The 56,533-nt window shown below is 69.5% G+C and carries 50 protein-coding genes (1 of these 50 only partly in view); 27 read left to right on the plus strand and 23 right to left on the minus strand.

The genetic code is table 11. From position 1 onward, the window contains the following. Window positions 1-69 precede the first annotated feature (69 nt). The 4 genes from VGU03_RS08405 to rplI all read left to right on the plus strand — a co-directional run bounded on the left by VGU03_RS08405 (window position 70) and on the right by rplI (window position 1,835). Complete coding sequence (locus VGU03_RS08405) at window positions 70-396, plus strand: iron-sulfur cluster assembly accessory protein (RefSeq protein ID WP_327479936.1); 327 nt, start codon at window positions 70-72, stop codon at window positions 394-396. A 156-nt stretch (window positions 397-552) separates the two neighbouring features. After that, window positions 553-975 carry a 30S ribosomal protein S6 gene (gene rpsF / locus VGU03_RS08410; protein ID WP_327479937.1) on the plus strand — a complete coding sequence of 141 codons (423 nt, stop codon included), beginning with the start codon at window positions 553-555 and terminating at the stop codon, window positions 973-975. Window positions 976-992: 17 nt separating this feature from the next. Continuing rightward, window positions 993-1,223, plus strand: coding sequence for a 30S ribosomal protein S18 (gene rpsR, locus VGU03_RS08415; RefSeq protein ID WP_077483437.1), 231 nt, complete (start codon window positions 993-995; stop codon window positions 1,221-1,223). A 162-nt stretch (window positions 1,224-1,385) separates the two neighbouring features. After that, window positions 1,386-1,835 carry a 50S ribosomal protein L9 gene (rplI, locus tag VGU03_RS08420; protein WP_327479938.1) on the plus strand — a complete coding sequence of 150 codons (450 nt, stop codon included), beginning with the start codon at window positions 1,386-1,388 and terminating at the stop codon, window positions 1,833-1,835. 102 nt (window positions 1,836-1,937) lie between these two features. Here the strand turns inward: rplI and VGU03_RS08425 are convergent, their stop codons facing one another. Beyond that, on the minus strand, window positions 1,938-2,267 hold the full coding sequence (locus tag VGU03_RS08425) for a hypothetical protein (RefSeq protein ID WP_327479939.1): 330 nt from the start codon (window positions 2,265-2,267) through the stop codon (window positions 1,938-1,940). Between the two features lie 214 nt (window positions 2,268-2,481). Between VGU03_RS08425 and VGU03_RS08430 the strand changes: the two genes are divergently transcribed. Then, the gene (locus VGU03_RS08430) at window positions 2,482-3,180 is read left to right on the plus strand and encodes a VIT family protein (RefSeq protein ID WP_327479940.1); all 699 of its coding nucleotides are present in this window, start codon (window positions 2,482-2,484) and stop codon (window positions 3,178-3,180) included. A gap of 79 nt (window positions 3,181-3,259) precedes the next feature. After that, window positions 3,260-4,105, plus strand: a complete 846-nt coding sequence (locus VGU03_RS08435; protein WP_327479941.1) for a DUF3014 domain-containing protein — start codon at window positions 3,260-3,262, stop codon at window positions 4,103-4,105. A gap of 30 nt (window positions 4,106-4,135) precedes the next feature. Here the strand turns inward: VGU03_RS08435 and VGU03_RS08440 are convergent, their stop codons facing one another. After that, complete coding sequence (locus VGU03_RS08440; protein WP_327479942.1) at window positions 4,136-5,035, minus strand: NAD(P)/FAD-dependent oxidoreductase; 900 nt, start codon at window positions 5,033-5,035, stop codon at window positions 4,136-4,138. 325 nt (window positions 5,036-5,360) lie between these two features. Here VGU03_RS08440 and VGU03_RS08445 point away from each other — a divergent pair, with 325 nt between their 5' ends. Both VGU03_RS08445 and VGU03_RS08450 read left to right on the plus strand, forming a co-directional pair. Then, window positions 5,361-7,958, plus strand: coding sequence for a PAS domain S-box protein (locus VGU03_RS08445; protein ID WP_327479943.1), 2,598 nt, complete (start codon window positions 5,361-5,363; stop codon window positions 7,956-7,958). A 264-nt stretch (window positions 7,959-8,222) separates the two neighbouring features. Next, window positions 8,223-9,485, plus strand: a complete 1,263-nt coding sequence (locus tag VGU03_RS08450; protein WP_327479944.1) for a GGDEF domain-containing protein — start codon at window positions 8,223-8,225, stop codon at window positions 9,483-9,485. On the opposite strand, the gene VGU03_RS08455 is transcribed toward VGU03_RS08450, so the two are convergent. Together VGU03_RS08455 and VGU03_RS08460 are read right to left on the minus strand one after the other, a co-directional pair. Further along, entirely contained in the window at window positions 9,482-11,692 is a 2,211-nt protein-coding gene (locus tag VGU03_RS08455; RefSeq protein ID WP_327479945.1) for a putative bifunctional diguanylate cyclase/phosphodiesterase, read from the minus strand. The genes VGU03_RS08450 and VGU03_RS08455 overlap by 4 nt on opposite strands. A 108-nt stretch (window positions 11,693-11,800) precedes the next feature. Continuing rightward, window positions 11,801-14,707, minus strand: a complete 2,907-nt coding sequence (locus VGU03_RS08460) for a PAS domain-containing protein (protein WP_327479946.1) — start codon at window positions 14,705-14,707, stop codon at window positions 11,801-11,803. Between the two features lie 175 nt (window positions 14,708-14,882). Between VGU03_RS08460 and VGU03_RS08465 the strand changes: the two genes are divergently transcribed. After that, a complete protein-coding gene (locus VGU03_RS08465; RefSeq protein WP_327479947.1) occupies window positions 14,883-15,464 on the plus strand; it encodes a YceI family protein in 582 nt (193 codons plus the stop codon). 176 nt (window positions 15,465-15,640) lie between these two features. On the opposite strand, the gene VGU03_RS08470 is transcribed toward VGU03_RS08465, so the two are convergent. Continuing rightward, window positions 15,641-16,090 (minus strand): cupin domain-containing protein, encoded by a 450-nt coding sequence (locus VGU03_RS08470; RefSeq protein WP_327479948.1) that lies wholly within the window; start codon window positions 16,088-16,090, stop codon window positions 15,641-15,643. Between the two features lie 120 nt (window positions 16,091-16,210). On the opposite strand from VGU03_RS08470, the gene thpR reads away from it, so the two are divergent. Together thpR and VGU03_RS08480 are read left to right on the plus strand one after the other, a co-directional pair. Beyond that, on the plus strand, window positions 16,211-16,795 hold the full coding sequence (gene thpR / locus VGU03_RS08475; protein ID WP_327479949.1) for an RNA 2',3'-cyclic phosphodiesterase: 585 nt from the start codon (window positions 16,211-16,213) through the stop codon (window positions 16,793-16,795). Between the two features lie 78 nt (window positions 16,796-16,873). Further along, window positions 16,874-17,017: a hypothetical protein gene (locus VGU03_RS08480; RefSeq protein WP_327479950.1), complete on the plus strand. Its 144-nt coding sequence runs from the start codon at window positions 16,874-16,876 to the stop codon at window positions 17,015-17,017. 3 nt (window positions 17,018-17,020) lie between these two features. Here VGU03_RS08480 and VGU03_RS08485 read toward each other — a convergent pair whose 3' ends face one another. From VGU03_RS08485 to VGU03_RS08500, 4 genes are all read right to left on the minus strand, one after another. Beyond that, window positions 17,021-17,443 carry a PepSY domain-containing protein gene (locus tag VGU03_RS08485; RefSeq protein ID WP_327479951.1) on the minus strand — a complete coding sequence of 141 codons (423 nt, stop codon included), beginning with the start codon at window positions 17,441-17,443 and terminating at the stop codon, window positions 17,021-17,023. 181 nt (window positions 17,444-17,624) lie between these two features. Next, on the minus strand, window positions 17,625-20,345 hold the full coding sequence (locus VGU03_RS08490; protein WP_327479952.1) for a M14 family zinc carboxypeptidase: 2,721 nt from the start codon (window positions 20,343-20,345) through the stop codon (window positions 17,625-17,627). A gap of 176 nt (window positions 20,346-20,521) precedes the next feature. After that, window positions 20,522-21,325, minus strand: coding sequence for an exodeoxyribonuclease III (gene xth / locus VGU03_RS08495; RefSeq protein ID WP_327479953.1), 804 nt, complete (start codon window positions 21,323-21,325; stop codon window positions 20,522-20,524). Between the two features lie 48 nt (window positions 21,326-21,373). Continuing rightward, the gene (locus VGU03_RS08500) at window positions 21,374-22,654 is read right to left on the minus strand and encodes a phospholipase D-like domain-containing protein (protein WP_414655953.1); all 1,281 of its coding nucleotides are present in this window, start codon (window positions 22,652-22,654) and stop codon (window positions 21,374-21,376) included. A 240-nt stretch (window positions 22,655-22,894) separates the two neighbouring features. Here VGU03_RS08500 and VGU03_RS08505 point away from each other — a divergent pair, with 240 nt between their 5' ends. Continuing rightward, window positions 22,895-23,947, plus strand: coding sequence for a mechanosensitive ion channel family protein (locus VGU03_RS08505; protein WP_327479955.1), 1,053 nt, complete (start codon window positions 22,895-22,897; stop codon window positions 23,945-23,947). A 47-nt stretch (window positions 23,948-23,994) separates the two neighbouring features. Here VGU03_RS08505 and VGU03_RS08510 read toward each other — a convergent pair whose 3' ends face one another. The 3 genes from VGU03_RS08510 to VGU03_RS08520 all read right to left on the minus strand — a co-directional run bounded on the left by VGU03_RS08510 (window position 23,995) and on the right by VGU03_RS08520 (window position 27,145). Continuing rightward, entirely contained in the window at window positions 23,995-24,276 is a 282-nt protein-coding gene (locus VGU03_RS08510; RefSeq protein WP_327479956.1) for a hypothetical protein, read from the minus strand. A gap of 134 nt (window positions 24,277-24,410) precedes the next feature. Beyond that, a complete protein-coding gene (typA, locus tag VGU03_RS08515; RefSeq protein ID WP_327479957.1) occupies window positions 24,411-26,240 on the minus strand; it encodes a translational GTPase TypA in 1,830 nt (609 codons plus the stop codon). A gap of 350 nt (window positions 26,241-26,590) precedes the next feature. Continuing rightward, window positions 26,591-27,145: a YaeQ family protein gene (locus tag VGU03_RS08520; RefSeq protein WP_327479958.1), complete on the minus strand. Its 555-nt coding sequence runs from the start codon at window positions 27,143-27,145 to the stop codon at window positions 26,591-26,593. Between the two features lie 84 nt (window positions 27,146-27,229). Here VGU03_RS08520 and VGU03_RS08525 point away from each other — a divergent pair, with 84 nt between their 5' ends. After that, window positions 27,230-28,108: a pseudouridine synthase gene (locus VGU03_RS08525; RefSeq protein ID WP_327479959.1), complete on the plus strand. Its 879-nt coding sequence runs from the start codon at window positions 27,230-27,232 to the stop codon at window positions 28,106-28,108. Between the two features lie 22 nt (window positions 28,109-28,130). Here VGU03_RS08525 and VGU03_RS08530 read toward each other — a convergent pair whose 3' ends face one another. After that, window positions 28,131-28,313 carry a helix-turn-helix domain-containing protein gene (locus tag VGU03_RS08530; protein WP_414655951.1) on the minus strand — a complete coding sequence of 61 codons (183 nt, stop codon included), beginning with the start codon at window positions 28,311-28,313 and terminating at the stop codon, window positions 28,131-28,133. Window positions 28,314-28,664: 351 nt separating this feature from the next. Here VGU03_RS08530 and VGU03_RS08535 point away from each other — a divergent pair, with 351 nt between their 5' ends. The 9 genes from VGU03_RS08535 (at window position 28,665) to VGU03_RS08575 (ending at window position 42,877) form a co-directional block, all read left to right on the plus strand. Next, window positions 28,665-29,675, plus strand: a complete 1,011-nt coding sequence (locus VGU03_RS08535; protein WP_327479960.1) for a LacI family DNA-binding transcriptional regulator — start codon at window positions 28,665-28,667, stop codon at window positions 29,673-29,675. Between the two features lie 205 nt (window positions 29,676-29,880). Continuing rightward, complete coding sequence (locus VGU03_RS08540; protein ID WP_327479961.1) at window positions 29,881-32,403, plus strand: TonB-dependent receptor; 2,523 nt, start codon at window positions 29,881-29,883, stop codon at window positions 32,401-32,403. A 74-nt stretch (window positions 32,404-32,477) separates the two neighbouring features. Continuing rightward, a complete protein-coding gene (locus tag VGU03_RS08545; RefSeq protein ID WP_327479962.1) occupies window positions 32,478-34,727 on the plus strand; it encodes a glycosyl hydrolase family 95 catalytic domain-containing protein in 2,250 nt (749 codons plus the stop codon). Between the two features lie 59 nt (window positions 34,728-34,786). After that, window positions 34,787-37,063, plus strand: coding sequence for a glycoside hydrolase family 65 protein (locus VGU03_RS08550; RefSeq protein ID WP_327479963.1), 2,277 nt, complete (start codon window positions 34,787-34,789; stop codon window positions 37,061-37,063). 185 nt (window positions 37,064-37,248) lie between these two features. Beyond that, the gene (locus VGU03_RS08555) at window positions 37,249-38,250 is read left to right on the plus strand and encodes an alpha/beta hydrolase (protein ID WP_327479964.1); all 1,002 of its coding nucleotides are present in this window, start codon (window positions 37,249-37,251) and stop codon (window positions 38,248-38,250) included. Beyond that, window positions 38,247-39,926: a trehalase family glycosidase gene (locus tag VGU03_RS08560; protein ID WP_327479965.1), complete on the plus strand. Its 1,680-nt coding sequence runs from the start codon at window positions 38,247-38,249 to the stop codon at window positions 39,924-39,926. Before VGU03_RS08555 ends, VGU03_RS08560 begins: the two co-directional genes overlap by 4 nt. A gap of 79 nt (window positions 39,927-40,005) precedes the next feature. Next, a complete protein-coding gene (locus VGU03_RS08565; RefSeq protein ID WP_327479966.1) occupies window positions 40,006-40,515 on the plus strand; it encodes a peptidylprolyl isomerase in 510 nt (169 codons plus the stop codon). A 114-nt stretch (window positions 40,516-40,629) separates the two neighbouring features. After that, window positions 40,630-41,829: a pyridoxal phosphate-dependent aminotransferase gene (locus VGU03_RS08570; protein WP_327479967.1), complete on the plus strand. Its 1,200-nt coding sequence runs from the start codon at window positions 40,630-40,632 to the stop codon at window positions 41,827-41,829. 61 nt (window positions 41,830-41,890) lie between these two features. Next, the gene (locus tag VGU03_RS08575) at window positions 41,891-42,877 is read left to right on the plus strand and encodes a malate dehydrogenase (protein ID WP_327479968.1); all 987 of its coding nucleotides are present in this window, start codon (window positions 41,891-41,893) and stop codon (window positions 42,875-42,877) included. 143 nt (window positions 42,878-43,020) lie between these two features. Here VGU03_RS08575 and VGU03_RS08580 read toward each other — a convergent pair whose 3' ends face one another. From VGU03_RS08580 to VGU03_RS08620, 9 genes are all read right to left on the minus strand, one after another. Continuing rightward, on the minus strand, window positions 43,021-44,394 hold the full coding sequence (locus tag VGU03_RS08580; RefSeq protein ID WP_327479969.1) for a hypothetical protein: 1,374 nt from the start codon (window positions 44,392-44,394) through the stop codon (window positions 43,021-43,023). Between the two features lie 93 nt (window positions 44,395-44,487). Next, window positions 44,488-45,072, minus strand: a complete 585-nt coding sequence (locus VGU03_RS08585) for an alpha-ketoglutarate-dependent dioxygenase AlkB (RefSeq protein ID WP_327479970.1) — start codon at window positions 45,070-45,072, stop codon at window positions 44,488-44,490. A gap of 9 nt (window positions 45,073-45,081) precedes the next feature. Continuing rightward, on the minus strand, window positions 45,082-46,041 hold the full coding sequence (locus VGU03_RS08590) for a cation diffusion facilitator family transporter (protein ID WP_327479971.1): 960 nt from the start codon (window positions 46,039-46,041) through the stop codon (window positions 45,082-45,084). 3 nt (window positions 46,042-46,044) lie between these two features. Then, a complete protein-coding gene (locus VGU03_RS08595; RefSeq protein ID WP_327479972.1) occupies window positions 46,045-46,782 on the minus strand; it encodes a DNA-formamidopyrimidine glycosylase family protein in 738 nt (245 codons plus the stop codon). A gap of 66 nt (window positions 46,783-46,848) precedes the next feature. After that, window positions 46,849-47,652 (minus strand): DUF72 domain-containing protein, encoded by an 804-nt coding sequence (locus VGU03_RS08600; RefSeq protein WP_327479973.1) that lies wholly within the window; start codon window positions 47,650-47,652, stop codon window positions 46,849-46,851. Between the two features lie 184 nt (window positions 47,653-47,836). Next, window positions 47,837-48,613 carry a class I SAM-dependent methyltransferase gene (locus tag VGU03_RS08605; RefSeq protein ID WP_327479974.1) on the minus strand — a complete coding sequence of 259 codons (777 nt, stop codon included), beginning with the start codon at window positions 48,611-48,613 and terminating at the stop codon, window positions 47,837-47,839. A 183-nt stretch (window positions 48,614-48,796) separates the two neighbouring features. Next, window positions 48,797-49,081: a hypothetical protein gene (locus VGU03_RS08610; RefSeq protein ID WP_327479975.1), complete on the minus strand. Its 285-nt coding sequence runs from the start codon at window positions 49,079-49,081 to the stop codon at window positions 48,797-48,799. A gap of 23 nt (window positions 49,082-49,104) precedes the next feature. Beyond that, entirely contained in the window at window positions 49,105-49,524 is a 420-nt protein-coding gene (locus VGU03_RS08615; protein ID WP_327479976.1) for a CBS domain-containing protein, read from the minus strand. Window positions 49,525-49,666: 142 nt separating this feature from the next. Next, entirely contained in the window at window positions 49,667-50,164 is a 498-nt protein-coding gene (locus VGU03_RS08620) for a hypothetical protein (protein ID WP_327479977.1), read from the minus strand. A gap of 114 nt (window positions 50,165-50,278) precedes the next feature. On the opposite strand from VGU03_RS08620, the gene VGU03_RS08625 reads away from it, so the two are divergent. The 4 genes from VGU03_RS08625 to VGU03_RS08640 all read left to right on the plus strand — a co-directional run bounded on the left by VGU03_RS08625 (window position 50,279) and on the right by VGU03_RS08640 (window position 54,648). Further along, window positions 50,279-50,455, plus strand: a complete 177-nt coding sequence (locus VGU03_RS08625) for an oxidoreductase-like domain-containing protein (protein WP_327479978.1) — start codon at window positions 50,279-50,281, stop codon at window positions 50,453-50,455. A gap of 128 nt (window positions 50,456-50,583) precedes the next feature. Continuing rightward, entirely contained in the window at window positions 50,584-52,809 is a 2,226-nt protein-coding gene (locus tag VGU03_RS08630) for a bifunctional diguanylate cyclase/phosphodiesterase (RefSeq protein ID WP_327479979.1), read from the plus strand. Window positions 52,810-52,881: 72 nt separating this feature from the next. Then, window positions 52,882-54,009, plus strand: a complete 1,128-nt coding sequence (locus tag VGU03_RS08635) for an FAD-dependent oxidoreductase (protein WP_327479980.1) — start codon at window positions 52,882-52,884, stop codon at window positions 54,007-54,009. 114 nt (window positions 54,010-54,123) lie between these two features. Then, complete coding sequence (locus VGU03_RS08640; RefSeq protein ID WP_327479981.1) at window positions 54,124-54,648, plus strand: hypothetical protein; 525 nt, start codon at window positions 54,124-54,126, stop codon at window positions 54,646-54,648. A gap of 7 nt (window positions 54,649-54,655) precedes the next feature. On the opposite strand, the gene VGU03_RS08645 is transcribed toward VGU03_RS08640, so the two are convergent. Beyond that, window positions 54,656-55,606 (minus strand): HDOD domain-containing protein, encoded by a 951-nt coding sequence (locus VGU03_RS08645; RefSeq protein WP_327479997.1) that lies wholly within the window; start codon window positions 55,604-55,606, stop codon window positions 54,656-54,658. Window positions 55,607-55,803: 197 nt separating this feature from the next. On the opposite strand from VGU03_RS08645, the gene VGU03_RS08650 reads away from it, so the two are divergent. Further along, window positions 55,804-56,533, plus strand: the 5' portion of a protein-coding gene (locus VGU03_RS08650; RefSeq protein ID WP_327479982.1) for an LLM class flavin-dependent oxidoreductase. 263 nt of this gene lie beyond the right edge of the window; 730 of the gene's 993 nt are visible here — the first part of the coding sequence; its start codon is at window positions 55,804-55,806; the stop codon falls past the right edge of the window.

Below are 56,533 nucleotides of genomic sequence, written 5' to 3' on the forward strand. Positions count from 1 at the left end.
GCCGCTGCGGCGCGTCGGGGCAAACCCGCATGATAATGTAGGCCTGCGGCCTTCTTCACCTTGGCGCCCATGAGCATCTCGATCACTCCTCCCGCCCGCGAACGCATCCGCCAGTTCCTGGCCCAGACCCCCGGTGCGGCGGGCGTGCGCTTCGGCGTCAAGCGCACCGGCTGCTCGGGCTTCGCCTACGTGGTGGACCTGGCCGACGCTGCGCAGCCGGGCGACCACACCATCGACCTGGACGGCATCCCGCTGATCGTGGACGACAAGAGCCTGCCCATGGTGGAGGGCACGGTGATCGATTTCCGCCGCCAGGGCCTCAACGCCAGCTTCGTCTTCCACAACCCCAACGCCACCGGCGAATGCGGGTGCGGGGAAAGCTTCACGGTCGGCTGAGCGGCCAATGCGCGCCGGCTTTACCCGGCGGGCCCGGCCGCGCTACACTTCCGCTTCTGTCCGCGCCCGAACGGCGTGGATGGGCACTTGCCTCACCGCACCGGCGGGAGGCTGCGAGGCCCTCAAGGGCCGCATCCACAAGGAGCCAACACCACAATGACCATGCGTCATTACGAAATCGTGTTCCTGGTCCATCCTGACCAGAGCGAGCAGGTCCCGGCCATGATCGACCGCTACAAGGTGCTGATCGAGGCCGACGGCGGCAAGATCCACCGCCTCGAGGACTGGGGCCGCCGCCAGCTGGCCTACCCGATCGAGAACCTGGCCAAGGCGCACTACGTCCTGCTCAACATCGAAGTGGGCCAGAACGCGCTGAACGAGCTGGAGTCGGGCTTCCGCTTCAACGACGCCGTGCTGCGCCACCTCGTCATCAAGCGCGACGAAGCCGACACCGAGCCGTCCTTCATCCTGAAGTCCAAGGAAAAGGACGACGCCAAGTCCTCGCGTCGCCGCGATGACGACGGTGACGGCGACGACCGCCGCGGCGGCCGCGACAACGATCGCGACAGCGACGACTGATCAGGAGCACTCAAGCCATGTCCAAGTTCTTCCGCCGCCGCAAGTTCTGCCGCTTCACGGCCGAAAAAGTGAAGGAGATCGACTACAAGGATCTCAACACGCTGCGCCAGTACGTCACCGAGAACGGCAAGATCGTGCCCAGCCGCATCACCGGCACCAAGGCGCGCTACCAGCGCCAGCTGGCCACCGCGATCAAGCGCGCCCGCTTCCTGTCGCTGCTGCCGTACACCGACAACCACGACGTCTAAGGCGTCGCGGGGAACGGGAAACAGGGAACAGGGAACAGGGAACAGGGAACGTCGGCATCGCGCCGGCTTTCCTGTTCCCCGTTCCCCAGTCCCCGTTCCCAGCTCTTCGGACAACCGTCCGCGGCTGCGCCGGTTTCCCGGTGCTAACGAAAGGAAAAAACCATGGAACTGATTCTTCTCGAGAAAGTCCGCAACCTCGGCAACCTGGGCGACAAGGTCAAGGTCAAGCCCGGTTACGGCCGCAACTACCTCCTGCCGCAGGGCAAGGCCGTGCCGGTGACCGCCGCCAACCTCGAAGCCTTCGAGAAGCGTCGCGCCGAGTACGAGGCCAAGGCCAACAACCTGCTGTCCGAGGCCCAGTCGCGCAAGGCCAAGCTCGAAGGTGCCGAAGTCACCATCGCCGCGCATGCCAGCCCCGAGGGCAAGCTGTACGGCTCGGTCGGTCCGCGCGAGATCGCCGATGCGCTGGAAGCGGCCGGCCAGAAGGTGGGCAAGGGTGAAGTGATCCAGGGCGAAGGCCCGATCCGCAACACCGGCGAATACGAAGTCGTGATCAGCCTGCACGCCGACGTGCAGACGCAGGTCAAGGTGATCGTGGTCGGCGAGAAGTAATCGCCACCTCCCGCCGTAGCGAAAACGGGCGCCTCGGCGCCCGTTTTTTTTTGCCCCTGGCATAGCCGCGGCCGGGCCAGGCTTGGGGCAACGCCCGGTTCCTCAGTGGTCGGGATTGGGCGGCATGACTACCTTGTAAGGCAGTTCGAACGGCTCGATCGGTGCGTCCATGCCGGTAGCGGCGCCAAGAGCGCCAGCGGTGGCGGCATCGCCCATGCGGTTGCCCGGTTCGGGTACGGCTGCGCCGCTGCCCAGGCTGGGATCGCCCGCGTCGCCAGAGCGCGAACCTCGGGCAGCGTCGTTGACCGTACCGGCCTGCACTCCGCCGACGCCCGGGCCGGCGGCATCACCCGCGCCCATGCCGCTGCCCATACCGCTGACGGCCGGATTGCCGGTGGTGTGGGAGCCCGTTGGTGTGGAGGAAGGGGGCATGGCGGACGACTCCGGGGAACTCGGGGCACCGCAGAATGAGTGGCGACAGACCACTCCTGCGGCATGCCGCCATGCTGGTCCGGCCGCGGTGACCGCGTCGTCAAGCACCGGCGCAGCCCTGCCACGGTCAGCGTGTGCGAGGCGGCCACCGGCGTGCAAGCGCCCGGCGGCGGCCGCGGTATTCTGGCGCAGGCCCAGACCGAGGAAAAACAACATGCGACGCCACCGCGAAAGACACCGGACCGAGCACACGGGCTGGCTGCGCGCCGCCGTGCTCGGCGCCAACGACGGCATCGTCTCCACCGCGAGCCTGGTGATGGGCGTGGCCGCGGCCCACACCGATCGCCACGCGATCCTGCTCGCCGGCGTCTCCGCGCTGGTGGCTGGCGCCATGTCGATGGCGGCCGGCGAATACGTCTCGGTGCACTCGCAGTGGGACAGCGAGGAGGCGGAGCTCGCCCGCGAACGCGAGGAACTGGCGAACGACACGGACGCCGAGCATCGCGAACTGGCGTCGATCTACGTCGGCCGCGGGCTGGACCCGGCGCTGGCGCGCCAGGTCGCCGAACAGTTGATGGCGCACGATGCGCTCGATGCGCATGCGCGTGACGAACTGGGCATCACCGAAGTATTCCGGGCGCGTCCGCTGCAGGCGGCGGCGGCGTCGGCGGCGAGCTTCGCGGTGGGTTCGGCCTTGCCCTTGCTGGTGGCCGTATTTGCGCCGCTGGGCATGCTGCTCGTCCTGATCGGCGCTGCATGCCTGGTTTGCCTGGTGCTGCTCGGCGCCGCCGCCGCGCGGATGGGCGGCGCCAGCATGGCCGCCGGCGCCATGCGCATCGCCTTCTGGAGCTTGCTGGCCATGCTGGCGACCGCCGGCATAGGGCATCTGTTCGGCACCGCCACAGCCGGTTGACGCAGGCGGCACCGGTGCCCGGTTGCATCCCGCCGCCATGGGCGTTATCCAAGGGACGCTCCCATCGCAGGCACAGGTGATGCCCTTGAAGAAAAAGCGCTCCTCGACCGGGCCGTGGCTGCTGTCGGCCGTGCTAGTAGTCGGCGCGACCGCCGTGGCCATCGTGATTTGGCAGCAGGCGACACGACCGGCCCGTGGCAGCAGGCCGGTAGCGTCGTCCCCGCCGGCGGGCACGCAGGGGCCGGCTGCCGCCGCCGGCGCGATTCGCCACCCGATCGCCCAGGCCACCCCCGCACCTGCCTCGACCGCGCCGTTGCCGGCGCTGGATGCCAGCGACGCCGACGTGGCGGGTGCCTTGCTGGCCCTCGCCGGCGAGGGCGCCCTGGACGGATTGCTGCAGCGCGACCAGGTCATCCGCCGCATCGTGGCGACGGTCGACGCGTTGCCACGCCAGAGCGTGGCCAGCGAGATCCTGCCGGTGCGTACGCCCAAGGGGGCGTTCCTGGTCGAACGGGCCGGCGGCGGCATCACGCCGAGTCCCCGCAATGCCGAGCGCTATGCGCCTTATCTGCAAGTACTGCAGCGCGTCGACCCGAAGGCGCTGGTGGCCTGGTACGTGCGCCGTTACCCGCTGTTCCAGCAGGCCTATCGCGACCTCGGCTATCCCAGGGGCTATTTCAACGACCGCCTGGTGGTCGCCATCGACGACATGCTCGAGGCGCCGGAACCGCAGGCTCCCGTGCAACTGGTGCAGCCGCAGGTGTTCTACCGCTATGCCGACACCGACCTGGAGGCGCGCTCGGCCGGGCAGAAACTGCTGATGCGCCTGGGTCCCGCCGACGAGGCGCAGGTGAAGTCGAAGCTGCGCGTGTTGCGCGGGCTGCTGACCGGCTCGGGCCTGCCGGCGGAGGCTTCGGTGCATTGAAAGCATGCCCCGGCCCTGCGCGCGCCGGGCTCAGCAATAGTTGCGCGGCAGGCGCCGATGCACGGTGGTTGCCGCGATCGCGGCATGGCCGACCGCCACGCTGATCTGGTTCAGCGAGCTGACCACGTCGCCGATGGCATGCAGGCCGGGCACGCTGGTCTGCAGATGATCGTCCACCACTACGGCGCCTTCGGCATCGAGCGTGGCGCCCAGGGCCGACGCGAGCCCCGATTGCACCTCTGCGCCGAGCGCCGGGTAGAGCGTGTCCAGGCGCAAGCGGCGGCCGTCGGCGAAATAGACCTGGCAGGCGCCATCGACCAGGGCGAGCCGCTGCGGGGCGGGCCACAACTGCACGCCGGCGTCGGACGCCCGGCGCCGCAGCGCCGGGTCGGCGGCATCGCCGTCCGACGCCAGCGCGCACACCTGGCGGGAGAACGTACGCAGGAAGGCGGCGTGGCCGATCGCGGCCTGCGCCGGCGCCAGCACGCCGATCACCTCGTCGCGCGCCTCATAGGCGTCGCAGACGGCGCACAGCCTCACCGTGCCCGCGGCGATCGCTTCGTCGATGTCCTCCAGTGCCGGTACGCGGTCGATCACGCCGGTGGCCAGGATCACCGTGCGCGCCTGCCAGTGGCGTTCGCCGTCACTCGCGGTGAAGCCGTCGGCATGGCGCGCGAGCTGGGTGATGCGCGTATGCACCTCCGGCACGCCATAGGCCTGTGCCTGCAGGCGGAAGCGCGCCAGCAACTCGTTGCCGCCCACCCCGAAGGGAAAGCCGGGGCAGTTGTGGCTGGCGGGTATCCAGCGCGCGCGGCTGGCGCCCGCGTCGGCAAGCAATACGTGGCGCCGGAAGCGCGCGAGGTAGGTCGCAGCGGTCAAGCCGGCCGGCCCGGCGCCCACGATCAGGCAATCGAGTGGAGTGTTGGACATACTGCGTACCGATGGAGCGGCAGCCCCGGTCGCGTCGGCGTGAAAGCCACCCGCCGGCCCCAGCGCGCGCGACAAGGCCCTCACGGGCTCTTGCCGGGCTGCCGACAGCGACCCTTACATAGTGTGACGCCCGTCACGAACCGCGGCGCATGACGCTCCGGTTTCCCGACCGTCGCATGACGGGGCCGGGCGCGGTTGCGGGGAGCGTGATGCGACCTGCACGACGACCAGCATGCCCAGGGATGCAGAGTGCAGAGGAGCGAGCTTGCCAGCATCCACCACGCCAGTGTCAGCAGAGGACGCCTTCCTCTCCGGTCGCGGGGGAATGGCAGGGCAGCTACGAGCCTTCGACTGGGCGACCACACCGTTGGGCCCGCTGAAGGATTGGCCCGGCTCGCTGCGCACGCTGGTGGCGATGATGCTGGAGAGCGAGCTGCCGATCGCCCTGGGCTGGGGTCCCGAACTCACCTGCCTCTACAACGATGCCTATAGGCCCTTGCTGGGCAGCCGGCCCGAGGCGCTGGGCCGGCCCTTCCGCGAGGTCTGGCCCGAGGCGCGCAAGCTGACCGAGCCGGTGATCCAGCAGGCGTTGCTGGGCAAGCCGAGCTGCTTCCGCGACGCGCGCTTCATGCTGGAACGGCACGGTTACCCGGAGCGGGCCTATTTCGACTACTGGATCGGCCCGGTGCGCGACGAGAGCGGCGGGGTGGCGGGCCTGATCAACCAGGCCATCGAAACCACCCAGCGCGTGCTGGCCGAACGGCGTCAGCGCTTCCGCTCGCGCCTGAGCGATGCCTTGCGCGACCTTGCCGATCCGCGCGCGGTGATGGCCGCCGCCGCGCGCCGTCTGGGGCGCCATCTGCACGCCGACCGTGTCGGCTACGCCGAACTCGACGAGAGCGGCGAGTACTTCACGGTCGAGCGCGACTGGGTCAACGGCGACATGCCGAGCAGCGTGGGGCGCCATCGGCTGGACGAATTCGGACCGGACCTGGTCGCCGAAGCGCTGACCGGAGCCGCCCTGCGCATCACCGACCCGTTCGAGGACCCGCGCGTGGGCGAGCAGGCGGCCGAGGCCCATCACGCGCTGGGCGGTTTGCGCGCCAGCCTGACCGTGCCGCTGGTCAAGGGCGGGCGGCTGGCGGCCTTCCTCTCGGTGCAGCAGCGCAAACCGCGGCGCTGGACCGATGAGGACGAAGCCATCGCGCGCGAGGTGGCCGAACGCACCTGGGCGGCGGTCGAGCGCGCGCGCGCCGAGGCCGCGCTGCGCGCCACCAACAACCGGCTGAAGCTGATCCTGGAAAGCACCACCGGTTACGGCATCCTGACCATGGATCTGGAAGGGCGTATCACCCTTTGGAACCCGGGCGCCGAGCGGCTGATGGGATGGCGTGAGGAGGAGGTCCTGGGCCAGCCGGCCGCCATCTTCTTCACGCCCGAGGAGCGGGCGCGCGGCATCCCGCAGCTGGAGATGCGCCGCGCCGCCGAGACCGGGCGTGCGGTGGACGATCGCGAGCACCTGCGCAAGGACGGCTCGCGTTTCTTCGCCAGCGGTCTGCTGATGCCGCTGCGCAACGGAGGCGGCCGGCTGCTGGGCTACCTCAAGGTGCTGCGCGACCGCACGCTCGAGCACCAGGCCCGGGAGGCGCTCGAGCGCGGCGTGGCCGAGCGCACCGCCGAGCTGGCCGCGGCCAACCGCCAGTTGCTGGCGCAGATCGAGGAGCGCGAGCGGGTGGAGGCCACGCTGCGGCAGATGCAGCGGCTGGAAGCGGTGGGCCAGCTCACCTCCGGCGTGGCGCACGATTTCAACAACCTGCTGACCGTCATCACCGGCAACATCGGCATCCTCGAACGGGTGTGCGCGGACAAGATCGACGCCGATCCGCGCATCCGCCAGCGGCTGACCTTCATGAAGGATGCCGCCAGCCGCGGCGCCAAGCTCACCGCGCAACTGCTCGCCTTTTCGCGGCGGCAGCGGCTGGAAGCCAAGGCGGTGGATCTCAACGGCATCGTCGTCGGCATGCGCGACTTGCTGCAGAGTTCCATGGGCGGCTCGGTGCAGTTGTCCATGAAGCTGCATCCGGGGCTGTGGCCGGCACTGGTCGATCCGACCCAGATCGAACTGGTGATACTCAACCTGGCGATCAACGCGCGCGACGCCTCGCCGGTGGGCGGCGATCTGATCGTGGAGACGGCCAACGTGGCGCTGCGCGAACCGGCTTCGCGGCCGGAGGAACCCGGTCCGGGCGACTACGTGATGGTGGCCGTCACCGATCACGGCAGCGGCATGACGCCCGAGGTGCTGGCGCGCGCCTTCGAGCCGTTCTTCACCACGAAGGAGGTGGGCAAGGGCTCGGGCTTGGGGCTGGCCCAGGTGTACGGCTTCGCCAAGCAGTCCGGCGGCGGCGTGCGGATCGATACGCGGCTGGGCGAGGGCAGCTCGATCAAGGTCTACCTGCCGCGCGCCGAAAGCGCCGAATCCTACGCGCAGGACGCCTCGCCTGCGGCAGCGCGCGAAGAACATGGGCCGGGCCGGCAGCGGATCCTGTTGGTCGACGACGATACCGACGTGCGCGAGGTGACCGCGGCGATCCTTGCCGAGCGGGGCTACGAGGTGATCGAGGCCGGCAGCGGCGGTTCGGCGCTCGACGTGCTCGACCGCGAGGGCGCTGGCGTCGACCTGGTGCTGATGGACTACGCCATGCCCGGCATGAACGGTTCGGAGGTGGCGCGCGAAGCCCACGCCAAGCGGCCTTCGTTGCCGGTGCTGTTCATTACCGGCTATGCGGACTTCGCCGCCTTCAAGGAAGTGGGCGACGAGCGCATCGTGAGCAAGCCCTTCAGCGAGGAGGACCTGCTGGGCAAGGTGCAGGCCGCGCTCGGCGCGGATCACGAGGGCATCGGGTGGCAGCCGCGGGCATGAGGGCGGCAGGCATGCATCCGGCGGCCACGCGCCTCACGGGGTGAGTCGGTGTGCCCTGGCCCGGCGCTGCGCGGCCTCCCGGCCTTGCGCCGGCATCGCCGGAAAGCCGATCGCGCCGGCCTGCAGCATCCGCGCGCGCATGGGGACGCTTGTCGGCCCGGCGGCACGCCGCGCAAGGCCCATTCAAGCTCCAGGCGGCATGGCCGATAAGCGACGGGCAGCCCTATTTGCCGGACGCGCCGTGGCCGGTGCGGAGAGAAGCGCTTGAACCTGTCCGTAATTCCCGATTTCCTGGCCATCGGCGGGCTCGTGCTGGTGTTCGGCTCGTTGCTCAAGCGCACCCGGCAGACGCGGCTGCGCTACTGGCTGGTCGGCTGGGCGATGATCCTGGTCCACATCGTCGCGCAGCTGGCCGAGCGCAACCTCGGCCGGGGCGCGACGGCGGACGCCGCGCTGGCGGTTTCGCTGTCGATGCTGCTGCTGACCAGCGTCGCCTTCATCTGGGCCGGCTCCGACACGCGCTCGGCGTGGTGGCGGGACCTCTCCGTCACGCTGCTGGCGGCGGCGCCGGACGTGGCCTTTTTCGTGCTCGCCTCCTACGGCGCCCAGGCGCCCATGGCCTACCTGGCATGCACGGCGCTGGGCCTGGCTTCGACCATGTGGGTGGTGCGCCGCGATCGGCGCCGGCCGGCCTGGCTCATGCCGGCACTGGTGGGCTTCTACGCCCTGCAGGCCTGGTTCGCATGGCGGGGCGCGATCGACGACGCGCTCAACTGGATGCTGTTCTGGCACTACCTGGCCGTGGCGTTCTGCTTCTACCGCGGCGCGCTCGCGCCTTCGGTGGGCGTGGTGTTCACTACGGTGAGTTTCATCGCCTGGGCGGCCGTGTTTCCGGTTTCCGCGGCGCTCGATCCGTGGCTGGGCGGCTGGGGCATCGAGAGCGAGGCCTGGAACCTGCCCAAGTTCCTGGTGGCCACCGGCATGATCTTCACCCTGCTGGAGGAACAGATCGGCCACGCCGAGCACGCTTCCCAGCATGATGCGCTCACCGGCTTGCCCAACCGGCGGGTGTTCGCGCGTCGGCTCGAACATGCGCTCAAGCGCGCGCGCGATGGCGGCGGGCGCGTCGCAATGCTGGTGATCGACCTCGACGACTTCAAGCGCATCAACGACACGCTGGGTCATGCGGCCGGCGACGCGCTGCTGCATTTCGTGGCGCAGCGGCTGCAGCAAGGAATCCGCGTGGGCGACACGCTGGCGCGCCTGGGCGGCGATGAGTTCGCCGCGATCCTGCCCGATGTGGCCGACCGCGCGGCCGCGCAGGCGCGTGCCGATCGTCTGGCGCGTGCCTTCGAGGCGAGCCTGCAGTTCCAGGGACACCGGCTGTCCATCGGCGCGAGCATCGGCCTGGCGATGTATCCGGAGGACGGCACCGACGAGACCCGCCTGTACGCCGCCGCCGACCGCGCCATGTACGCCTGCAAGCTCGCCGAGCGGCAGGGACCGGCCGGTCCCGAGCTGGCCTAGTTCCAGTCGAGCGAGGAACTGTCCGGTGCCGGCGGACCATCCTCCGCGGCGTCCGGCGTATGGCGTTGCGCCTGCGGCAGCGTGCGCGCCTGGTGGTGCTCGGCCAGCCACTGGCGGAAGCCGGATTCCTCCATCGGACGGCAGATCAGGTAGCCCTGCAGGCCGTCGCAGCCGAGGCGTTCGAGGGCCAGCCGCTGCGGCACGGTCTCCACGCCCTCGGCCACCGCGGCGATGCCCAGCCGGTGCGCCACGTCGATGATGAATCCGGCCAGCGGGTTGGCGGCGTTGGGGTGCAGTTCGCTGACGAAGGCGCGGTCGACCTTGAGCACGTCCAGCGGCAGCCGCTGCAGGTAGCTCAGCGACGAATAGCCGGTGCCGAAATCGTCGAGCGCGAGGCAGAAGCCCGTGTTGGCGAGCTGGCGAAGGGTGTCCAGGGCATGGTCGAAATCCTGCAGCAGGGCGCTTTCGGTCAGTTCCAGGGTCAGCCGCGACGGCTCGATGCCGGCGGCGCGCACCTGTGCCTCGAGCTGCGCGGCGAAGTGTGGATGGTTGAGTTGCCGCGCGCTCACGTTCACCCCCAGCCGGCCGCCGAAGCCCACGCCATCGCGGTCCCAGCTGCGGATGTGCGCGCAAGCCTCGCCGATCACCCAGGCGCCCAGCGCGTGGATCAGGCCGGTCTCCTCGGCCAGCGGGATGAACACCGCGGGCGACAGTTCGCCCAGTTGCGGGTGGTGCCAGCGCAGCAGCGCCTCGGCGCCGAGCAGATCGCCGCGGCGATTGACCTGCGGCTGGAAGTGCAGCGCGAACTGCGCGGGCATGCGTTGCTGCTCCAGCGCGGTACGCAGGCCGCGCTCCAGCGCCAGGCGGGTGTCGGCCTCCTGCTGCATCGGTGCGAGGAACAGCCGCACGGTGTTGCGGCCGGCGGCCTTGGCCCGGTACAGCGCGATGTCGGCGCGGCGCAGCAGGTCGGCCACGCCCTCCTCGCCTGCCGGGAACAGCGCCACGCCCACGCTCGCGCCCACGGCCAGGATGCGGCTGTCCACCGCCACCGGCTCGGCCAGCCGCGCGACCATGCGCTCGGCCGCCTGCTGCGCCTGTGCCTGGGCCGCTTCGGCCGCGACGGCCAGCCGACCCAGCACCAGCACGAACTCGTCGCCGCCCAGCCGCGCAAGCATCGCGTCGGCGGGCGCCGCGGCGAGCAGGCGATCGGCGATCGCCTCCAGCATGCGGTCGCCCACGGGATGGCCGAGCGCGTCGTTGATCGTTTTGAAATTGTCCAGGTCGATCAGCAGCACGGCCCCGTGCTGGCCGCGGGCCGCCGCCTCGGCGTGCAGCTCGGCCAGGTGATCGAGCGCGCGCAGCCGGTTGGGCAGGCCGGTGAGGCTGTCATGGTAGGCGACGTGGCGCAGGCTGAACTCGGCCTCGCGGCGGGTGTGCGCCTCGGCCTCCAGCCGCAGCGTGGTCTGTTCCAGTTGCACCGTACGCTGGTGCAGCTGCGCGGCCAGCGAGAGGCCCATCAGCAGCACGAACGGCAGGAACGAGAAGGCATCCAGGTAGGGGTAGCGGTGGCCGAGCGCGTCGATCATGACGTCGCCCCAGAGCAGGGCGGCGAACTGCGCCAGCAGGCAGACCGCCAGCAGCATGCCGCGCAGCCGCTCGCCCGCGCGCGCCTGCGCCACCGCGCACCACAGCGCCCACAGGAAGGCGAGGTAAGTCAGGACGTGGAAGACCAGGCCCCAGGTCGAGGCGGTGCCGGCCAAGTCATACAGCCGCTCGCCCCACGGCAGCGTGATGCCGGTGCCGGGCGTCACCCGTACGAAGAACAAGGTGCCGGGAAGGTCGAGGTTGAGCCAGGTGAAGAATCCCGCCACGGCGCCGACGGCGATCTGCAGCCGCCGCTGCGCCGGGCCGCCGGTATAGGCGCGGATGAACACCACGAAGGGCAGGAAGGAGATGGCCGCCGCGCTGATCATGGTGCGCAGGGCGGCGGTGGCCACCTCTACCCGCGTGGCCGTATGCAGCAGCGCGTTGGCGAACGCGAGGGTGGCGATGCACAGGCACAGCATGGCGTAGGAGAGGTACATCGCCTCGCGGCGGCGCCACAGGCCGATGACGGCGAACTGCGTGCCTGAGGCGAGTGCGATGCCCGCCGCGGCGAGCAAGGCGGCAGTGTAATAACCGAATGTGATGGGCCATGCCTCAACCACGGTGCCCCCCTCGCATGCATGGGCTACCTTCGCACGATAGCCCAACCGCAAGGGTGCGCACAGCAGGCGCCACGACCGGGCGTGGCGGGCCTGCGCCCGCCTGTTCGCTCACACGGCGCTGCTACCCCTCGCCGCGTCCCGGTCCCGGCCCAGCGCATCGCCGAGCGGGGCCTCGATGGTGCAGGTCACGCCGCCCGGGGCGAACGCCAGCTCCACCCGGCCGCCGATCTCGTGGCGCAGCCCGCGCTCGATCAGCCGCGAACCGAAGCCGCGGCGCGCCGGAGGCACCACCGCCGGACCGCCGGACTCGGTCCAGAGCAGGCGCAGCAAACTCCCCTCTATGCTCCACTCGATCGCCACCTCGCCTTCCGCCCCCGACAGCGCGCCGTACTTGACCGCGTTGGTGCACAGCTCGTGCAGCACCATGGCGAAGGCCAGCGCATGCCGCGGCGGCAGCCACGCGGCCGGACCATGCACGTGCAGCCGGTCATGCCGATCGTCGCGATAGGGTGCGATGGCCTCCCGCACGATGTCTCCCAGCGCTGCGCCGCCCCAGCTTTCGCGGGTGAGGATGTCGTGGGCCCGCGACAGCGCCAACAGCCGGCCCTCGAACTGCTGGCGCGCGTCGTCCGGATCGGTGCCCGCGCGGAAGCTCTGCATCGCCATCGACTGCACCGTCGCCAGGGTGTTCTTGACACGGTGATTGAGCTCGTTGAGCAGCAGCCGCTGGTGTTCATCGTGGCGCTTGTGCTCGGTGATGTCGTTGAAGATCACCGCTACGCGCCGGCGCGTGCCGTCGTCCAGCCGGCCGGCGTAGACGTCGAACACGCGGCCGTGGGTCACCAGCCCCTGCTCGAAGCGGAAGGCCTCGCCGGTGCCGATCACGCTGTCGAAGGTGTCGTACCAGAACCGCGGCAGCTCGGGGAACACCTCGCGCATGCTGCGGCCGACCACCCCGCCGGCGCCGGTGTGCGTCACGAACGCCGGATTGGTGGCCAGATAGCAATAGTCCGAGGGCACCCCGGGCGCGGTGTCCACCTTCTCGAGCAGGCAGAAACCCTCGTCGATGGCGTCAAACAGCGCCCGATAACGCCGTTCGCTCTCGCGCAGGGCGTGCTCGGCCCGCGCCCGGGCCACGGCTGCCCAGGTGCGCTCGGCGACCGCGCCGACCAGCGCCACCTCCTCGTCGCGCCAGTGCCGCGGCCGCGTCTGGTGCACGTAGAACGCGGCGACGAAACGGCCGCCCTTGAACAGCGGCACGCCGATGCCCGCGCGGGTGTGGCCGGCCCCGGCGTAGGCATGTTCGGCGCCGCGCGTGCGCGCGTCCTCCTGCGTATCGTCGATCACCACGGTCTGGCCGGCGCGGTACTGGGCCAGCACGCCGGTGCCGAAGTCGGCCAGCCGCGTCTGGCCCGCCAGGCTGGCCATGACGCCGTCGGTCCAGTCGCGTTCGACCTGGAAATACTGGCCGCATCGGGTCACTTCACCGTAGCCGCAGCGGCCCACGCCCAGGTGGCGGCCGACCATGTCGCTGACCGTGGCCACGGTCAGCGCGGCATCGTTGAGGTCGCGCACGCGGTCGTCCAATTGCAGCAGGAAGGACTGGCGCGCCTCGCCCAGGCGCAGCCGCTCCTCCATGCGGCGGCGCTCGCTGGTGTCGCGCGAGACACCGGCGACCTGCGCGATGCGCCCCTCGCGGTCGTGCACAGGACCCCAGATGAACTGGAAATAGGCGCGCACGCCGCCGGGACTGGTGAAGCGGATCTCGTCCTCGATCGCCTCGCCGGTGTCGAAGATGCGCGACAGGTGTCGGTCGAGCCGGCGGGCGAGGCCGGGGGGATAGCCGAGTTGATCGAGCGTCTTGCCCAGCGGATCGTCCGTGGTCAGGCCGAGCAGCTGCCGCATCGCGCGGTTGACGTAGGTAAGGCGATGACCGGCGTCGAACGCGTAGACATGGTCGGAAATGGCGTCCAGCAGCGCAGCGAGGGACGGGGGGGTTGCCTGCTCGTGGGCCAGGGTCGCATCGCTGGCTTCGCGCAGCCGTGCCATCAGCGCCCGGTGCTCGCGGTCCAGCTGCGCCTGCGCTTCGCCGGCGCTGCGCAATTGCAGCAGTTCGGTCACGTCCTCGGCGCGGTGGATGATCAGCGCGACCTCGCCTTGCGGATCGAGCACGGGCGAGTTGATGTACGTCCACCAGCGCAGGCCGTGACCTCCGGCTGGACCGTCGCGGATCGCCGCCGGCACGGTGTCGGGCATGCGGTGGGCCAACACCCGGTCGAGCGAGGCGCGCAACTGGCTTTCCACGGCCAGGCGGTTGGGCGACCCGGCGAACAGGTCGAACACCGGATGCCCCAGCAGGTGGGCGTGGCTGCCGGCCCGCGCACGCAGCGAGGCGTCATTGGCGGCCACCACGGTGAAATCCGGCGGTGCGAGCAGCAGCAACGGAGCGGGCGCTGCCTGGAACAACGCGCGAAAGTCCGAGCCGAGCCTGGCGTCGTGGATCAGTTCGTGCAGCTGCCCTTCAGTGCGCTGCCGCGTGGTGTTCTCGACGGCCGTGTGCCATATGCCCGCCACCAGCCCATAGCGGTCGCGGATGGCCGAAAAGGTGACAGTGAAGAAGCGTTCCTCCGGCACGCCGGTGGGGCCGGGCAGCCGTACCGGCCAGTCTTCCGCCAGTGTGGGTTCGCCGCTTGCCAGCACGCGGTCGAGCACCGGACCGAGCAGGTCGGCGGCGCCGGGCCAGCCCTCCAGCACCGGACGCCCGAGCATTGCCGGATGCCGGTCCTCCGACAGCGCGCGATAAGCGTCGTTGTAGAGCTGAAGCCGCTGTTCGCCCCACAGGACGGCGGTGGGCGTCGGCGAGGCCAGGCAGATGTCGATCGCTGTGCGCAGGTGCGGCGGCCATCCGGCGATGGGGCCGAGCGCGGTCGCGGACCAGTCGTGCCGGCGGATGCACTCGCCCATCTCGCCCAGGCCGGTCGGCCAGGAGGATGCGTGGCGCGTGCTCTGAACCATGGAAGGCTCCCTGGTCGACCGCTCCGGCATCATGGCAGCATGCTTTGCCCGTAAAAAGCTGACGCGGAAGGTTTTTTTCCGAGGACAACGGACGCAGGCGGGGATTGTCGATCTGCGTCGCTCCCGTACGACGCCTGGATGAGGGCGCCGCCGGCGCCCGACTGAGGAAACCGCTATGCATATCGTCCGCTCCTGTCTCCTGCCGCTCGCCGTGTCGCTGCTGCCTTTCGCCGCCGGCGCCGCGTCGGTGCGCTACACGCTCGATCCGGCGCACACCTATCCGAGCTTCGAGGCCGACCACATGGGCCTCTCCACCTGGCGCGGCAAGCTCGACCGCAGCGAGGGCTGGGTCGAACTGGACAAGGCCGGCGGCAGCGGCGCGGTGGAGGTGAGCATGGCGCTGGACAGCATCGACTTCGGGCACGAACCGCTCAATGCCTGGGCGCGCGGCAAGGATTTCTTCGACACGGCGCACTACCCGCGCGCGGTCTACAAGGGCCGGCTGGCCGGCTTCGTGGACGGCGCGCCGACGCGGGTGGAAGGCACGCTGAGCCTGCATGGCGTCACCCTGCCGCTGGCCTTGCGCATCGACCACTTCAAGTGCGTGCCGCATCCGCTGTACAAGCGCGACTGGTGCGGCGCCGACGCGCTGGGCAGCTTCGACCGCCGCGCGTTCGGCCTGGACGCGGGGAAGGACTACGGCTTCGACATGCAGGTGGCGTTGCGCATCCAGGTCGAAGCGGTGCGCGACAAGTGACGCGCGCTGCGCGCTTTCTCGCCGGTGCCTTCACGATGGCGCGGGCAAGCTCTGGTCCGTCGGCGCATCGCGCTTCCCTCGCCGGTGGTGGTACCCCGGCTCTCCGCAATCCCCCTGCGGTGGCCCATGGCTGAGCCAGGGCAGGGAAGCGCGATGCGCCGCATCGTACGGTTCGCCTAGTATGGCGTGCCGTCCTTGTGGGTAAAGCCCTGCCGGTGGGCGACGTGCAGGTCGATGTCGGGATAGTCGCAGGCATCCTGGTCCGAGCGCGTGCCGATTTCCAGCACCACGGCGGTCTCGCCGCTGCGATTGACCAGGTGGTGGCCGTTGGCCACGTTCTTGGGAAACGCGGCGCATTCGCCCGCGCGCAGCGGCTGCTCGCCCTCGTCGGTGACGAGCACCAGCTCACCGGACAGCACGTAGACGAACTCGTCCTCGTGCGTGTGCCAGTGGCGCTGGCTGGACCAGCAGCCCGGCGGCAGGCGGGTCAGGTTGACGCCGAAGTCGCTCAGGCCGCCGGCGTCGCCCAACGCCTTTTTGACGCGCTGCCGGGAAGCCTCGCCATAAGGGGCCGGATAGCTCGAGCCGCGGCGCTCGGGGATGGCGGAAGGATCGATCTTGGGCATGGTGGGCACTCGGTCGGATGAAGGGCCGCATTATCGTCCCGGCAAGTGAGCGGAGCGCACGTACCGGAACCATCGCCGCATGCTCGCCTAGAATGGCGCCCCCCCGGCAGCGAGATCCCCATGCCTTCGGACCACCACCAGTCCTCGCTGGCCGGCTTCGCCGCGCCGCATCCGACCGACCGGCTGTTCTTCGCGGTGATGCCGCCCCCGTCGGTGGCAACGCGGCTGGCCGCGCTCGCGCAGGAACTACGCGGGCGCTTGGCGCTGCATGGCCGGCCACGGCCCACGGCGCATCTGCACGTGACGCTGCACCACCTGGGCGACTTCGCCGGCCTGCCGCAGCAACGGGTCGAGGCGGCGCGCGCGGCCGCGGCGGCCGTGGCGATGGCGGCCTTCCAGGCGCGCTTCGATCGGGTGGGCAGCTTCGCCGGCCGTTCCGGCAAGCATCCATTCGTGCTGCTCGGCGCGGACGACGCGGCCGGCCTGCGCGGCCTGCATTCGGCCCTGGGCGAGCGGCTGGCGGCGGCAGGCCTGGGGCGGCGGGAGCGTGCCTTCGTGCCGCACGTGACGCTGCTCTACGACGCGCGGACGGTCCCGACGCAGCCGGTCGAACCACTGGAGTGGACGGCGGGCGAATTCCTGCTCATCCACAGTCTGCTCGGGCGAACCGAGTACCGCGTGCTGGGGCGCTGGCCGCTCGCCTGATCCGGCGGCGAGCGCGCCGCGCGCACGCGGACGCGACGGAGGCGCTGGTAGCGTGGGTCGCACCTTTGGAGCGCATCGATGAGAGGCAAGCGCCGGCTCGGACTGATCCTGCTGCTGGTGGCACTGCTGGTGCTGGGGGCGCTGCGCTGGCGCCAGCAGTTCCGCACGGCGTCACCCCCGGACGGGGCGCTCGGCCCCGCCGCGGGCGCGCCCGCGCGCTGAGCGCTAATCGTCGCTGTCGATGACCCGCCCGCTGGAGGGGTCGACGGTCACCTTGACGCGATGGTCGTTCTTGTCATGCGCCTTGGCCTTCCACAGGCCGTCGTCGAAGTCGACATCGTGCACGTGGGTGTAGCCCTGGGTGGCCAGCGCGGCGCGGACGTCGTCCTCGCTCAGGTGCGAAACCTCCTTGTCCGGATACACCTGGCCGGTCTTGGGATCGATGCGCAGCTTCACGTGGCTGCCGTCCGCACTGCGCGCCTTCGCGTGCCACAGGCCGTCGTCGAACTTCACGTCATCGATCTTGGTGTAGCCCTGGTGGATCAGCGTCTCGCGCACGCGGGCCTCGGTCATCGACTGCTGCGCCAGCACGACGCCGGACGCACCCAGAGCCAAGGCGAGCGCGAAAGTCGTTGCAAGCTTCTTCATGGCCGTTCTCCGTCGGAGGGTGCGCCCGAGTCTTGGAGGGCGAACGGCAATGGTTGATGAAAAACCCGTGAGCCCGGCGGCGGGTGTTCAGCGGGCCCGGGCGCGCTCGGTGGGGCCGCGCAGCGAGGCGGGTGCGGTGGCCTGGCCCCTCCACTGCGCCCGCGATCAGCTTTCTACGCGCTCAGTGATCCAGCCGGTCGAAGTGGGTCAGTGCGTTGAGCACCAGTGGATAGCTTCCCAGCGTCTCGCCGCGCCAGATCGGGTTGCCGGCGAACAGCAGCACGTGGCCCTTGCCGTAACGCGCATCCACTACCGCGGCATGCTCGGCCATCTCGCCGCCGCCGTCGAGCAGCCCGGAGACCAGCAGGCGCTTGGCGTCGGCGAAGCGCAGGATCACCCGCGGGCGCTGTTCCTGCGGGATCACCCAGGGGTTGTTGTAGGCCTGGTCGACGTTGAGCGGCATCGCCTGCCATGGCTTGGTATCGGGCAGGGCCGGCGGTGCGGTGAAGGGGCGGCCTTCGGGCACGTCCTGATCGTGCGGGCCGCCGCGGCCGGTGGGGCGCTCGGCATCGCCGGCACGGGGCAGGCCGCGGTCGCCGGTCAGCAGGTTGGACACGGTGAAGGACTGCCCGTCCGCGCTGTACAACGCAAGGTGCTCGTCATAGCCGGCGGCCACCGGGCTGGCGTGGTCGACGAAGTCCGCCTGCAGCACGCTGCCGACCACCTTGAGCTTGGCGGTGCGGGTGACGAATACGCCCGGCGCGAGCCCTGCGTCGATGGCGAAGCGGGCGGTGTCCTCGGCGGCGACCAGCAGGCCGCCTTCGTGCACGAAGCGCCTGAGGTTGGCCAGGCCCGCCTCGCCCAGCCCCGGGCGGATGTCCGGCGTGCTGTCGATGTGGCCCAGGTTGGGCGTGAGCGCGGTGGTCTGCCACGGCTGCGGCTTGCCCCACATCGGCAGGCCGTCGACGATCATGCGCGTGCTGGTGCCGCCGATCGGGGCGAACAGAATGGCGTCGTACCTGTTCCGCAGGTCGCCCATGTGCGCCACGTCCTGCGTGCTGATGTAGTCGTAGTGCACGCCCAGCTGGTCCAGCGCCATGCGCCACCAGCCTTCGGTCTGGGTGTCCAGCCAGGTGTGCATCAGCGCGATGCGCGGCATCCGGGCCGCCGCCGCATCGACGCCGGGCAGCCCCGCCGGCACCTCCACCGGCTTCTCCAGCCTGGCCATCGGCGCCTTCAGCACGTCCTGGCTGGTGACGCGCACCACCTCCACGTCGAACAGGTCGCCCATCGACCAGCCGGTATCGTCGTAGGGATGCTGCTGCGGGTCCTTGGGCGACCAGTACTGGCGGTCCAGCAGCGTGTCGGCGATGCGCGAGTAGGGCTGGTCCATGCGGATCACGTAGCTGCCCGCGGGAAACCGGCGCGTGCGCGGCTGCTTGTCCTCACCGGTCGTGGGCAGCTGGACGCTGATGGGGGCGCTGGCGCGGCTGATCTCCACGTGCTGGCGCTGCATCACGCGCAGCAGCTGGGCCTGGGCGCCGGCGCGTTTCTCATCGGCGGGCAGTACGTAGGCCGCGGGGCCGGCTTCGGCCGGCTTCTGGATCGAACGCTTGGCCTTCAGGTAGAAGTTCTTCAGGAAGGCCTGGCCGTTGTGCGCGAAATAGTCCAGCGCGGTGAGCACGCCGGTCTGCTCGTAGTTGTTGTTGTCGCGCTGCGACCAGGTCACCTCGGGCAGCGGCGGGTTGGGCCGGTACCAGGTGCGCTCGTATTCGGACGGATCGAGGATGCGCTTGCGCGTGTCGGCGCCGTCATTGCCGAAGGTCTCGTACAGACGGCTGATGCCGTTGTGCATGGCGGCGATGAACATCAGGTAGCCAGGACTCCAGGTGTCGAAGTCGCCGTGGGTGAACACGCCGGGCATGCCCAGCTGGGTCATCTTCTGCACGTTGTCCCAGCCCAGCTGCTGCCATTCGCCGGTGAGGATCGGGTCGATCCAGGCGTTGTAGGGGCCGTCGCCGACCGTGTTGTCGTACAGGAAGGGCACCGACTCGTGCAGGTCGTGCAGCACCTGCGCGTGCCAGCCGATGTAGGTATCGGCCACGTTGCGGGTGAGCGCGAGGGTCATGCCCATGGCGTCGCGGTTGTTGTCGTGCGCGACGTAGTGGCCCCAGTAGAGCAGGCGCGGGTAGGCCTGGTCTGGATGCGCCTTATGCCAGTTGTAGAGGTCGACCATGCGGTCGCGACCGTCCACCTCGACGATCGGCGTGATCAGGGTGATCACGTGCGAGCGGATATTCCTGATGTACGGCGCATCGTCCACCGCCAGGCGGTAGGCCACCTCCATCAGCGCGGTGGGCGCGCCGGTCTCGGTGGAGTGGATGGTGCCGGTGAGGTAGTAGACCGGCGTGGCCTGCGCGATCAGAGCGTCGGCCTTGCCATCGTCCATGCCGATGGTGCGCGGGTCGGCCAGTTGCGCCAGGCGCGCGTCGTTGGCCTTAAGGTCGGCGAGCAGGGCTTCGTCGGCGACCGCCACGGCGATCATCTCCCGGCCCTCCTCGGTCTTGCCGATGGAGAACACCTTCACGCGCGGGCTGGCCGCCGCCAGCGCGCGGAAGTAGCGGTAGACGTCGGCCGAGTAGGGCAGCCAGTCCGCCGCGCCGGCGATGTGGCCCAGTACCTTGAGCGGCGTCGGCACCCTGGGCGAAGCGGGCAGGTAATCGGTGAGCGGGGAGTTGAACTTCGGATCGGTGGTGAACTTGCCGATCTGCGCGGTATAGGCCGGGTCGACCGGCTGGGCGGGATCGCGGGCGTAGGCGCTCGCGGCGAGTGTATCGGCGGCATGGCTGGCCAGGCAGGTGGCGGCGAGCGCGAAGCCGGCGAGGCAGGGCAGGAGGCGCATGGATTCCCCGGGAGTGCGGAAGGCCGGGCCACTCTGCCATCGCCCAGCGGCGCGAAGATAGCCCCCGCCGCCTGCGACCGGCGGGCGGCAGCCACGACGAGGCCGCCACGACAAGGACGGGCGAGCCTGGTTTTCCCCAACCGGTCACGGGCGATGCAGCCCGCGGGCATCCGCGTTCAGCGGGACGCGCTGCGGCCCAGCGTGACCCAGGTCGGCGCGTGGTCGCTCGGATGCGGCAGGGCGCGCACCCAGCGGTCCACGCCGGCGTCCTTGAGCCTGGGCGCCAGCGCGCGGTTGAGCAGCAGGTGGTCGATGCGCAGGCCCGAGTCGCGCTCCCAGTGCTGGCGGAAGTAGTCCCAGAAGGTGTACACCCGCTCCTCGCCGTACCGCTGCCGCAACGCATCGGTCCAGCCCCGTGCCAGCATGTGGGCGTAACGCTCGCGGCTCTGCGGTTGCAGCAGCGCATCGCGACGCCAGGAGCGCGGGTTGTAGATGTCCTCGTCGGTGGGCACCACGTTGTAGTCGCCGGCCAGCACCACCGGGTGTTCGCTGCCCACCAGGCCTTGCGCGTAATCGATGAAGCGGTCGAACCAGGCCAGCTTGTAGTCGAACTTGGGGCCGGGCTGCGGGTTGCCGTTGGGCAGGTACAGGCAGCCGACGATGAGCCCGTGCGCCGCCGCTTCCAGGTAGCGGCTCTGCGTGTCCTTGGGATCGCCCGGCAGGCCGCGGCGGCTTTCCAGCGGCTGCGCGCCGCGCGCCAGGATGGCGACGCCGTTCCACGAGCGCTGGCCATGCCAGATCGCGCCGTAGCCGGCGTCGCGGATCGCCTCGATGGGAAAGGCCTCGTCCGGCGCCTTCAGCTCCTGCAGGCAGGCGACGTCGGGTTGCTCCCGCTCCAGCCAGGCCAACAGCGAGGCCAGGCGTGTGCGCACGCCGTTGATGTTGAAGGTGGCGACCTTGAGCGGCTTGCGGGGAGGCATGGGCATTCCTGGTCGGGACGGTCCTGGTCGGGACGTTTCTGGTGGGGCCTAGTACTGCGCCTGGCCGAGCGCGGAGAGCCAGTCCAGCACGCGGCGCGTCCACGGACGGTGGCGCCATTGCTCCAGGGTGAGTTCCCTGGATCGGGAAATGTCGCGCTCGATCACCCCTGCCATGTGCGCGGCGAAGGCATGGTCGTACACGTTGATGTTCGATTCATCGTTGAGCGAGAAGGAGCGGTTGTCGAAGTTGGCCGAGCCGGCGATGGTGAGGTAGCCGTCCACCACCATCAGCTTGTTGTGGAACATCGCCGGCTGGAAGCGGTAGATCTTCGCGCCCGCGCGCAGCATCTGCCCCCAGCTGTTCTGCGAGGCATGGCTGATCAGCTCGCTGTCGACGTAGGGGCCGGGCACGACCAGGCGGATGCGCACGCCGCGCGCGAGGGCGCGCTGCAGCGCGGACAGGGTCAGGCCGTCGGGCACGAAGTAGGCCGCTTCAAGGTCGATGGTGCGGCGCGCGCCATCGATCGCCATCAGGTACATCAGCTGCATGTTCTCGCTGCCGCCCTCGGGCGAGCTGGCGACCGTCTGCACCGCGACGTCGCCGGCCGGCGCCACCTGCGGGTAATACTCCGCGCCGAGCAGGGCCTGGCCGGTGGCGGTGATCCAGTTGTCCTCGAACACGGCCTGCATCTGCGCCGCGCCCGGACCGGTGACGCGGATCTGCATGTCGCGCCAGATGTCCGGCCGGTCGCCGTGGCCGCGCCAGGCATCGGCGATGCCCACGCCGCCGGTGAAGGCCACGCGTCCGTCGACGATCAGCAGCTTGCGGTGGGTGCGGTTGTTGAAGCGGTCGACGTCGTACCAGCGCAGCGGATGGAAGTACTCGAAGTGCACGCCGCCCGCACGCAGCGCCTTGACCACGTCCGCATGCATGCGCGAGGAACCGACCCAGTCGGCGATCACGTGCACCCGCACGCCGGTGCGGGCGCGTTCGGTCAGCGCGGCGACGAACTGGCGCGAGGTCTCGCCCGACCAGTAGATGTAGGTCTCCATGTCGACGCTGCGTTGCGCCGAACGGATCGCCTCGAGCATGGCCGGGAAGATCTCCGCTCCGTTCTGGAAGTCGGCGATCGCGTTGCCCTCGATGATCGCCGGTCCCAGCAGGTTGCCGATCTCGCGGCGGAACTGCGGGCTGTCCACCGGACCCGATGGCCCCAGCGGGTGCACCAGATGCTCCTCCTGCGGCAACAGGTTGAGCAGCAGCAGGCCGATGACCAGCCCGGTGAACGCGCCCAGGCCCGCCCACAGCAGGCGCCGGCGCCAGTGCATGGGTGGAGGCGCCTGGTCGTCGGGCATCTCGCAACTGGGCGTTTCGACCGGCATCGCGTCTCCTCGGGGCCTTTGTGCCCCGCGCGGGACGGACCATGGTGTCACCCGCAACCGAGGAATCCCTCCCGTCCAGGGCGGCGAGCTCATCATCCGGCCGGCGCGTGCATCCAGGGTCAACGCCTTCACCTGGCGGGGACCGGCGCGGTTGTCTGCTGTGCGCGGCCCGTCGTGGGAGATCGCATGACCGACAAGGCGGTACGCAGGGTGGAGCGGCGCGCCGACGTGCGCCGCGCGCTGGCCAACAGCACGGCGACGCACCACAAGCACAAGCGCCCCGTGCGCTCGGGGCACAAGCTGTGGCTGGGCATCTACGCGCTGGTGCTGCTGGCGTTGGCGGTGCTGTTCTATCTGCTGCGGCTGGACTTCTTCGGCTTCCTCGGCCGCTACCTGCGCATGATCCAGCGCGCCACCGTCGGCGCCATGGCGATCGTGCTGACGCTGGCCGTATCGTGGCTGGTGCAGGCGTTCGCGATCGAGCGGGCGCAGACCGCGGTGACGCGCTACAACCTCAGGCGCATCCTGCGGCTGGTGATGGGCGTGGTGCTGGCGCTGATCGTGCTGTCGGTGCTGTTCGCCAACTGGTACGCGGCGGTGGCTTCGCTGGGGCTGATTTCGCTGGTGCTCGGCTTCGCGCTGCAGACGCCGATCACCAGCTTCATCGGCTGGGTGTACATCCTCATGCGCGAACCCTACCGGGTGGGCGACCGCATCCAGATCGGCGACGCCACCGGCGACGTGATCGACGTGACCTACCTGGACACCACGCTGTGGGAAGTGGGTGGTTCGTACATCACCGGCGACCATCCCAGCGGGCGCATCGTCAAGTTTCCCAACGCCAACGTGCTGACCAGCCCGGTCTACAACTATTCCTGGCCGGTGTTTCCCTACATCTGGAACGAGATCAACTTCCAGGTCGCCTACGACAGCGACTTCGCGTTCGTCGCCCAGGTGATGCGCGAGGCGGCCGAGGAGGAGCTGGGTGAGGCGATGATCGAGCGCGTGCGCACCTTTCGCGAAGTGCTCGCCAGGACGCCGGTGGACGAATTGCAGGTCAACGAGCGGCCGTCGGTGCTGTTCCGCGTCAACGCCAATACCTGGATCGACGCGATCGTGCGCTACGTGGTCGATCCCCGCCAGGCGGGCAGCGTCAAGTCGCGGCTGACCGGCACGATGCTGGAGCGCCTCAACGCACAGCCCGAGCGCGTGCGTTTTCCCAAGGGAGACAGCCGCTGAGCGACTGTCTCCGATGTCGGGGCGCCCGTACGCCGCTAGCGCGCTGGCTATGACACCTCTGCGCTGTGGACGGCGTGTGACCAGCGCTGCAGGGTCTGGTAAAGCTTCTCCTGCCGCGTCAGCACGCCCGGATGGCAGCCCTTGGGGCGGGTCTGCTCGATCGCGTCGTGGCTGAGCGCACGCCAGCGCTTGACCAGCTCGGCCGGTGCCGGATGCGATTCGACCAGCGCACGCAGCACCAGCGCCATGGCCTCGGTTTCGTTCTTCAACGCGTCCAAATCATTTCCCACCTGGGTGAAGGACACCGGGCGGCTGCTCGATATATCCATGGATATTCCTTCTGGGCCGGCGCCCCCGCGCCGGACGCCGGAACGTTGCATCCACGGTCGTGGTCGCCGCGTGCACGGAAACGAAAAGGCCGCCCGAGGCGGCCTTTTCGTGGACTGCGGCACGCACCGGGGGGTCAGCCCGCGCGAGAGGCCTTCTTGCGGTCGTTCTCGGTCAAGTGCTTCTTGCGCAGGCGGATTTCCTTCGGCGTCACCTCGACCAGTTCGTCGTCGTCGATGAAGTCGAGCGCCTGCTCCAGCGAGAACTTGATCGCGGGGGTGAGCTGGATCGCATCGTCCTTGCCCGAGGCGCGCATGTTGGTCAGCGGCTTGGGCTTGATCGCGTTGACCGTCAGGTCGTTGTCCTTGGCGTGGATGCCGACCAGCTGGCCTTCGTACACGTTGTCGCCCTCGGCGGCGAACAGCTTGCCGCGTTCCTGCAGCGGCCCCAGCGAGTAGGCGGGGGTGGTGCCGCCGGCGTTGGCGATCATCACGCCGTTCTGGCGCTTGGCGATCTGGCCTTCCTCCTTGGGACCGTAATGGTCGAACACGTGGAACAGCAGGCCCGAACCCTGGGTCAGGGTCTTGAACTGGTTCTGGAAGCCGATCAGGCCGCGCGCCGGGATCATGTATTCCAGGCGCACGCGGCCCTTGCCGTCGGGCTCCATGTTCTTGAGTTGGCCCTTGCGCATGCCGAGGCGTTCCATCACCGGTCCCTGGTGGATCTCTTCCACGTCGACCACCAGCTGTTCGATCGGCTCCATCTTCTGGCCGTCGATCTCCTTGATGATCACTTCCGGGCGCGACACGGCCAGCTCGTAGCCCTCGCGGCGCATGTTCTCGATCAGCACCGACAGGTGCAGCTCGCCGCGGCCGGAAACCAGGAACTTGTCCGCGTCCGAGCCCTGCTCGACGCGCAGCGCCACGTTGTGCACCTGCTCGCGCTCGAGGCGGTCCTTGAGCTGGCGGCTGGTCAGGAACTTGCCGCCGGAAAGATCCTTGTTGCCGGCGAACGGCGAATTGTTGACCTGGAAGGTCATGCTGATGGTCGGCTCGTCAACCGTCAGCGCGGGCAAGGCCTCGGGCTTGTCGAGCGCGCAGACCGTATCGGAAATGGTCAGGTCGGCGATGCCGGAGATGGCGACGATGTCGCCGGCTTCGGCGCTGTCCTGCTCGATGCGCTCCAGGCCCATGAAGCCCAGCACCTGCAGCACCTTGCCCTGGCGCTTCTTGCCGTGGCGGTCGATCACCGCGACGGGCATGTTCTTCTTCAGCGTGCCGCGCTGGATGCGGCCGATGCCGATCACGCCGACGAAGTTGTTGTAGTCGAGCTGGCTGATGCGCATCTGGAACGGGCCTTCCGGATCCACTTCCGGCTTGGGCGCGTGCTGCATGATCGCTTCGTACAGCGGCGTCATGTCGCCTTCGCGGGCGTTCTCGTCCAGCGAGGCATAGCCGTTCAGCGCCGAGGCGTAGACGATCGGGAAGTCCATCTGCTCGGGCGTGGCGCCGAGGCGGTCGAACAGGTCCCACACCTGCTCGACGACCCACTCCGGGCGCGATCCGGGGCGATCGATCTTGTTGATCACCACGATCGGCTTGAATCCCATCGCGAACGCCTTCTGCGTCACGAAGCGGGTCTGCGGCATGGGGCCGTCCATCGCGTCGACCAGGATCAGCACGGTGTCGACCATCGACAGCACGCGCTCGACCTCGCCGCCGAAGTCGGCGTGGCCGGGGGTGTCGACGATGTTGATGCGGTTGCCCTGCCAGGTGATGGCGGTGTTCTTGGCCAGGATGGTGATGCCGCGCTCCTTTTCCTGGTCGTTGGAGTCCATCACGCGCTCGGCCAGCACGGTGCGCTCGCTGAGCGTGCCGGACTGTTTGAGGAGCTGATCGACGAGCGTGGTCTTGCCATGGTCGACGTGGGCGACGATGGCGATGTTGCGCAGTTTTTCGATGGACATGGCACAGGCCTGGGCGGCGCTGGAGAAGCCGCCAAGTGAAGTTTCGGAGGGTTAACCGCGCAATTATACGGGCTTGCGCGATTCTGTGCCCGTGCCGGGGATGAACGGCTGCGCGCTCCGCTTTCGCCCATCCGCCTGTCACTTCGGTAAACAGGGAAAACCCGCCAGGGCGGGTATCGGCGAGACCCTTCCCGGTTTACGGAGAAGGTGCCCGACCTGCCGGCGCAGGAACGCCGGTGCACCGGCAAGACCGGCCCCGGAGGGGCGAGCTCACTGAAGACGCGGGTAAGAACGGCGGTCGCTGCAACGGGAGGCCGCCGCGCGCCTGAGGCCGCTCCAGTGAGGCGGTCCTAGGCCGCGGCGTACTCGCCCATGCGCGTGCGCGGGCGCACCGCGAGCGTGGTCTCGCCGCTGATCAGCTGCAGCTCGCCGTCCTGCACCAGGCACTGCAGGCGCATGCCGCGGTCGCACAGCGCGGCCAGCTGGCGCACGGTCGCCTCGTCCAGATCGAGCACGGTGAGGTTGTCGTTGCGTGCGAGCGTGGCGCCGACCTTGTCCCACCAGACGTCCGCGGCGTGCCCTGCGTAGTTGATCACCACCACCTGGCGCGCCCGCCCGCAGGCCTTGCGGATGCGCGCTTCGTCCGGCTGGCCGAGCTCGATCCATTGCTCTACCTCGTCGGTGTAGGCGCGTCGCCACAACGCCGGCTCGTCCTCGTCGCTCAGGCCCCTGCCGAATTCCAGCCGATCGTCGGCATAGAGCGCGAACGCCAGCAGCCGCACCATCAGCCGCTCCTCGGTCTCGGACGGATGCCGCGCGAGGGTCAGCGCGTGGGTGGCGTAGTAGTGCCGGTCCATGTCGCTGATCGACAACTCGGCCTTGTGGATGGTGGCGTTGAGGGCCATGGGTGTGTGCGTCTGCCGCAAAGGAATCGCCCATTGTACGCCGCGCGTTCCGGACGCCCGCCGGGCAGCGGCTAAGCTGGGCGCATGATCCGCGCCGATACGCCCAGCACCCTGCATCTGCCTCCCGGCGATTTCGCCACCGTGCTGGATGCTCTGTGCGCGCACTTCCCGCGGATCGAGCGCGCGCTTTGGCAGGACCGCATGCGCCGCGGACACGTACTCGACGCCCACGGCCAGCCGATCGATGAAGGCAGGCCTCACCGCGCCGGCATGCCGGTGCGGTACTTCCGCGAGGTGGTGGAGGAGCCGGCGATTCCCGGCGAGGAAGTGGTGCTGCATGCGGACGAGCACCTGGTGGTGGTCGACAAGCCGCACTTCCTGCCGGTGATCCCGGCCGGCGGCTACGTGCGGCAGACGCTGCTCGCGCGGCTGGTGCGGCGGCTCGGCAATCCGGCGCTGGTGCCGTTGCATCGGCTCGATCGCGACACCGCCGGCCTGGTGCTGTTCTCGGCGCAGCCGGCCACGCGCGATGCCTACCTTTCGCTGTTCCGCGAGCGGCGCATCGTCAAGCGCTACGAGGCGCTGGCGCCGCCATTGCCGCAGCTCGAGTTTCCCTGTGTGCGCCGTTCGCGCTTGGAGGCCGGCGAGCCGTTCTTCCGTATGCGCGAGGTGGCGGGCGAGCCGAACAGCCGTACGCGCATCGAGGTGGTCGAGCGCGGCTTGCGGCTGTGGCGCTACGCGCTCGAACCGCTTACCGGCCGCAAGCACCAGCTGCGCGTGCACATGGCTTCGCTCGGGGCGCCGATCTGCAACGATCGCTTCTATCCGGAACTCCAGGAACGAAGCGAAGACGATTTGCGCCGGCCGCTGCAGTTGCTGGCGAGCGGGCTGGCGTTCGTCGATCCGGTGAGCGGGCAGGCAAGGGCGTTCCGTAGCGGGCGGGCGTTGGTCCTGTCGGACTGAAGCCTTGCCTCGGCCTGACCGCCTACGGCACCCGCGCCCGCTCCCCCGGGTCCTGCGACCGCAACAACAGCCCCGCCTGTGTGCGGTTGCGCACGCCGAGCTTCTCGAAGATCGCCGTCACGTGCGCCTTCGTCGTGCGCTCCTGGATCGCCAGCCGGTCGGCGATCTGCTTGTTGAGCAGGCCCTCGCCGATCAGCGCCGGCACGCGGTACTGCCCTCGGTACGTCGCCTGGCTGCGCGCCGAGGGCCGCAGGCCGCTGTACTGGAAGGCGCCACGCGCGCAGCACCTCGACGCCTTCCTGCGCCGTTGCCGCCCTATGGGTACGCCGCGTTGGATCGGCTGTGGGCGCATCTGTACGAAGCTGCGCCATGGCCTACCCAGTCACCCGCGCCGATGGGCCAGCCGCGCGGCGCGCGGTCGCTCACGCCGGCCATGCTCGGCCTGGGAGCGAACTGGCCAGCGCATCGCCTGGCTTCGGCAACGGTCTTGTGCCCGGTGCGTCAATGCACGCATAGTCGGGAGCACCGCCTTTCGCCGATGCAGGGACCGATGCGCATGCGGGTACGCCTGGAAGATGTGGCACGCGCCGCGGGGGTATCGCCCAAGACCGTCTCGCGCGTGCTCAATGACGAAGCCAACGTGCGTGCGCCCACGCGCGAGAAGGTGCTTGCCGCGATGGCGGCGATGGACTACCGCCCGCACCAGTCGGCGCGCAGCCTGGCCAGCAACCGCTCGTTCCTGATCGCCACGCTCTACGACAACCCCTCGTCCAACTACCTGACCGAGATCCAGGCGGGCGTGCTGGAAGCCTGCGACGTGTACCACTACAGCATGATGCTGCGGCCCCTGCACGTCAGTGCGGAGGATTTCGTCGAACGCGTCGATCGGCTGATCTCCCACCATCGTCCCGACGGCCTGGTGCTGACCCCGCCGATCACCGACCATCCCGGCCTGCTGCAGCGCCTGCGTGAACGGCGCGTGCTGTATGCCAGCATTTCGCCGGTCGAGCACAAGGGCACCATCGGCGCCTTCATCGACGAGCCGGAGGCGGTGCGCCGCATGATGGCGACCCTGCTGTCGCTGGGGCACCGGCGCATCGCCCACGTGATCGGTCACCCCGACCATGGCGCCAGCCAGTGGCGTCTGGCCGGCTACCGGCAGGCCCTGGCCGAGGCCGGGCTGCCGCGGGATCCCGCACTGGAAGTGGCGGGCGACTTCTCCTTCGGCTCGGGCGTGGCGGCGGCGCGGCGGCTGTTCTCGCTGCCGCGTGGGCGCGGGCCGACCGCGGTGTTCGCCGCCAACGACGACATGGCGGCCGGCGTGATCTGGGCGGCCGGCGAGCACGGCCTCGCGGTGCCCGCCGACGTGTCGGTGTGTGGTTTCGACGACACGCCCATCGCGCGCCAGATCTGGCCCGCGCTCACCACCATCCACCAGCCCAGCCGCGAGATGGGGCGGATCGCCGCCCTGCAGCTGATGGAGAGCCTGCGAGGCCGCGGGCCGGGCGCCATGGTGCGGGCGCCGTTCTCGCTGGAATTGCGCGAATCCACCGCTCCGGCGGCCTGAACGGCGGTGTTTTTCGGGGCATCGATGTCATGTTGCACGGCAAATTGACAGCGCTGTCACACCAAGGCAAGTATTGCCAGGCCCGCGACGCATCGTCGCAGGAGCTGGGGAAAAGTAGGGGCAAAACAAAACGGCGAAGCGGCGAAGCTGCTGTCGGCAGCTGACGCCGTCGGACGGACATCGACCTGACTGGGGAGCGAAGCTGATGAACAAGCACGTGCGACTGGCCTTATCCGCGGCGATAGCCGCCTGCCTGATGCCTGGCCTTGCGCTGGCGCAAAACGACCAGGCGCAGACCACCGCGCCGCCGGCCAAATCCAGGGCGAAGGCGCCGCCCAGCGCCGCCAACGCCAAGAGCCTCGAGCAGGTGGTGGTCACGGGCAATACCGCCACCGGCGGCCTGAAGAAGATCGACACCAGCTATACGGTGACTACGGCTACGGCCGAGCAGATCCGCATGGCCAATCCGAAGAGCACGGCCGACCTGTTGAAGATCGCGCCGGGCCTGTGGCCCGAATCCACCGGCGGCCAGACCGGCGCCAACATCGAGATCGCCGGCTTCCCCGGCGGCGGCGACGCGCCGTTCAACACGGTGCAGATGATGGGCTCGCCGCTGTACGGCATGCCCACGCTGTCGTTCTTCGAGCAGACCTCGATCTTCCGCCTGGACGACACCGTCGACCGCGCCGAGATCATCCAGGGCGGCCCCTCGGTGGTGTTCGCCGACGGCCAGATCGGCGCCAGCGAAAACTTCATCCTCAAGCAGGGCACCGAGGTGCCCTCCGGCAGCGTCGGCGTGACCTACGGCAGCGAGGACCTCAAGCGCTTCGACGCCTTCGTCGGCTTCCCGGTGGCCAAGGACTGGTACGGCAGCGTGGGTGGCTTCTACCGCACGTCCAGTGGCGTGCGTGATCCGCAGTTCGCGGCGGACAAGGGCGGCCAGCTCACCGGCACGCTGACCCACGACAGCGACAACGGCTCGCTGACGCTGTACGCGCGCTACCTCAACGACCGCAACCAGTTCATCACGCCGATCCCGCTGATCCAGAGCGGCACCGACCATTTCAGCGCCTACCCGGGATTCGATCCGCTCACCGACACCTACTACGGCAAGGCGATCCAGCACGTGTTCCTGCCCGGCTATCCCGGTGGCGGGCGCGATGCCAACCTCGGCAACGGCCGCGGCGCCAAGGTCGCCTTCTTCGGTGGCAACTTCGACTATGACCTGGGCGACGGCTGGAACCTGTCGGACAAGTTCCTGCTCGACGGCGGCGACGTCAACACCAATGCGCTGTTCTCCGGCACCAACCCGGGAACGATGAACGACATGCTCTACACCAACCAGAGCCAGATCGGCGCGTTCAACCTGCCGGCCGGCTCGGCTACCGCCACCTACGTCGGCGGCGGCGCGGTCGATCCCAACCAGAGCGTGATCCACCAGGGCTGGTGGTTCATCCACAAGCACCTGAAGAACGTCAACAACGATTTCCGCCTGAGCAAGGAAATCTTCGAGGGCAACACCCTCACCGCCGGCGTCTACCTGGCGCACTACACGATGGACGACCAGTGGGCGCTGGGCAACCAGATGCTGATGACCAACACGCCCAACGCGCGGCCGATCACCGTCACCTACGTCGACCCCAGCGGCCTCAACTACCTGACCGACAACCAGGGCTTCCTCGACTACGGCGGCTACAACATCGCCCAGCACGGCGTCGCCAACAACCGCGCGTTCTACCTTTCCGACGTGTGGCGCGCAGGCAAGTGGCTGATCGATCTGTCCGGGCGCGTCGAGAACCAGAACGCCTACAACGACGTCTGCAACCTGACCAACAAGAACCTGGACGGCAATCCCAACACCAAGTACGACAACGCCGTGCCGGTGTGCAACGGCACCTTCGCGCACACCCGCTACGACAAGACCCATCCCTCCTGGACCTTCGGCGTGAACTACGAGCTCGCCGACAACATGAGCGTCTACATCCGCGCCAACAAGGGTGCCCATTTCGACGACTTCGACAACGGCATCCGCGGCAACACCACGGGCAACACGGCGCCGATGCAGAAGATCCAGAACTTCGAGGGCGGCTTCAAATACCAGAGCCAGCAGTGGTTCCTGGACATCAGCGCCTACCATCGCCAGTTCATCGGTCTGCTCTACCAGCCGACCGACGCCGGCGGCGTGCCGAACGGGCCGCAGAGCACCTACGGCTCCGACTCCAAGGGCGTGAACGTCAATACTGCCTGGAGCCCGATCGAAAACCTCAAGTTCCAGCTGGTCGGCAACTACCTGGATGGCCACTACTCGCACAACAACTCCTGCCTGCCGTACACCAACCCGGTCGCCGGCAACGGCTGCGCGCTGATCGATGGCGTGCAGCTGCAGCGCCAGCCGAAGGTGCGCTACATGTTCACGCCCAGCTACAAGATCCCGTTCAGCTGGGGCGACGTGCTCGCATTCGTCACCTTCACCCACGTGGGCCCGCACACGCAGGACATCTCCGGCCTGCAGCAGCTGGGCAGCTATCACACCTGGGACTTCGGCGTGGTCGCCAACGTCCAGCAGAACTGGCAGATCCGCCTGCAGGGCACCAACATGACCAACGAGCTGGGCCTGACCGAGAGCAACTCCCGCATCTTCGGTTCGGCCGCCGGCACCACCGGCGTGATCCTCGCCCGTCCGCTGGAGGGTCGCGAGGTCAACCTGCAAGTCAAGTACATCTTCTGATTTGACCCGGATCGCCTGTGTCCCGTCGCGAGGCGGGCACAGGCGCTTTTTTTTGACTTCACGTCGGAGGCGCGATGAAGCCTGGCCGTCTGCTTGTCCTCCTGTTCCGGGTCGTGTTCCTGCTGGCGTCGGGCGCAGCCCCGGTGCTGGCCGCCGATCCGAGCTTCCAGTTCACCGCCACGGCGAAGGATTTCGGCAGCTACTTCCCGAGCTACCTCGCCAACGGCTACTTCTCCACCATGACCTCGCCGCGCGGCACCGAGCCCGATGCCGCGTACATGGTCGCCTTCATGGACTACAAGCCGGGCGACATCTCGCGTCCGGCAGCCATCCCCGGCTGGAGCGAGATCGACTACAACCCCGGCGGCGGCTGGCTCAACCGCACGCGGCTGGACGCGGGCATCTTCCAGGGCTACGCGCAGACGCTGGACATGCGCGACGCCACGCTGACCACGCGCTACCGTTTCGCCTACGCGAACAAGGCCAGCGACATCCAGGTGGCCAGCTTCGTCAGCCAGGCCTCGCCGCACCTCGCCGCGACGCGCATCAGCATCACGCCGCAGTTCGACGGCAAGGTGCAGCTGAGCTTTCCGCTCAGGCTGTGGTCCGAACATGCGCCGCGCTTCCCGATCGCCAGCATGGAAGGCGAGGAGATGATCGCCGCGGTGATCGCCAGCGGCCAGAACCTGGACAACAAGCCGGTGCCCACGCCCGACCGCGCGCCGGTCTGGTATCCGGGTTACACGCAGGTGCTCTCGACCGCCGGCGACACCAAGGCCCTCACCCTGCAGCTCAAGGGCAGGGCGCAACAGGGCCTGGGCATGGCCGAGGCGGCGGCTCTCGCGCTGCCCGAAGGCCTCGAGCCGGACGAAGTGAAGCTCGAGCGGACGCCCACGAAGCTGTCGCTGGAGATCACCGCCACCCTGAAGAAAGGGCGGCGCTACGACTTCACCAAGTATCTGGCGCTCACCCGCGACGGCTGGGGGAACGATGAGGACGTGCTCGCGCTGGCGACCGCCGCGCGCAAGCGCGGCTTCGCCCGCCTGCTGGCCGAGCACCAGGCTGCCTGGCACGGCCTCTGGCGGTCCGACATCGTGGTCGATGGCGACCCGGCCGTGCAGAAGGCCGTGCATTCGGACCTCTACTACCTGCTGTCCAACTCCACGGTCGGCACGGCCTGGCCGATGGGCGCCTGCGCGCTCACCCCCAACTACGCCGGGCACGCCTTCTGGGACAGCGATTCCTGGGTGTTCCCCGCGCTGCTGCTGTTGCACCCGGAGCGCGCCAAGCCGATCGTGGCGTTCCGTGCGCGCACTACCGAACCGGCCCGCGCCCGCGCGCGCCAGTACGGCGTGGCCGGCACCATGTACCCGTGGGAGGCCGATCCGCAGACCGGCGTCGACGTCACGCCGCACTTCGCCTGGGAGGTCTACCGCGAGGTCCACGTCAATGCCGACATCGCCATCGCGCAATGGCAGTACTACCTGGCCACCGGCGACACGCAATGGCTGAAGACGCAGGCCTGGCCGGTGCTGCAGGGCATCGCCACCTTCTGGACCAGCCGCGTCACCTACGACCAGGCGCACGACCGCTACGAGGTCCACCACGTCACCTCGCCCGACGAGGCCTACAACGACGTACCGAACGACTCTTTCACCAACGCCGCCGCGCGCAAGGCGCTCGAGATCGCGGTGAAGGCCGCGCACCTGGTGGGCGCCCAGGCCGACCCGCGCTGGAGCGAGATCGCGTCCAAGATGTACATCCCCTTCGACGAGGCCGAGCAGCGGCACCTGGACTTCGACAAGTCGGTGCCGCACGACAAGATCACCTGGATGGGCTCCTCGCTGGCCTGGCTGATGTATCCCAACCTGGACCTGGCGATGACGCCGCAGGTGCGCCGCAACGACTTCGACTTCCAGCTGCAGGCGCTGAAGAGCCACGGCGACGATCCGAACGAGATGATGATGGTGATGCTGGCCGTCGGTGCCGCGGAGCTCGGCGACGCGCGGGCGGCGGGCGACTGGATCAATCGCAATCTGGTTGGCTTCCTCAAACCGCCGTTCAACGTGCGCACGGAAACGGCGGCCAACAACGCCGGCTACATCCTGGCCACCTCCGCCGGCTTCCTGCAGAGCATGCTGTACGGCCTCACCGGGCTGCGCATAGACGATCAGGGCTTGAGCGAGAAGTACGCGCCGGTGCTGCCGCCGGGCTGGAACGGGCTGACCTTGAAGGGCGTGCATTTCCGCGGACAGCGCTATGACATCAAGGTTGAGCGCGGCGCCGACGGCAAGGTCCGGCTGGTGCGCAAGGTGTCGCCATGAGGGGGGACGCGGCTAGCGGGCGCTGTGTGGCTTGCTGGCCGACAGGCCGAAAGGCCGGCGTGTCTGCCGGTCCATGGCTGCTGCGGCTGCTCGCCTGCCTTGCCCTCGTCCTTTCCGCACCTGTTTTCGCCACCGATACCGGCTTCCTGCTGGCCGCCTCGTCGAAGAACTGGGCCAGCTACTTCCCGGGTCAACTAGCCAATGGCTATCTGTCGACCACGACCTCGCCGCGCGGCACGGAGGGCACCCCTTCCACGCTCGTCGCGTTCATGGACTACACCAGGGACGACATCTCGCGTCCCGCGGCGATTCCCGGCTGGACCGAGATCGACTACAGCACCGGGCCCACGCATGCCGGCCAGTCCTGGCTCAACCAAGTCAATCTCGACGAAGCGCATTTCCCGGACTACCGCCAGGTGCTGAACCTGCACGACGCCACGCTGACCACGCGCTACCGCTACGTCGACGGCGCCAGGATCACCCAGGTCGAGGTCACGACCCTGGTCAGCCAGGCCGCACCGCACCTCGCCGCCACGCAGCTGCGCATCACTCCCGAGTTCGATGGCGAGGTGCAGCTGTCGTTCGCGCTGAATCTCTGGGCCCCGCACCAGCCGCGTCTGCCGCTCGGGCGGATAAGCGGCGATGAGATGCCGGAGGCGTTGGTAGCGCACGGCCTGAAGATCGAACCGGTCGCACCGTCCACGCCCGACCGAGCTGCCATGTGGTACCTGGGCGACACCCACGTGCTGGGCGCCACCGGCGACGCCAAGGGCCTGACCCTGCAGCTCGACGGCCGCGCCGAGCAAGGGCTGCGCATGGCCGAGGCTGTGACCGTCGGGCTGCCCGCCGGACTCACGGTTACCGACGCCGCCATCCACAAAAGCCCGTATCGCCTCGCACTCAACCTGAAGGCGCGTGTGCGCAAGGGCCACAGCTACGCCTTCACCAAGTTCGTCGCCTTCTCGCGCGAAGGCTGGGGCGGCAATGCCGCGGACGACCTGGCACTGGCCCGCGCTGCGCGCGCAAACGGCTTCGCCCACCTGGTCGACGCGCACCGTGCGGCCTGGCACGCGCTGTGGAAATCGGACGTGCGCATCGATGGCGACGACCAGGCGCAGCGCATCGTCCACGCCGACCTCTACTACCTGCTCGCCAACACCACCCCGGGTACCGCCTGGGCGACCGGTGGCTGCGGCATGACGGGGGGTTACGCCGGCCACGTGTTCTGGGACAGCGACACCTGGGTCTTTCCGGCGCTGCTGCTGCTGCATCCCCGTCGCGCCGAGTCGCTGGTGAACTTCCGCGCGCGCACGCTGCCGGCAGCCGAGGCGCGCGCGAAGGCGGCCGGCCTGCGCGGCGCGAAGTTCCCCTGGGAAGCCGATCCGCAGAACGGAACCGAGCAGGTGCCGTACTCCGCCCATGCGCTGGGCGAACGCGAGATCCACGTCAACGCCGATGTCGCCATCGCGCAGTGGCAGTACTACCTCGCCAGCGGCGACCGTGGCTGGCTGGCCCAATACGGCTGGCCGGTAATCCGCGACGTCGCCGATTTCTGGGCCAGCCGCGCCACCTACGTCGCTGCCAAGCAGCGCTACGAGATCCATCACGTCACCTCCGTGCTGGAGGCGTACAACGACGTGCCCAATGACACCTTCACCAACGCGTCGGCGCGCAAGGCGCTGGACATCGCCACGGCCGCTGCCGCCGTGGTCGGCGCGCAGGCGGATCCGCACTGGGCCGAGGTGGCCGCGCGCCTGTACATTCCGTTCTCCGAAAAGGACCGGCGCCACCTCGATTTCGACCCCGGCGTCGCTCACGACATCGACGCATGGGGCGACACCGCCGTGCCCGCCCTGGCCTATCCCTCGCTGGATGTGCCGATGGGCGCCGACGTGCGCCGCAACGATTTCGACTACGCGACACAGTTGATCGAGCGCTCGCAGCAGCCGCTCAACAGCATGGGCCTGTCGCCGATGTCCATCGCCGCTGCCACACAGGGCAACACCGATGCTGCCGGCGCGTGGTTCCAGCGCAACGTCACCGCCGACGTCATCAAGCCGCCGTTCGGCGTGCGTACCGAAACCGCCACCAACAACACCGGCTACTTCCTCACCGCCGCGGGCGGCATGCTGCAGAACATCGTCTACGGCTTCACCGGGCTGCGCCTCGAAAAGGCAGGACTGGTGCAGGCTTATCCACCGATGCTGCCGCGCACGTGGCATTCCTTCACGCTGACGCACGTCGCCTTGCGCGGCGCGTATTACGACATCACCGTCGGCCGCGATCGCGACGGCAAGGTCGTCCTCACGCGCCGGCCCGTGGAGGGCGCGCCATGAACGCATGGCAGCGGTGTCCTGTCCTTGCCTGCACGAAGGGATGGGGAGGAGGTCGGCGGGATCGTCTCGTCGCTCCAGGTTCCCTGCATGTCGGGAGGGGCGCGGGGTTCCGGTTTGCCCAGTTCCTGCTCGTTTGCCTGCTTAGCCTCGCGTGCGTCGCTGCGCAGGCGAGCGATAGCCAGGACGTGCGGCCCGACGGCACGGTGACCGCGGCGTCGGTGGCCATTCCGTACTCGGCCTTCGCCTCGCCGCAGGCGCGCATGTTCTTTCCGAAGATGCTCGCCGCGAGCGCCAAGGCGCCCCCGCTGGATGCGCCGATCGAGCAGAGCCGCGCCTTCTACGACCGCCTCAACAGCGACCGCGCGGCGCGCATGCGCAAGCTCTACCCGGTAACCGTCCGCCACGTCACCATCGCCGGCGTCGGTGCGGACGCGGTGCTGCCCGCGCAGGGCGTGAGCCCGGCCAACCATCATCGCGTGCTGATCAACCTGCACGGCGGCGCCTTCCTGTGGGGCGCGGGCAGCGGCGGGCTGGTCGAGGCGATCCCGATCGCCAGCCTAGGCCGGATCGAAGTGATCACGCTCGACTACCGGCAAGGCCCCGAGCATGCGTTTCCCGCCGCCAGCGAGGACGTCGAGGCGGTCTACCGCGAACTGCTCAAGCGCTATCGGCCTGAGCAGATCGGCATCTACGGCTGCTCCGCCGGCGGCATCCTCACCGGCGAGGCAGTGGCGCGCTTCATCGCGCACAAGCTGCCGGTGCCGGGTGCGATCGGCACCTTCTGCGGTTCGCTGGTCGCGATCGGCGGCGACAGCGCCTATGTGGGGCCGCTGCTCAATGGACAGGGCGTGCCGGTGCATCCGCTGCAACTGTTGGCGCTTCCGTACTTCCGGGGCGCGAACGCGGACGACCCCATGGTGCAGCCGGGGCTCTCGCCTGCGCTGCTCAAGCAGTTCCCGCCGACGCTGCTGATCACCGGCACGCGCGACATGGCGATGGGCTCGGTCGTGCACAGCCAGGCGCTGCTGGCCCAGGCGGGCGTCGAGGCCGAATTGCACGTGTGGGAAGGCATGTGGCACTCGTTCTTCTCCGATCCCGAACTGCCCGAATCGCAGCAGGCCTACCGCACCATCGTGGCGTTCTTCGAGCGCCACCTCGCCCCATCGCAAGAGGAAGCCCATCCATGAAGACCCGCCCGCGGATCGTGTCCCTGCTCGGCGCCACGGCGCTCGTCCTTTCCTCCGCTGCCGCTGCCGCGACCCCCGACCCGGCCAGGACACAGGCCTACATCCACAAGGCCTGGGACACGCTCACGCGCTCGCTGGACGACTGTTCGGCGCTGCACGATCCGAAGATGGACGCGCGCCCGGTGCTCTATCTGCCGGCCGGGCTTGCCAGGCCGGAAGGCATCGACAAGGTGGCGCAGCGCTGCAAGGTCGAGGTGCGCACGCTGCCCCGGCGCATCACGCGCCTGGGCGAACTGATGCCGGCGGCGCTGCCGGCCGAAGGCCTGCTCTACCTGCCCAAGCCCTACGTGGTGCCCGGCGGCCAGTTCAACGAGATGTACGGCTGGGACAGCTATTTCATCCAGCTCGGCCTGCTGGCCGACCGGCGCGACGCGCTGGCGCGCGACATGACCGACAACGCGCTGTTCGAGGTCGAGCACTACGGCGGCGTGCTCAACGCCAACCGCACCTATTACCTGACCCGTTCGCAGCCGCCGTTCCTGAGCCGCATGGTTTCCGACGTGCTGGCCGCGCCCGGCGCCTTCAAGGACGAGGCCGAACGGCATGCCTGGCTGGTCCATGCCTATCCGCTGGTGGTGTCCAACTACCGGATCTGGACGCGCCCCGAGCACCGCGCGGGTGACACGGGGCTTTCGCGCTATTTCGACCTGGGGCAGGGGCCGGTGCCGGAGATGCACGGCAGCGCCTACTACCGTGGCGTGATCGAATGGGTGCTGGCCCATCCCGGGGAGGGCTCCGGCTACCTGGTCAAGGCCTCCGAGCATCCGGACGCCGCCGAGGCGGCCAAGCTCAAGGCCGGCAGTTGCGACATCGCCGCGTCCGAGGTCTGCGCAGGCGCCTGGGCCAAGGGTTACCGGCTGAGCGCCGACTACTACCTGGGCGACCGCGCCATGCGCGAGTCGGGCTTCGACACCAACTTCCACTTCGGTCCCTACGGCGGCGCCACGCACCACTACGCGGGCGTGGGCTTGAACAGCCTGCTCTACCGCTACGAGCGTGACCTGCACGATCTCGCCCTGCAGCTGGGCAAGGTGGCCGAGGCGCAGCAGTGGGCCGATGCCGCGGCGCGCCGCAAGGCGGCGATGGACAAGTACCTGTGGCAGCCGAGCCGCGGCATGTACGTGGACTACGACTTCGTCGCCGGCAAGCCGTCCAGCGGGCCCTACGTCACCACCTACTGGCCGCTGTGGGCGGGGCTGGCCTCGAAGGAGCAGGCAGCCGCACTGGCCGGGAAGCTGCCGGTGTTCGAGCGCAAGGGCGGCCTGTCGATGGACGATGCGAGCAGCGGCGCGCAATGGGACGAGCCCTTCGGCTGGGCGCCGACCAACTGGCTGGCGATCTGTGGCCTGGACAGCTACGGCTTCCACCAGGACGCAGGGCGCCTGGCGCGCAAGTTCATGGCCACCGTGGAGACCGGCTTCGCCCACGACGGCACCATCCGCGAGAAATACAACATGGTGAAGGGCAATGCGGACGTAAAAATCACCGCGGGCTACACCACCAACGTGATCGGCTTCGGCTGGACCAACGCGGCTTATCTCAAGCTGCGCCAGTTGCTCGAGAACACGAAGGCGCCTGCCGCGGCGCAGGGCGCCCAAGCGCCGACCTCGCACTGAGCTCGAAGGTTCACGGGCGAGGGCCGGCGGCTGCGTTATCCTTGCCGGCCTTTTCGCCCGGACACTCCGAAGGAACCCCATGGCCATCAACGTCACGTTCGACACCAACCGCGGCCCGATCCACTTGCGCCTGCACGAAGACAAGGCGCCGGTCACGGTCGCGAGTTTCGTCAATCTCGCACGCAGGGGCTACTACGACGGGCTGTCGTTCCACCGCGTGATCAACGATTTCATGATCCAGGGCGGCTGCCCGCTCGGCACCGGCACCGGCGGCCCGGGCTACAAGTTCGAGGACGAGTTCCATCCCTCGCTGCGCCACGACAAGCCGGGCGTGCTGTCCATGGCCAACGCCGGCCCGCGCACCAACGGCAGCCAGTTCTTCATCACCCACGGCCCGACCCCGTGGCTGGACGGCAAGCACAGCGTGTTCGGCGAGGTGGTCGGCGGCGACGACCAGAAGGTGGTCAACGCGATCCGCCAGGGCGACATCATCGAGAAGGTGACCGTCGAGGGCGACGTCGACGCGCTGCTGGCCGCCCAGGCCGACCGCGTCAAGGAATGGAACGAGAAGCTCGACCAGCGCGGCTGAGCGAAAGCCCTGCCTGATCGACGCCCTCTCCCCCGGCTCTGCGGGGGGAGAGGGCGCTTTTCGCCCGCGTGCTAAAATCCTCCGGTTGCCTCATCCCCACACCCCGAGGAAGCCATGCCCCAGCTCGCCCAGCGTGTCGGCCGCGCCAAACCCAGCGCGATCATGGTCATCGCCGAGAAGGCCAAGCAGTTGAAGGCGCAGGGGAGGGACATCATCAGCTTCTCCATCGGCGTGCCCAACTTCCTGCCCGGCGAGCACGTCTACGCCGCCGCGCGCGAGTCGCTCGAGCGGGACTCGGGCCAGTACGGCAGCAACCGCGGCGCCGAGCCGCTGCTGGATGCCTTCCTGCAGCACATCGAGGCGCTGGGCTTCTCCGGCTACGGCCGCATGAACCTGTCCATCGGCATCGGCGCCAAGCAGGTGCTGTACAACCTGGCCGAGGCGCTGCTCGACGAAGGCGACGAGATCTGCTTCGCCGCGCCGTACTGGACCACCTACCGCGACATCGCCGACATCGTCGGCGCCAAGACCAACGTGCTGCCGTGCCCGTCCACGCAGAACTACAAGCTCGCGCCGGCGCAGCTGGAAGAGGCGCTCAAGCGCAAGCCGAAGGTGTTCCTGTTCAACAACCCGTCCAACCCGACGGGCATGGTCTACACGGCCCAGGAGATCGCCGCGCTGGCCGACGTGCTGGTGCGCTACCCGGACACCTGGATCATCACCGACGACATCTACAACTCGATGGTGTTCGACGGGATCGGCTACCACAACTTCGTGTTCGCGCGTCCCGAGCTGCGCGAGCGGCTGGTGTTCGTCGATTCGGTGTCCAAGACCTACGGCATGCCGGGCTGGCGCGTGGGCCTGCTGGCGGGCCCCGAAGCGGTGGCCAAGGCGGTCACCACGCTCAACTCCAACCACATCACCAGCATTCCCGAGGTGATCACCGCCGCCGCGGTGGCCGCCTTCAGCGGTCCGCAGGACGTGCCGCAGGCCAAGTGCGCCGAGTTCGCGGCCAAGCGCGACATCGTGGTCGCCGCGCTGCGCGCGATCCCGGGCGTGATCTGCCCGCGCCCGCAGGGCGCGTTCTACGCCTTCCCGGACATTTCCGTCGCCTTCGGCAAGTCGCACGACGGCACGCCGATCAACAGCGACGTCGACGTCTGCGCGGCGCTGCTGGAAGCCAAGGGCGTGGCCTGCGTGCCGGGCTCGGCCTTCGGCGAGCCGCGTTCGCTGCGGATCTCCTACACCTGCCCGACCGCCCAGCTGGAGCCGGGCCTGAAGCGCATCCAGGAATTCTTCGCCGAACTTCAGTAACGCCGGGAATCGCCTGCCTTTCCGATTCCCGATTTCCCATTCCCGATTGCCGGAGAAACTTATGAAAGCCCCCGTCCGAGTTGCCGTCACCGGCGCCGCTGGCCAGATCGGCTACGCGCTCTTGTTCCGCATCGCCGCCGGCGACATGCTGGGCAAGGACCAGCCGGTGATCCTGCACCTGCTGGAGATCACCCCGGCGCTGCCTGCGCTGCAGGGCGTGGTGATGGAGCTCAACGACTGCGCGTTCCCGACGCTCGCCGGCGTGGTCGCCACGGATGACGTCAACGTCGCCTTCAAGGACGTCGACTACGCGCTGCTGGTGGGCGCCCGTCCGCGCGGTCCGGGCATGGAACGCAAGGACCTGCTGGAGGCCAACGGCGCCATCTTCGGCCCGCAGGGCAAGGCGCTGAACGATCACGCCAAGCGCGACGTGAAGGTGCTGGTGGTCGGCAACCCGGCCAACACCAACGCGCTGATCGCCCAGCAGAACGCGCCGGACCTGGACCCGAAGTGCTTCACCGCGATGGTGCGCCTGGACCACAACCGCGCCCTTTCGCAGCTGGCTGAAAAGACCGGCAAGCACACCACGCAGATCAAGAAGGTCACCATCTGGGGCAACCACAGCTCCACCCAGTATCCGGACCTGCACCATGCCACCGTGGACGGCAAGAGCGCGCTGTCGCTGGTCGACCAGGCCTGGTACCAGAACGATTTCATCCCGACCGTGCAGCAGCGCGGCGCGGCCATCATCAAGGCCCGCGGCGCCTCCTCGGCCGCCTCGGCCGCCTCGGCCGCGATCGACCACATGCGTTCGTGGGCGCTGGGCACGGCAGAGGGCGACTGGGTCTCGATGGGTATCCCGTCGGACGGTTCCTACGGCATCGCCCCGGGCGTTATCTACGGTTACCCGGTGACCTGCAAGGACGGCAAGTACGCGATCGTGCAGGGCCTGGAAATCAACGATTTCTCGCGCGCCCGCATGGATGCCACCGACAAGGAGCTGCGCGAAGAGCGCGGCGGCGTCGAGCACCTGTTCTCGAAGAAGTAAGCCATCGGTGATGCGGGGAAGAGGGCGGCCTGGGCCGCCCTTTTTCTTGGCCGCGTTGCTTTCGGGAGCTGCCGCAAGCGGGCACCGCCAAGGTTTCCCGCAAGCCGTGAACCATCACCCCCGTTCTCTTCCCTCCGGGGAGCTCACTGGCCCCCCGCATCGCCAGCGACGGTGATGTTCTGCCGCGTCAGCGCGCGCCCGAGCGAGTCGGTGGCGACCAGCCGGTATCGGCCCGGCCGCAGGTACAGTTCGCTGGTTTCCAGGCCAGCGGTGGGGCGCAGGCCGGCATCGCCGCGCACGTAGCTCGGTCGCGGGTCGAGGGCGAGGCGGTCGGCAGGAATCGCATCGTCGCCTTCGCCTGCATAGCGCGCCTCGACCAGACACGGGTACGTGCCGCGGCAGACCTCGTTGCCGTGCACGACGTAGCGCTTGCGCAGGCCGCCCAGGTCCAGCCAGGTCGGCCTCCCGCGCTGCACGACCTGCGGCGGGAAGAACACGCTGACGTCGTAGCCGGCGCGCAGGGTCCACGGTGTGCCGTCCTCGCGCATGAACACCAGCGGCCGGGTGGGCGAAAGCGCCTGCACGACGGCGGCGTACCAGGGATGATCGTGCGCCGGGTTCGGGTGCGGGACCAGCACGACCTGGTCCACCGTGAGCGGGTCGATGCCGCTGAGCTCGTGGAAGTACTCCGCCATCGACCGCCCGCCCAGGTAGACGCCGCTCTCCTGGATGTGCCCGTAGCCCGCGTCGAGCACCAGCCGCGCCCGCGGATCGCGCTGGAAGACGCGTTCGTAGAGGTTGTGCGCCTGCCGGCTTTCACGCGCGTCGCCGCTGGCCTCCGACTGCGCTTCGTAGGCGACCACGCGATAGCCGAGCTTCAGCGCGGTGCGCACCATTTCCGCGCAGATCGGTTCCTCGGTGTAGAACCCGGTGCCTTGCACCGGATAGCCGCGCGCGGCCAGCTTGTCGTCGCTGGCATAGAGCGTCTCGGCGGCGAAGGTATCGAAGCCTTCGCCGCGCAGCCTGGCCAGCAGCTGCACGGTGAGGGTGCGGGTGAGCGGCAGGTGGTGCGCCTCGTTGAAGAACACCGCCTGGCGGCCGCGCGCCAGTTCCGCGATCGCATCGACGGCAGGGCGCGGCCGTGAGGAGCCATCCAGCGGCGAGGGATGGTCGCCCGGTTGCAACAGCTCCTGGATCGAGAAGTTGGCCGCCGCGTTCGGGTAGTCGCCGATGAAGGTCTCGTACCAGCTCAGGTACTGGCCGATGATCACGTGGAAGGCCGGGTTGGCGTCGCCCACCGATGCCGCCGCGACCATGGTTTCGTAGCGCCCGAGCATGTCCTTGCGGGTGTCGGCCTGGCGCATGATCCCGTCGGCCTTGTCGGCGGCCCGCATCTGCATGGCCTGCCACTGCGCGGGCGTGGGCGCCGGCGGCGCCTGCCTGGGCAGGGCGCCGGCGGCACAGCCGGACAGCAGGCAGGTGGCGAGGCAGACGACGGGTGTCCAGGAACCAGGCATCGCGGATGCTCCAGTGCGGCACGAGCCGGAGTCTGCGCCGATCCGGTGCGGGTGCAAACCTGCCGGACGTCATCCGCCGGCAGGCCTGCTGCGTCAGGGGGCGGGCGGACGCACCCGGAACGCCAGGCTGATCCGCGGCCCCATCGGCGCGCGCTGCTTGGGGATGCCGTGGTCGTAGTGGAACTGGCTGGAGTAATCCATCAGCAGCAGGCTGCCCGCTTCCAGGTCGATGTGCAGCACGCGCCGCGCAGGGCGCTTGGCGCGGATCACCATCTCGCGCGTGGCACCGAGCGAAAGCAGCGCGATGGGATGGCCGCGCACCAGGTCCTCCAGCTTGTCGTTGTGCGGCGCCACGCTGTCGCGCTCGTCGCGGTAGAGGTTCAGGCCGACGCTGGTGAAGGGCGCGTCCACCGCGCCGCGCACGGCCGCCAGCGCCTCGTGCAGCGGGGCGGGCAGGGCAGGGTCGTCGAGGTCGAAGTGCGCGCGCAGGCGCGGCACGTCCACCTCGCGCTCGTACATCAGGCGGCGCCCGCCGCGCCAGGCGATGTCCTCGAACAGTCGCTCGAACCAGGTCTGGGCGGTGGTGGCGGGCACCAGTTCGGGGGTGTAGACGACCTTGCCGCTGGCGTCGTCCAGCAATATCCGCGGGCCCTGGTCGAACAGCGAGAACTGCGCCATGGCGGCACCTCAGTCCGGCTCCCGGTTGGCGCGCTCGATCGCGCGGCGCCGGGCGCGCCAGGTCTCGGTGGTCTGCGGCTTGATGAACAGCGACGTGACCTCGGCGTGCCTCGACTTGATCGCCTGCTCGATGCGGTTGATGCACTCCTCGATCTGCGGCGTGGTCAATCGGTCCTCGAATTCGGCGCTGAGCGCGGCGACCACCGTGTGCGGCCCCATCTGCACGGTGAGCACGCCGTTGACGTGGCCCACGCCCGGGTCGGCGGCGGCGATTCCCAGCAGCGATTCGCGCAATTTCGGATGCGCCGGCTCGCCGATCAGCAGGCCCTTGCTCTCGCGCGCGAGCAGGCCCGCGGCCACCGCCAGCACCACGGCGATGCCGATCGATGCGGCGCCGTCGAGCCGGGGCATGCCCAGCGCCTGTGCGCAGGCCACGCCGGCAAAAGCGATCAGCAGGCCGATCAGCGCGGCCGAATCCTCCAGCAGCACGGTGAAGGTGCTCGGGTCCTTGCTCTTGCGGAAGGCCTCGAAGTAGCCCATCGCGCCTTTCACCGCGCGGAACTCGCGCAGCGCGACGTACCAGGAACCGCCTTCGAACAACATCGACACGCCCAGCACGAGGTAGTTGATCAGCGGGTCGCTCATCGGATCGGGCCGGCGCAGGTGGCCCACGCCTTCGAACAGCGACACACCCGCGCCCAGCGCGAACACCAGCAGGGCCACGATGAAGCTCCAGAAGTACAGCTCGCGGCCATGGCCGAACGGGTGGATCGCATCCGGCGGCTTGGCCGCGCGATGCATGCCGTAGAGCAGCAGCAGCTCGTTGGCGGTGTCCACCAGCGAATGCACGCCTTCGCTGAGCATCGCCGAGCTGCCGGAAAAGCCGGCCGCGACGAACTTGGCCACGGCGATCGCCAGGTTGCCGGCCAGCGCGGCATAGACGACCCGTCGCGGATTCGACGAAGCCACGGCTCAGGCGTCCACGTAGCGCCGCTGGCACAGCTCGCAGAAGAAGCTGCGCCGGTTGGTGCGGCCCAGGTAGGCGCGGTGGAACTTCACGTGGTCGCGCGGGCAGATGCTCTGGTTGTGCGCCAGCCAGTGCTTGCGCAGCACAAAGGCGCGCTTCCATTCGAGAAACTCGAAACTGTACTGGCGCGCCTGTTCCACCAGCTCGCCGAGCTTGCGCGCCGGCAGCGCGCCGATGGTGGAAAGCGGATGCGTGCGGATGCGGAACAACACCTCGTTCTTGATGATGTTGCCCACGCCGGCGAACACGGTCTGGTCCAGCAGAGCATCGCAGGCGAGCGTGTCGGGCATCGCGCGCAGGCGCTTGCGGGCCAGCGCCGGGTTCCAGGCGGCGGACATCACGTCGGTGCGCCAGTCGTAGAGCTCGTCCAGGTCGCCTTCCAGCAGCCGCACCGAGCAGGTGTAGAAGTTGAGCTCGCCTTCGTCGAACGTCAGGCGAAGGCGCGGTACGGCGTCCTTGCGCTCGTCGATGCGGTAGCTGCCGAACATCAGCAGATGGATGCGGACGGTGACGTCGGGCAGCTCGATCAGGAACTGCTTGCCGAAGCTGCGGAAGGCGACGACGCGCTGGCCGGCGAGCCGGTCCATGTCGATCTTCGCGTTGCCCTCCGCGCGGCGGATCGTGCGGCCGGTGAAGGGCGCCGCCTCTTCGCGCAGGATGACGATCGAGGGGCCTTCGGGCATGGGTCGTCCGTCGTGGCTGCCTTGCCGCATTCTGGGCGGGGCCCGGGCATGGGCAGGTGAATGCGGCTAACTGGCGCCGCGACGGCGGTTCTTTCCCCGTTCCACGCCGGAAGGTGCCCGCAGGGCCGGTGGGGGCGCCTCCGCCTGGGCTCCCAGCATCCGCTTCAGCAAAAGCCCATCGCCCGTCGCATGCCCCAGCGCGGTGTTGTCGAAGATGCACCATGCCTCCGGTGCGCGCCGCAGCCCTTCGGCCACGCGTTCGAGCACCTGCGGCGCATACGCGTCGTAGTACATCCGCGGCGAGCCGTGCAGGCGCAGGTAGATCCGGCTGCGATCGCCGCCGGGCAGCGCCGCACGCGGTACGCGCGCCGGGTCGGCGGCCACGCGGGCGACCTGCAGCTGGCGCAACGCACGATCGACCCCCGCGCGGAACCAGGACGGATGCCGCGGCTCGCACGCGAGCGCGCCCGGGTAGCGGCGGCGCAGGTGCTCGAAGAACGGCAACGCCACCGCCGCATCGAAGGCCAGGCTGGGCGGCAGCTGCAGCAACAGCCAGCCGAGCTTGCCCTGGAGTTCGCCTACCTGCTCGAGGAATGCGTCCACCGCCTCGTCGCAGCCGCGCAGCCGGCATTCGTGGCTGATCGCCTTGGGCATCTTGGCGGCGAAGCGGAAATGCGCCGGCACGCTGTCGGCCCAGCGGCGCCAGGTCGCCGGGCGGTGCGGCCGGTAGAAGCTGGAGTTGATCTCCACGCAGTCGAACACCTGCGCGTAGCGCTCCAGCGTGCTGCCCTCGGGTGGGAAAGCGCCGGCATGCGCCCTGGGAACCGACCAGCCGGCGCAGCCGACGCGGGGGCCGGCCGTCACTTCCATCGTTCACTCGGGCGCGGGTGCGTAGCGCCGGGGTCGAAGAGCCCCTTCGACTTCGCTTCGCTACGCCCAGGGCGAACGGGTATCCATTTCCTCCACCGTTCGCCCTGAGCGTAGGCGCGCAGCGCCGAAGTCGAAGCGCCCTTTGGCCGCCTTGCTACGCCCAAGGCGGCATTCCAGGCCAGCCTCACTTGGCCGGCTTGCGGAAGCGGTACATGAACTGGTCGGTGTGGCCACGGATCGACTTGTCGAACACCTTGATGGTGTGCGGATCGGCCGGATTGCGCAGCGCGCTGCTCTCGCCGTCGAACACGAAGCCCGCCGACTCGGCCTGCTGCTTGACGATGGCCGGGTCGATGCGGTGCAGCGTGTCGGTGTCGCTCATGCCCGAGCCGGCCGGCGCCACATGGTCGATCACCACGAACACGCCGCCTGGCTTGAGCGCCTTGAAAACCTGCTTGTCCAGCGTCACCGGGTCGACGTGCCCCATGAACTTGTCCGGGTAGTCGTGGTAGTTCTGCGAGGTGAACACCACGTCCACCGATTCGGGCGCGCTGAGCTGCGCGGCCGGCTGGGTGAGCACGCTGACGTTGGCGTAATGCGGCTGGCTGGCGAGCTTGCGCAGGTTGCTCACGTCCGACTCGGACTCGGCGGCGTATTCGTTGGGCCACAGCGCGTAGACGTGGCCGCGGGGGCCGACCACCCCGCTGAACACGCGGGTGAAGTAGCCGCTGCCGGGAATCAGTTCGAGCACCTTGTCGCCGGGCTTGACCTGGGCGAACGCCATCACCTGCGCGATCTTGCGCCGGGCATCGTCGGTACGGTCGGCCTGGCGCGCCGGATCGTCGATGGCCGCGGTGAGATAAGGCGGCTGGGCCTGTTGCCCGGCGTTGCGGGCGACAGGTACGGCGTGGACGGCGGGCAGGGCGAGGGCGATCGTCGCGGCGAGGACGAGAGTGCGCATGTCAGGCTCCTACGGGGTGGGGCTGCGATTGTGCGCCCGCCGCGGCACCGCGGAAGGCGTGACCTTCGGCAGGTAGGCCATCACACGAACGAGCCCGGCATGGGCCAGGCTCGGGTCGTTCCACCTGCCGCGGCCATCCCTGGCCGGCCCGCATCCGTGCCTTCTGTTCGTGCCGCAGGCGCGTCAGTGCATGCCGCCCGAGGAATTGGGCTGGGTCGAGGTCGGTGCCGGCATCGTCGCCGTCGAGGAAGGCGCCGGCATGGTGGCGGGCGGCGTCATGGCGGTCGAGCCGCTGGGCGGCGTCGTGGCCGGGGTGGTCGCCGGGGTGGTGCTCGGCGTGGTGGCGGGCGCAGTCGCCGGGGCGGCGGCGCCGTTCTCGCCATTCTCCTCGTTGGCGTGGTGGTTGCACGCGGTCAGTGCGAACGAGGAAGCCAGCAGCAGGCTCCAGCACAACAGGCGAATCTTCATGGCAGTCTCCTTCGGGTAATGGGTCAGTGCGGCCGGGACACGCTGCGGGTGACGTCGTGCTGCAGCGAACGGGCGTCCGAACGCTCCAGGTCGGCCAGCGCGACGATGCCGCACAACGCGCCCTTGCCGTCGACCACCGGGATGCGCCGCACCTGCTGGCGTTGCATCAGCCGAGCGCACTCCTCCACGGTGGCGTCTTCCTGGATGGTGATCGGTGGCGCGGTCATGCAGTCCTGCGCACGCACTTCCAGCGGATTGCGGCCGGCCGCGAGCGTGCGCACGACGATGTCGCGGTCGGTGATCACGCCGATCGGGTGGCGGTCAAGGTCGACCACCGGGATCTCGCCGACGTCTTCGTCGCGCATGGCCCGGGCCACTTCCTCCAGCGGCGAGGTGGCCAGGCAGAACTTGGGATTGCGGGTCATCAGGCGATCGAGTTCCATGGGCACTCCGACGGCGGTCTGCGGGAACCCGTGAGATGTTCCTCGGGCACGGTTGAACACGGTGTCGGTGGACCATGAAAGAGGCGTGCAAGGCCGGTGTGCGGGTTGCCTCATGCTCATCCGCACGGGCTGCCTGCCGGGATCAGGTCAGCGCGGTGGGCTGGTCGAACGGCAGCGGCGTGGCGCCGGCACGAACGAGCGCCGGCTCGGCGCGCGCGAGCAGATCCTTGCCGGCATCGAGTACGACCAGGATGCGGCCGGCCTCGATCTCGCCCTCGAATTTGCGCCGCACCGGATCGGGCACCGAGGCGCCGACCATCGCGCTGGTCCAGCCGCCGGTGAGCGCACCGGCGATGGCCAGCCCGGCCACGCCCGCCAGGGTGATGCCGACGGGCGGGATCGCCACCGCCACCAGCCCGGCCAGCAGGCCGGTGGCGCCGCCGCCGATCACGCCACGCAAGGCGGCGGGGTAGAAATCGCTGCCGGCTTCCTTGTGCTGCTCCGGCGCCGCTTCCAGTTCGATGTCCGAGCGGGCGATCAGCGAGATGTCCCGCTCGGGTATGCCGGCGGCTCGGGCGGCCTGCATGACCGTCCTGGCCGTCGCCAGGTCGGGGGTGCTCAATACGTGGCGGGTTTTCATGGCGCTCCTCGCGGTCGGCGGGCGCTGGGCCCGACGCAATCGTTGTGGAGCGCGGGTTGGCGAAGCGTCGCCTGCGGGTGTCCATGGTGTGAGGGGCGCCGTACCATCACCGCCATGGAACCGTTCCCCGATGATCCGCCGCCGGTTCCGCCCGCGGAACCCGGTCCAGGCGACTGCTGCGGCGAGGGCTGCGTCAACTGCGTGCTCGACCGCTACGACGCGGCGGTGCAGCGTTACCGCGCGGCGTTGGCCGCGTGGCAGGCGCGTCATCCGGGCACGCCGCCGGCCTGACTCTGGGATCCCGATGGCCGTTACATTTTTCACCCGCGCGACCGATAAGCCCTGAAGCCGCCCCTCGCGGGCGGCGACGGCGGCCGCCGCAGCGGCCGCCGCCGCATGGCGGACTGCAAGGGGGACGCATGGTCGAGCGGGGGACACGTTGGGCGCGCAGCCTGCTGCTCGCGTCGCCGTGCGCCCTGCTTTACTGGGTGAACATCCCTTACCGCGCGGGCTTCTTCGGCATCCGTGTCGACGCCTCGCTGGTGCACCTGCACTTCGGCTACCTGCTGGCGCTGGCGATGCTCCATCGCGACCGGCTTCCGTTGCGGCTGGGCGTGCTGGCCATGGCGTGCATGTGGCTGGCCGCGGCGCATGCCGGGCATCCGCCGCCGACGATCTACCTGTTCGGCGTGTGCTCCGCTGCGGGCACCTACGGCCTGTTGCGCCTGGCCGCGCGCCGGATGGGCTGGCCGCGCGCCGGTCGGCCGTTCGGCGTGGCCGACGTGTCAGGCTTCGTGCTCTACGGGCTGGTGCTGCTGCCCCTGGCGATGGCCGTGGGCAACCTGCTGCTCGAGGCGGCGCTGGCCTGGCCGGTGCCCGACTGGCGGCTGCTCGCCAACGACCAGTTGCAGGTGCTGTTCGCCGAGCTGTTCGGCGTGCTGGTGCTGGCCCTGCCCATGCTGGTGCTCGCCACGCATGCAAACGGTCGCGCGCTCTGGTGGCGGGGCGTGCCGTGGCGATTGCTGGCGGTAGGCGTGCTGCTGCCGCTGGGCCTGCTGCAGTGGGCGCCGCGGCTGGGCCTGCATCCGGACCTGCTGCCGGGGATGCTGCTGCACAACCGCCTGCTGATCGCCGCGGCGCTGGTGTGGGCGGCATTGCGCCTGCGCCTGCGCTGGAGCATGCCGCTGCTGGTGCTGGCGCAATTGCTGTTCGCCGTCGGCCTGGCACGGCATGCCAGCGAGACGGTGCGCCTGCCGGACGTGTTCGGTCTGCTGCGCACCGCGCTGGAGTGCGCGGTGCTGCAGCTGCTGGTGGTGCTGCTGATGCTCTACGGTAATGAGCGGGAAGCGGCCTCCATCCGGCACGAGCGCGACAGCCTGACCGACCCGTTCACCGGCCTGCCCAACCTGGCGGCGCTGCGCCGCCGCTGCGCGCCCGAACCGCCCGCGCTGGGCCTGCTGCTGCTGGACCGCACCGAAAAGATCACCGCCTGCCTGGGCCTGATCGCGCAGGCGGCGTTGATGCGCTGGGTCGCCGGGCGCCTGCGTGGGGTGGCCCAGGTCTACTGCATCGGCACCGGGCAGCTGGTGCTGGCCAGCGCCGATCCGCACGGCACGGTGGACTGGGATCAGGCGCTGGAACGACTGCACCGGTGCGACTTCACCTGGGATGGCCAACGCGTGCGCGTGCTGCCCTATCTCGGCGTGGTGGCCGCGGGCGACAGCCTGGACGAGCGCCTGCAGGCCGCCTCGCGGGCGGCCATCGAGGCCAAGCAGCGCGGCGAGATGCGCTGGCTGCGCGCGGAGCAGGAAACCGGCGGGGGCGGCGATGCCCGGCTCTCGCGGCAGCGTGGCCTGTCGCTTTCCAGCGTGGTGTTCTCGCGCATCCGTGCCGGCGAGGTCGAGCTGTGGTTCCAGCCGATCGCGCCGCTGGCCGCCGGCCTGTCCCGGTCGCTCAGCGGTGAGGTGCTCTGCCGCCTGCGCGATGACGCCGGCCGCCTGTTGTTGCCCGGCCAGTTCATGCCCGAGCTGCAGGAGGACGGACGCATGGCCGAGCTGGACCTGGCCGTGCTGCGCCGGCTCGGCCGCTGGATGGACGAGCAGCGCGCGCGGCTGCCTTCCATCGGCTATCTGAGCATCAACATCGCGGGGCAGTCGCTGGCCTCGCGCGAGTTCGCCGTCGAGCTGCTGGCGCTGGTCGACGGCCTGGCGCTGCCCGCGCGCCAGCTGTGCTTCGAGATCACCGAGACCGCGGCGATCACCCATGTGCAGGATTCGGCGCGGCTGTTCGCGCAACTGCGCGAGCGCGGCTGCCACCTCGCCATCGACGACTTCGGCATGGGTTTCCAGTCTTTCGACCGGCTCAAGCAGATCCCGGCGGACCTGATCAAGATCGACGGCAGCTTCGTGCGCGACATGCGCCGCTCGCCGCGCGACCTGGAGCTGGTGCGCGCCTCGGTGCAGGTGGCGCGCGCCTTCGGCGCGCAGACCGCGGCCGAGTTCGTGGAGGACGCGGTCACGGCCGAGCTGCTGCGCGGCCTGCAGGTGGACTGGATGCAGGGCGACCACGTTGGGCGCGCCGCGCCGATCGAGCGGATGCTGCGGCACGACGCATGCGCCTTCCATAGGGTCGGCGACGGCGTTTAGGCGGCCGCGTCCTCACGAGCGGTTGCCGCCCCAGCTGCCAGGCTCGCACCGTTCCTCAGCCGGTCTTGCGTCATGCCTTCAAACACCTTGCCCGTGATGATCGCCGGTGCCGGTCCCACCGGGTTGGCGGCCGCTTTGCTGCTGGCCCGGCGCGGCGTGGCGGTGCGCATCGTCGACAAGGCGCCGGCGCCCAGCCGCACCTCCAAGGCGCTGGCGGTCAACCCGCGCACGCAGGATCTGCTGGAGGACAGCGGGGTCACCGGGCGCATGCTCGCCGAAGGCTGGGCCGTCCGCGGCGCCACCCTGCACCGGCCCGGGCATGACGACCTGGCCGTGCCGCTCTCGCCGCTGCTGGATACCGACCGCTCGCTGCTCTCGCTGCCGCAATCGCGCACCGAGGCCCTGCTGGCCGAGGCGCTGCAGGCGCAGGGCGTGGCGGTCGAGCGCGGCGTGAAACTCGACAGCCTGGCCCAGGCCGGCGACGCCGTGGACGTGGGCCTGGTGCATCCGGACGGCAGCGTCGAGCGGACGCGGGCGGCGATACTGTTCGGCGCCGATGGGGCGCACAGCACGGTGCGCCAGGCGCTGGGCCTTGCCTTTCCCGGCGACGAACTGCCCGAACCCTGGCAGCTGTGGGACCTGCGCCTGGCGACGCCGCTGGATCCCGATCGCGTACACCTGATGCTGCTGCCCGACGGCTTCCTGTTCGTGCTGCGCGTGCAGGGGGACCTGTGGCGCGTGATCGGCAACGGCGCCGCGCCGCTGTCGGCGCTGCCGGCCGGCACCGTCTGCGGCGAGGTGGCGTGGCAGTCGCAGTTCCACATCGCCCACCGGGTCGCCGAGCGTGCCGGCGTAGGCCGCGTGCTGCTCGGCGGCGACGCGGCGCACGTCCACTCGCCGCTCGGCGCACGCGGCATGAACCTGGGGATAGAGGACGCCTACGTGTTCGCCGACTGCGCCGCCGACGCGCTGGCCGGGCAGCGCTCGCGCCTGCTCAACTACGCGCAGCTGCGCCACCCGGTGCACCGGCAGGTGGTTCGCCGCATCGAGGCGCTGACCCGCCTGATGCGCGGCCAGCCGGCCGCGCTGCGAGAGCTGCGCGACGCGCTGGTGCCGCGGCTGATGCATTTCGGGCCGGCACGGCGGCAATTCCTGCGCGTGGCCGGCGGCCTGGATCACCCGGTGCGCACGCGCTGCTGAAGCGGATGGACGTCCAAACGCCCACTGGCCTGCCACTTGGCCGGCGCTTGCGTTGATCGGCCCGGCACGGGCCTGTAGATTCCCGGGGCTGGCCATGTTTCGAGGGGAGTCGCGATGAAGAAGTTCGCATGGGTCGCCGGGAGCGCCATGCTGCTGGCCGCCTGCGGGGGTTCGCAGGACGTGCGCGTGCCGGTCGCGCTGGAAAACCTGGTGCTGCCTTCCTCCGCGCCCTGGCTGCAGGTGGACCAGCAGGCCAAGGAGGTGGAGGTGCGCGGCCTGGACCAGTCGATCACGCTGATCCCCGCGCCGCCGGTGTCCGAGGTGCTGCAGGCGCGCCTGCGCCATGCGCTGCAGCCGGTGTACTTCACCGACCTGGTGGTCCATTGCGAGCAGGTGTTCACCGAGATGCGCGTGGACACCGACGCCACGCCGTCCAAGGTGACGCTGGAGCTGAGTACGCGCTGTACCGTCAACGCGCGCGGGCTGGTCTCCAGCCACGCCTATCACGTGCAGCCCTCGCTGCCGGCGCCGGCCGGCGGCGACTACGCCAAGGTCTTCGCCTCGCTGCTGGCCACCGGCGCGGACGACATCGCCGCTCAGCTGCGTGCCGACGTGCAGGCCAGCGCCGTGCAGCGTTGATTCGGGTTCAGGCCTGCGCTGGCGCGAACTGGCGGCGCAGGTCCTGCTGTCCGCGCAGCATCACCGGCGCCGGATAGAGCATCGGCCAGGTGCCGGCATAGTCCAGCTCCGGATCGAGCAGGCCGCGCTCGGCAAGCATCTGCACCATGGCCAGCGCATCGGCGCAGGCGAGCGCCTTGCCCAGCGCCGAAGCGGGCGGCGCCTGCTCGTCCATCCGTTCCACCAGTGCGTCGACCACGTTGGAGGGCATCTCCCAGTGGCGCACCGCGCGCAGCGAAAGCCGGGCGCCGATACGCATGCAGCCGGCCAGGAACGGCGGCGAGAACGGGCCCAGCGTCGGCGGCGCCTCCTGGTCGAGCAGGCGCACGATCGCGCCGGTGCCGGTATGGCAGACCATGCCGGCGAGGAACGCCTCGAACGGATCGCAGCCGCCATGGCGGCCCAGGAACGCCGCCGCATGCGCGCAGCGCTCGGCGTGCTCCCACAGCAGCGGGCCGGCCATGTGCCCGTGCATGCCGGCGCTGGCCTGCAGGATCGGTTTCATCACGTGCTGGGTGGCCACCCGGCGCAGACTGTCGCGGCCGAGCAGCACGACCGCATGCTGCAGGCTGTGGATCGGCTGCGCGGTGCGGAAATGCGCGCTGCCGGCCACGCGCATCACTTCGCCCACCAGCACCGGATCGCGGCCGATCATGGCGGCCAGCTGGTTGCCGCCGAGGTTGTCGTTCTTGAGCGCGCGCAGCAATTGCGGCAGCACGCTGGGCAGGCGCGGCAGGCCGCTCACGTCGAAGCGTTCGCCGATGGCTTCCAGCCGCCGCAGGGTCGCCTGCTCGGCTGCGCTGGCCGCGGCTGCGTCGTCGATCGCCTTGGGAAGGCCGAGCACGAAACGGTGGAAACGGTCGGCCACCACCGCCAGCGGCGGCCCCGCATCGCGCGCCGCCGGAGCGGCCGCGACCACTGCCAACGGCGGCGCCGGGGCAGGGCGGGGCGGTGCTGTCCGTGCGGCGAAGAGCCGCCGCCACAAGGCTCTCATCCTGGTGCGGATCCCGTTTGCGTGCTTTGCGCTGTATCGGCCCGGCCGGGGGAAAATGTAGCGCAACCGCTGGCAAAGACGTGCCGCCAACCCCAGATCGAGAGCTTCCCAAGGAGCCGCGCATGATCCCCTTCTCGATACTGGACCTGGCCCCGATCACCGAAGGCAGCGACGCCACCGCGGCCTTCCGCAACAGCCTCGACCTGGCCCGCTGGGGCGAGCGCCTGGGCTACCGGCGCTACTGGCTGGCCGAGCACCACAACATGCCGGGCATCGCCAGCGCCGCCACCGCGGTGCTGATTGGCCACGTGGCCGACGGCACCTCGACCATCCGCGTCGGCGCCGGCGGCGTCATGCTGCCCAACCACTCGCCGCTGCAGGTGGCCGAGCAGTTCGGCACTCTGGAGGCGCTCCATCCGGGCCGCATCGACCTGGGCTTGGGCCGCGCCCCCGGCACCGACCAGGCCACCCTGCGCGCGCTGCGCCGCTATGCCGACGCCGCCGAGACCTTTCCCGACGACGTGCTGGAACTGCTGCACTATTTCGAGCCGGCGCAGCCGGGCCAGGCCGTGCGCGCGGTGCCCGGCGCCGGGCTGGAAGTGCCGGTATGGCTGCTCGGCTCCAGCCTCTTCAGCGCGCGGCTGGCCGCCGCGCTGGGCCTGCCGTTCGCCTTCGCCTCGCATTTCGCGCCGGACGCGATGGACACGGCGCTCGAGATCTACCGGCGCGAGTTCCGGCCCTCGCGCCGGCTGGCGCAACCCTACGCGATGCTAGGCCTCAACGTGGTCGCGGCCGACACCGACGCCGAGGCGCGCCGGCTGTTCACCACCCAGCAGCAGAGCTTCATCAACC

Source organism: Frateuria sp. (genome assembly GCF_035944355.1).
GTDB lineage: Bacteria > Pseudomonadota > Gammaproteobacteria > Xanthomonadales > Rhodanobacteraceae > Frateuria_A.

What these genes read in the sequence shown, in the direction of transcription:
- VGU03_RS08405 (WP_327479936.1), top strand. Translation starts at nt 70, where the DNA reads ATGAGCATCTCGATCACTCCTCCCGCCCGCGAACGCATCCGCCAGTTC.
- rpsF (WP_327479937.1), top strand. Translation starts at nt 553, where the DNA reads ATGACCATGCGTCATTACGAAATCGTGTTCCTGGTCCATCCTGACCAG.
- rpsR (WP_077483437.1), top strand. Translation starts at nt 993, where the DNA reads ATGTCCAAGTTCTTCCGCCGCCGCAAGTTCTGCCGCTTCACGGCCGAA.
- rplI (WP_327479938.1), top strand. Translation starts at nt 1,386, where the DNA reads ATGGAACTGATTCTTCTCGAGAAAGTCCGCAACCTCGGCAACCTGGGC.
- VGU03_RS08425 (WP_327479939.1), bottom strand. Translation starts at nt 2,267, where the DNA reads ATGCCCCCTTCCTCCACACCAACGGGCTCCCACACCACCGGCAATCCG.
- VGU03_RS08430 (WP_327479940.1), top strand. Translation starts at nt 2,482, where the DNA reads ATGCGACGCCACCGCGAAAGACACCGGACCGAGCACACGGGCTGGCTG.
- VGU03_RS08435 (WP_327479941.1), top strand. Translation starts at nt 3,260, where the DNA reads ATGCCCTTGAAGAAAAAGCGCTCCTCGACCGGGCCGTGGCTGCTGTCG.
- VGU03_RS08440 (WP_327479942.1), bottom strand. Translation starts at nt 5,035, where the DNA reads ATGTCCAACACTCCACTCGATTGCCTGATCGTGGGCGCCGGGCCGGCC.
- VGU03_RS08445 (WP_327479943.1), top strand. Translation starts at nt 5,361, where the DNA reads ATGGCAGGGCAGCTACGAGCCTTCGACTGGGCGACCACACCGTTGGGC.
- VGU03_RS08460 (WP_327479946.1), bottom strand. Translation starts at nt 14,707, where the DNA reads ATGGTTCAGAGCACGCGCCACGCATCCTCCTGGCCGACCGGCCTGGGC.
- VGU03_RS08465 (WP_327479947.1), top strand. Translation starts at nt 14,883, where the DNA reads ATGCATATCGTCCGCTCCTGTCTCCTGCCGCTCGCCGTGTCGCTGCTG.
- VGU03_RS08470 (WP_327479948.1), bottom strand. Translation starts at nt 16,090, where the DNA reads ATGCCCAAGATCGATCCTTCCGCCATCCCCGAGCGCCGCGGCTCGAGC.
- thpR (WP_327479949.1), top strand. Translation starts at nt 16,211, where the DNA reads ATGCCTTCGGACCACCACCAGTCCTCGCTGGCCGGCTTCGCCGCGCCG.
- VGU03_RS08480 (WP_327479950.1), top strand. Translation starts at nt 16,874, where the DNA reads ATGAGAGGCAAGCGCCGGCTCGGACTGATCCTGCTGCTGGTGGCACTG.
- VGU03_RS08485 (WP_327479951.1), bottom strand. Translation starts at nt 17,443, where the DNA reads ATGAAGAAGCTTGCAACGACTTTCGCGCTCGCCTTGGCTCTGGGTGCG.
- VGU03_RS08490 (WP_327479952.1), bottom strand. Translation starts at nt 20,345, where the DNA reads ATGCGCCTCCTGCCCTGCCTCGCCGGCTTCGCGCTCGCCGCCACCTGC.
- xth (WP_327479953.1), bottom strand. Translation starts at nt 21,325, where the DNA reads ATGCCTCCCCGCAAGCCGCTCAAGGTCGCCACCTTCAACATCAACGGC.
- VGU03_RS08500 (WP_414655953.1), bottom strand. Translation starts at nt 22,654, where the DNA reads ATGCACTGGCGCCGGCGCCTGCTGTGGGCGGGCCTGGGCGCGTTCACC.
- VGU03_RS08505 (WP_327479955.1), top strand. Translation starts at nt 22,895, where the DNA reads ATGACCGACAAGGCGGTACGCAGGGTGGAGCGGCGCGCCGACGTGCGC.
- VGU03_RS08510 (WP_327479956.1), bottom strand. Translation starts at nt 24,276, where the DNA reads ATGGATATATCGAGCAGCCGCCCGGTGTCCTTCACCCAGGTGGGAAAT.
- typA (WP_327479957.1), bottom strand. Translation starts at nt 26,240, where the DNA reads ATGTCCATCGAAAAACTGCGCAACATCGCCATCGTCGCCCACGTCGAC.
- VGU03_RS08520 (WP_327479958.1), bottom strand. Translation starts at nt 27,145, where the DNA reads ATGGCCCTCAACGCCACCATCCACAAGGCCGAGTTGTCGATCAGCGAC.
- VGU03_RS08525 (WP_327479959.1), top strand. Translation starts at nt 27,230, where the DNA reads ATGATCCGCGCCGATACGCCCAGCACCCTGCATCTGCCTCCCGGCGAT.
- VGU03_RS08535 (WP_327479960.1), top strand. Translation starts at nt 28,665, where the DNA reads ATGCGGGTACGCCTGGAAGATGTGGCACGCGCCGCGGGGGTATCGCCC.
- VGU03_RS08540 (WP_327479961.1), top strand. Translation starts at nt 29,881, where the DNA reads ATGAACAAGCACGTGCGACTGGCCTTATCCGCGGCGATAGCCGCCTGC.
- VGU03_RS08545 (WP_327479962.1), top strand. Translation starts at nt 32,478, where the DNA reads ATGAAGCCTGGCCGTCTGCTTGTCCTCCTGTTCCGGGTCGTGTTCCTG.
- VGU03_RS08560 (WP_327479965.1), top strand. Translation starts at nt 38,247, where the DNA reads ATGAAGACCCGCCCGCGGATCGTGTCCCTGCTCGGCGCCACGGCGCTC.
- VGU03_RS08565 (WP_327479966.1), top strand. Translation starts at nt 40,006, where the DNA reads ATGGCCATCAACGTCACGTTCGACACCAACCGCGGCCCGATCCACTTG.
- VGU03_RS08570 (WP_327479967.1), top strand. Translation starts at nt 40,630, where the DNA reads ATGCCCCAGCTCGCCCAGCGTGTCGGCCGCGCCAAACCCAGCGCGATC.
- VGU03_RS08575 (WP_327479968.1), top strand. Translation starts at nt 41,891, where the DNA reads ATGAAAGCCCCCGTCCGAGTTGCCGTCACCGGCGCCGCTGGCCAGATC.
- VGU03_RS08580 (WP_327479969.1), bottom strand. Translation starts at nt 44,394, where the DNA reads ATGCCTGGTTCCTGGACACCCGTCGTCTGCCTCGCCACCTGCCTGCTG.
- VGU03_RS08585 (WP_327479970.1), bottom strand. Translation starts at nt 45,072, where the DNA reads ATGGCGCAGTTCTCGCTGTTCGACCAGGGCCCGCGGATATTGCTGGAC.
- VGU03_RS08595 (WP_327479972.1), bottom strand. Translation starts at nt 46,782, where the DNA reads ATGCCCGAAGGCCCCTCGATCGTCATCCTGCGCGAAGAGGCGGCGCCC.
- VGU03_RS08600 (WP_327479973.1), bottom strand. Translation starts at nt 47,652, where the DNA reads ATGGAAGTGACGGCCGGCCCCCGCGTCGGCTGCGCCGGCTGGTCGGTT.
- VGU03_RS08605 (WP_327479974.1), bottom strand. Translation starts at nt 48,613, where the DNA reads ATGCGCACTCTCGTCCTCGCCGCGACGATCGCCCTCGCCCTGCCCGCC.
- VGU03_RS08610 (WP_327479975.1), bottom strand. Translation starts at nt 49,081, where the DNA reads ATGAAGATTCGCCTGTTGTGCTGGAGCCTGCTGCTGGCTTCCTCGTTC.
- VGU03_RS08615 (WP_327479976.1), bottom strand. Translation starts at nt 49,524, where the DNA reads ATGGAACTCGATCGCCTGATGACCCGCAATCCCAAGTTCTGCCTGGCC.
- VGU03_RS08620 (WP_327479977.1), bottom strand. Translation starts at nt 50,164, where the DNA reads ATGAAAACCCGCCACGTATTGAGCACCCCCGACCTGGCGACGGCCAGG.
- VGU03_RS08625 (WP_327479978.1), top strand. Translation starts at nt 50,279, where the DNA reads ATGGAACCGTTCCCCGATGATCCGCCGCCGGTTCCGCCCGCGGAACCC.
- VGU03_RS08630 (WP_327479979.1), top strand. Translation starts at nt 50,584, where the DNA reads ATGGTCGAGCGGGGGACACGTTGGGCGCGCAGCCTGCTGCTCGCGTCG.
- VGU03_RS08635 (WP_327479980.1), top strand. Translation starts at nt 52,882, where the DNA reads ATGCCTTCAAACACCTTGCCCGTGATGATCGCCGGTGCCGGTCCCACC.
- VGU03_RS08640 (WP_327479981.1), top strand. Translation starts at nt 54,124, where the DNA reads ATGAAGAAGTTCGCATGGGTCGCCGGGAGCGCCATGCTGCTGGCCGCC.